Below are 57,671 nucleotides of genomic sequence, written 5' to 3'. Positions count from 1 at the left end.
ATTTCCGCTTTGACGAAAAAGGTTTCCTGGTCAATTCGAGCGGCGACCTGGTACAGGGACTCGACGCCGACGGCCGCCTGACCGACATCACGCTCGACAGCCTGGCACGCAGCGTGCCGAAAGCGACATCGACGGTGGTCTTCAATGGCAGCATCTCGAACGCCGCGCCGAGCACGCCGCCGGTCAGCACCGGTGTAAACAACGTGATGATTCTCGACGCAAACGGCATCGACCATCCGGTCAAGTTGAGCATTGCGAACGATGGCGATGGCAATTACACCGTGACGGTGATGAATGCCGCCAATGAAACGGTGGCGACCGGCGCCATCAAGTTTGCCGGCATCGTCCCGGTGCCTGGCTCTGACAGTATGACGTTCTCCTACGCGCCGGCTGGCGGCAGCGCGGTCGACGTCAAGCTCGACTTCTCGAAAACCTCGCTCGGCAGCGTGGCCAGCATCGGTGTGGCCTCGCAGGACGGTTACGTCGGCGGAACCAAGACCGACCAGACCATTGGCGCCGACGGCACGCTCACCGTCCAGTACTCGAACGGCCAGAGCGCCAAGGGGCCGCGTATCGCGCTGGCCGACTTCCAGGCCGACGGAGCGCTCGAGGACGCGGGCGGGGCGGCCTTCCGCAAGACCGCAAATGCGCAGGTGCTGTATGGCTACGCCGGTTCCGAGTCGTTCGGCAAGCTCGCCGCCGGCCACCGTGAGGGTTCCAACGTCGACCTGGCCGAGGAGTTCGGCAACCTGATCCTCATGCAGCGTGGCTACCAGGCGGCGTCGCACGTGGTAAGCACCGCGAACGACATGATTCAGCAATTGTTCGACATGAAAGGCCGCTGATGAAGGCGACTCCGTTCATGCTGATCGGCGCCTCGGCCCTGGCGTCGATCGAATCGGCCGTCATGCCGGCCCTCCACGCCTGGGCCGGCGAGTGGGGAATCGTGCACGATGCCGTCTCGGTGGGCGCGCGCCGCGCCTACGAGCACGGCGTCCAGGATGGCCTGGCCTGGTCGTGCTCGTACGCCCAGGATCACCACGCCTATTTCGGCTGGCATCCAGCCAGCACCGAAGGATTGTGCGCGCTGATGTTCCCGCCGGACATCGCCCCGGCGCAGCAGGACGCGGCCATGGCGCAGCTGGCCCCGGCCGCCGCGCGCCAGGCCATGGAGGCACTGGCCATGGCATTGACGGCCGTCGCGTTTCCGGGGGGCGGCCGGTCGCCTGCCTCGCGCACGGCGCCGGGCGCGGCGCTATATGCCCGCGGCGCCGGTGCGGTGGTGCTGTCGATCGCCGTCGGCAGCGTGCGCGCCAGCCTGTTGCTGGACGGTGCCTGCGTGCGCGCGTTGGCCGCGCCCGCCGGTGCGCTGCACTTGCCGCCGCTCGGCAAGATCGACCTGCAGGGTGCGTTGGCCGGTACCGGGCTGACGCTCGATCTGACGGTCGGCAGTGCCCAAGTCGGACTGAATCACCTGTTGGCGCTCGCTGTCGGCGACGTGATCCGCCTGGACACGTCGGTCGAGCAGCCCGTCGCCTTGCGCCTGCCATCGGGCGCCGCCGTATTGAACGGCTACATGGGCAAGTCCGGCGGCCAGCTGGCCGTCGAACTGACCCGCTTGAACTAATTCTATCTGGAGCAGCAACATGAGCAGTATTTCCCTCGAAGCCGTGGCGGCAGTCGCCGCGGTCGCCGCCGGCGCTACCCAACCGATCGCACTGCCGGAACTGGATGCGGGCGCCGGCACCGGCAGCGCATTACTGACGACGAGCAACGCGCTGCTCGACAGCATCGACGTCACCCTGTCGGTGGTTGTCGGCCAGTCGCGCACCACGCTCGGCGAGCTGCTGCGCCTGAAGGAAGCCGACCTCTTGACGATCGATCGCAAGGCCGATTATCCAGTCGACGTGGTCGTCAATGGCAATGTCGTGGCACGCGGTCAGCTGGTGGTGATCGACGACGCCTTTGGCGTGCGCGTCACCGAAGTCGCAGTCGCCGCTAAAGCGTGACGATGAGCTCACCGACTCCGGCTCCGACGCCAGCGGCCGGTGCGGCATTCGCGGCACCCGCCCAGACGACGGCGCCCGCGATCCCGTTCAAGCGCGACACTGGTGCCGATACGTCCGCATTCGGCGGTGGCGCGGCCGGTGTACTGGTCGTTTCCCTGCTTGCCATCGCGGCGGTGCTGGTAGTGCGCAAGCGCCTCGGGTTGGGGCAGCCACAACAGGGCGGCGGACGCCTGGTCAAGGTGCTGGAATCGCAGCGTCTGGGGCCGCGCACCTTGCTATCCGTGGTCGAATTCTCGGGGACGCGCTACCTGATCGCCCAGGGCGAACACGGCATTTCATGTGTAGCCAGCACGCCCGCGGCCGGCGAGCCATGATCCGCGTCGTTCCGATCAATGCACGCCGCGTTGCGCTGGCCGGCGCGGGCCTACTGGCGCTGTTTGCCGCCGGGTTCGCAGCCGCGGCCGAGCCGACCCTGAGCGCGGCCGGCATGCAGGTCACCTTCGGCACACAGGGCGGCGGCGAATACGGCTCGGCCGTCAAGATCCTGCTTGGCCTCACGGTTCTCAGTCTGGCACCCGCGATCCTGATGTCGATGACCTCGTTCGTCCGTATCGTGATCGTGCTCTCGATGCTGCGCCATGCACTGGGCATGCAGGAAACGCCGCCGAATACCGTGATCGTGAGCCTGGCGCTGTTCCTGACCTTCTTCACGATGGCGCCGGCGCTCAACCAAATAAACGAACAGGCGCTGCAGCCTTTCATGGACGGTAAGCTGGCGCCGCAGGCGGCGGTAACGAAAGGAACCGGCCCGCTTCGCGAATTCATGGTGCGCCAGACCCGCGAGCAGGATCTGGCGCTCATGGTCGAGCTGGCGAAAGCCGAGCAGCCGTCGAGCATCGACGACATCAGCATGGTGCAGCTGATCCCGGCCTTCATGCTCTCCGAGCTGCGGGCCGCATTCCAGATCGGCTTTGTCGTTTTCCTGCCGTTCTTGCTGGTCGACCTGATTGTTTCGAGCGCACTGATGGCGCTGGGCATGATGATGGTTCCGCCGGCCTCGATTTCGCTGCCGCTCAAGATTCTCATGTTCGTCCTGATCGACGGCTGGAGTCTGGTGGTGCGCGCCCTGTTAGGTACCTTCAGCTAGCAGCCGCCCGCCGATGAACTCGCCGACTTCGCTTGCCGTACGCCCTCCGTTGCGTCCCGATGCCGGGGAAGTTTCGGATCTGTGGGCATACTATGTGCACAGCCGCGACCCGGCGGCGCGCGAGCGGCTGCTGGCGGCGTACACGGAGTTTGCGCGAATGCTAGCGGCCAAGGTGTTCGCGCGGCGGATCTTTACCGAAATGGAGTTCGACGATTATTTTCAGTATGCGAGGGTGGGGCTGATCGAAGCGATCGACCGCTATGAACCAGCACGAGGCATCAAGTTCGAAACCTATGCCAGCAGCCGGATCAATGGCGCGATGCTCAACGGGATCGAAACCTGTAGCGAACTTCAGCAGCAGCTGCATGCGCGCAAGCGCCTGGTCAGTCAGCGTGTCGCTTCGCTCGCCGAGAAGGCGCCGGAGCAGGCGGGCGCGCAGGACGTGTTCGCGCGGCTGGCGGAGATCGCGATCGGCCTGGCGGTCGGGCTCGCGCTCGAGGAGTCGGGCATGCACATGTCCGAAGATGCCCACTATGCCGATAACAGCTATACCGCGGTGGAGATGAAGCGGTTACAGTCACGAATTAAGGTGGCGGTGCGTGCGCTTCCGCCAAACCAGCGGCAGGTGATCACCTCGCACTATCTGCACCACATGGCGTTCGAGGAGGTGGCGACGAACATGTCGCTCACCCGCGGACGCGTATCGCAATTACATAAGCAGGCGCTGGCGGGACTGCGCATTCAGCTGGAAAAGTCCAGCGACATGGATCTGCGTTTTTGACGCGCGTACGCGCCGCCGGCATCGAAGCAAACATTTTTCAGGAGACGACATCATGATTCCCAATTCCTTATCGCTGCTGGACCAGACCGAACTGCTGCAATTGGCGATCGATGCGAGCAACGGTGGTGCAGCCGGCGCCGCCATTGCCTACTTGAAGGAAGCCGTGTCGCGCACCGATGCAACCGCCAACGCGCACTTTCTGCTCGGCTCCGAGTACGCGCAGATCAAGCTGTACGACCGCGCCGTGAACGAGATGGAAGCCTCGCTCGCGCTTGATCCTGGGCTGTCGATCGCGCGTCTGCAGCTCGGCCTGTTGTGGCTGACGAGCGGCGCGGCCGAGCGCGCTGTGCAGGTGCTGGCGCCGCTCTCGGATCTGGGCCAGGCCGATCCGCTGCGCCTGTTCGGCGAAGGATTGTGCGCGCTGGTGCGCGACGAATTCGACGAGACCGTGCGCCTGCTGGAAAGCGGCATTGCACACAACCACGCCAACGACGCGTTGAACACCGATATGCGCAGGCTGCTGGACGAATTGGCTCCGCTGCGCGCAACGCGAGGGCAGAGCGCGCCGGAACCGGCTGCGGCCGAGGACATCCCGCACCTGCTGCTGTCCGCCTACACCGGCAATACCAGCCACTGAGTCGAATGGTCGCCAGCAGCCCGGTCTCCAGCGTCAGCCAGCTCGTCACGGTCATCCGTAGCGAGCTGTCGAAGGTCGCCACGCCGCTGCAACGCGCGGCAGGCGCGCTTGCCGAGAGCCAGCCGCGCGGCGCGCGGTATGCGCAGTCCAGGCTGCCGGGCCTGATCGCGGCGCGCATCCGCCAGATCGGGCGCGACGATCCGCAGCGCGGCCGGAAGGCCTTCCGGGTTTTTCTGGAGGCAGTGCTGCTGTCGTCCTTCGGCGAGCAAATGGTGGCCGATCCCCGGTTTCATCAACTGGTCGACGACGTGCAGCAAGCCATGGAAAGCCAGCCCGCCTGCGCGCAGCTGGTCGGCGAAGCCATCGACCAGCTGCTCGCCCGCCATAGCTGAGCGGCGATCCCATCATTTTCATGTCGACAGATTCAGGATTTAATATGCATCATCCACTCAACCGGCGCGCGTACCTCAACCGGAGGCACCATGCGGCCTGATCTCGCGTTGCAGCTGCTCTCCGAACTGCTGTGGAACGCGCTGATCATCTCGGCGCCGCTGCTGGCCGTCACGCTGGTGGTGGGACTGATCGTCAGCGTGCTGCAGGTGGTAACCCAGATTCAGGAAGCGTCCCTGACCTTCGTTCCCAAAATCGTCACGGCGGTGGTGGTGCTGGTCGTGTGCGGGCCGTGGATGCTCAAGCGGCTGGTCGGATTCTCGGCCAGCCTGATCGCCAATATTCCGAGCTACTTCTAGGCAGGCGCATGACGATCGACTTCGATCCGGCGTGGGCCATGTCGGTGTTCCTGGTGTCCCTGAGGGTCGGCGTGCTCCTGATGTTGTCGCCGGTTTTCACCGGCCTGAACGGCCTGGTGACCGTACGTGTGCTGCTGACCCTGGTGCTGAGCGCACTGCTGGTGTCGAACCTGCAGGTGCCGCCTGCGCCGGCCGCGCTCTCGCTCGGCGCGATCGTGTTCGCAGCGGTGCTGGAAGTGGCGGTCGGCGCCACGCTGGCATTCGGCGTGATGGCGGCATTCGGCGCCTTTTCCCTGGCCGGCAAGATCCTCGACATCCAGAGCGGCTTCGGCATCGGGGGTGTGTACGACCCGGTCACGCGGAGCGGTGCGCCGCTGTTCGCCACGATGCTCAACATGGCGGCGGTCGTCGTTTTCTTCGGCATGGATGCCCATCATGCCTTCATGCGCGGCCTGGCGTTCTCGCTGCGTAGCGTCCCACCGGGCAGCGGCTTCGCCGCGCTCGATGCCGACGCGGTCGTTGCCCAGTTCGGCCTGGTGTTTTCGCTGGGCTTGTCGCTGGTGATTCCGGTGGTGCTGTGCCTGCTGTTGGTCGAGCTGGGACTTGCGGTGGTATCGCGCGTGCTGCCGCAAATGAACGTGATCATTGTGCTCATTCCCATCAAGCTGGTGGCCGGCCTGTCGCTGTTCGCGCTGACCGTGGTCACGCTGGGGCCGGGCATGAGCAAGGTGTACGCGTCGATCTTTCAATTCTGGGAACAGGTGTTGACCCATGGCTGAGCAGGACGCGGATCTATCCGAAAGCGCCACTCCCTACAAGCTGGAAGAAGCGCGCAAGAAGGGCTCGGTCGCCAAAAGCAATGATTTCACCGCGATGGCGATGATGGCGGCGCTGACCGTCTCGCTGTATTCGATCGGCTGGACTGGGCTGCGCGAGTTGCTGCAGATGCAGCAGCGGATCCTCACGCGGCCCCTGCGCGGCGAGATGGGCGTCGATGCGGTAGCGGCCTGGATGGGCGAACTGGCGATCGGCATGCTGGCCGTCATGGGGCCGTTCCTGCTGACCCTGGTGGTGGTGGCGGTCGTCGTCAATCTGTTTCAGACCGGCCCCGTGTTCAGCTTTCATCCTTTGATTCCCGACCTGAGCCGCATCAGTCCAGGTACGGGCCTGAAGCGGATCTTCTCCATGCGTACCGTGTTCGAGACGGTCAAGAGTTTGATCAAGCTCGTCGTGCTGGGCGCGCTGATGTACGTCGTGGTGCGCGACGCCGTTCCCGGCATGGTCGCCCTGACGACCGTCGACGCCAAGGCCTATGCCCAGCCCTTGATCGGCCTGTCGGCGGCGCTAATGGTCAAGCTGGTGCTGGCCCTGCTCGTGATCGGCGTGCTCGATCTTGTGTTCACGCGAATGGAGTTCGCAAAGAAAATGCGGATGAGCAAACGCGACGTGCGCGACGAATCGAAGAACCGGGAAGGCGATCCGCGCATCCGCTCACGCATCCGCGAGCTGCGTCAGGAAGTGCTCAAGCGAAGCAAGTCGGCGGCGAACGTGCCGAAGGCCGACGTCCTGATCACCAATCCCACCCGCATCGCCGTGGCGCTGAGCTACCGCCACGGCGAATCCGGCGCGCCGAAAGTGATCGCGAAAGGGGCGGGGGCGCTGGCGCGCCAGATGCGCGAGACGGCCAGTCGCCACAACATCCCGGTCGTGCAGAACAAGCCGCTGGCACGGGCCTTGTTCCGCGAAGTCGATTACGAAGGCTACGTGCCGGAAAAGTGGTATCCGCAGGTCGCCAAGATCATGGTGTGGGTTTATTCAATGCGCAATTCGAAGCGCGTCTAGAAAGGCAGTGTAATGTTGCGTCGTTTTTTTGGCGGTAACTCCGACCTGGTGATGGTGCTGCTGGTCGTCGGCATCCTGACAGTCCTGTTCGTACCGATCCCATCGGTCGCGCTCGACTTCCTCATCCTCGTCAACGTCAGTTTCGCCTTGCTGATCCTGCTGCTGACCTTCTACATAACGCGGCCGGTGGAATTCTCGACCTTCCCCTCGCTGCTACTGATCGCCACGCTGTTCCGGCTGGCCCTGAACGTCGCCGCCACTCGCCTGATCCTGACCGACGCCGACGCCGGGCGCGTGATTTCCTCGATCGGCTCCTACGTCATCGGCGGCAACTACGTGATCGGCATGATCGTGTTCCTGATCCTGGTCGTCGTGCAGTACGTCGTCGTTACCAACGGCGCGCAGCGCGTATCGGAGGTGGCCGCGCGCTTCACGCTAGACAGCATGCCTGGCCAGCAGATGAGTATCGACGCCGACCTCAACATGGGTTTCATCGACCAGGAAGAGGCCAAGCGTCGCCGCAAGACGCTCGAGAAGGAGACCGGGTTCTACGGCGCGATGGATGGCGCCAGTAAATTCGTCAAGGGCGACGCGATCGCCGGCATCGTTATCCTGCTCATCAATATCATCGGCGGCCTGGTGATCGGTGTCATGCAGATGGGCATGCGCTGGGACGAAGCACTGCAGACCTTCACGCTGCTGACGGTGGGAGACGGCATCGTCACCCAAGTGCCCGCGCTCGTCATCGCGGTGGGCACCGGCATCATCGTGACCCGGTCGGCGTCGGACGGCAACCTCAGCAAGGAAGTGTTGCATCAGATGACCTCGTTCCCAAAGACCTTGTTCATCGTCGCAGGGGCCCTGTCGATCATGCTGCTCATGCCTGGCATTCCCGTCGTGCCTGTGCTGTTCCTTGTAAGCGGTTTGCTGCTCGCCGGGATCGTGATCGCGCGCCGCCAGACGGGCGGCAAGGATGCGGTCGAGGAGGAAGCGCCCGCCGCCACCGGTGACGAGCAGACGACTTACGATTCGCTAAAGGTCGAGGCGGTCGAGGTACTGGTCGGCTCCGGCATCGCGCCGATGGTGGCCGGCGAACAAACCGTCTTCATGGAGCGCATCGCGGCGATTCGCAAGCAGTATGCCCTCGAGTCCGGCATGGTGTTGCCACGCGTGCGCTTCCGTGACGCGCCGCACCTTGGCGCGAACGCCTACGAGCTCTACGTATTCGGCGTCATCGCCGGACGTGGCGACATCATGACCGATCGGACGCTGGCGATCCATGCCGGCGGCGAGGCGCGTCCTTTGAAAGGCATCGCGACGCGCGAGCCGACCTACGGGCTGGCTGCCGTCTGGGTCGAGGACAGCGAAAAGGAAGTCGCGCGCGCTTCGCGCTACACCCTGGTCGATCCGGGAACCGTATTTGTGACCCATCTGAGCGAGGTGCTGAAGCAGCAATCCGCCGCTTTGCTGACCCGCACGGAAACCGACCGGCTGCTGCAGCGCATCCGCGACCAGCAGCCCGGATTGGTCGAAGAACTGGTGCCGACCATCCTGTCGCTCAGCGACGTGCAGAAGGTTCTGCAAAACCTGTTGAAGGAAAAGGTGTCGATCCGCAACCTAGAGGTGGTGCTGGAGACCCTCGTCGACGTCGGCCGTAGTAGCAAGGATCTGGGATATCTCACCGAGGTGGTGCGCCAGCGCCTGGGCCCGGCAATCTGTGCAGCCCTTCTAGGAGAACAGACGGCGCTCCATGTCGTAACGCTCGACCCGGCCATCGAACAAACGCTAATCGAAAGCGTAAGGGCCGTCGAGACAGGTACTACGCTAGCGGTGGAGCCTAAGACAGCGGAACTGCTCTTGTCGCGGCTAGCGGCCCAATCCGAGCGAATGATGAAAAGCAATATGCTTCCTGTTTTACTTTGTTCGCCTGACTTACGACGTCACATGCGCATGCTTTCCGAGCGAGTACTGCCGCACCTTCGTGTCTTGTCGATGGCCGAGATACCTAATTCGATCAATCTAAAAGCCTACGCGACAGTGTCATTACAATAGAAGACCAAAAGCTCAATGAAAGACCCAATGGCAGAGGGAAATCTGGCCTTCCCCCATCGATACGGACACTTCCGTTAGGCGCATTTTAGATTTTCAAACTGTACCGGGCCGATGTAGCCGATAGTGGAATGACGCCGGCGTGGATTGTAGAACCTTTCTATGTAATCAAACACGTCTGCGCGTAACTCATCCCTGGTTCGGTAATGCTTTTTGCTTAGGCGCTCAGTCTTGAGCGTCGAGAAGAAGCTTTCCATTGCAGCGTTGTCCCAGCAGTTGTCGCGACGGCTCATGCTGCAAACAATGCCGTGTGATTCGAGCAGGCGCTGGAAATCCTAGCTCGTATATTGCGAGCCCTGGACGCCCTTCTAAGTGTCAAGCGGCGATTTGTGTGGTGTTGATCTCATGCTGCCTTCGTCGAATGATGTGAAAGACTTCGCGAGCAATGTAGCGCTTGAGGCAACGGATGGCTTCAAGTTTGGAATGTCCCTCACTGAGCCGTTTGGTTACATATGCCTGTGTCCGGGCATCGGTCCGCAAGCGACCAATCGCAATGATATTCAGCGCGCTGTTTGCCGCTCTGTCGCCTCCACGATTCAAGCGATGTCTTGAGACTTTTCCGGAGGAGGCGGGCACTGGGCTGACGCCGCATAGCGCAGCAAAACTGGTCTCGGACTGCAGGCGCTCACTGTTATCGCCAGCCGTCAGTAACAGCTGAGACGCCGACTCATATCCAATCGAGTTTTGCGCAATGAGTTCTGGAGCTAATTCCTCGACGAGCCCAGCAATCATGGTGTCGAGGTCAGCGATCTCATCGTGCAATTCCAGATAGCGCCGGCCCAGGGACTTGAGCGCGATACGATAAGCCGAGGTCAGATTTCGGTAATCGGACAGGTTCGGGCGCCAGGCTGCCAGGGTTCGTATGAGCTGCATGCGTGTCAACTTGCGCAGCGATTCCCGAAGCTCGTCTGGTGCGCTAACGATCGTGTTTTGAATGAGTTGCAGGGCAACCCGGCGAGCGGCGATCGCAGTCTTGCGGCACGCTTTCAGTACCCGCAAGGATTCGACCATGCCATCGCGTGTCTTGGGTGTGACGGTACGCACCTGGGCCAACGCTGCATGGGCAGCATTTTCTGCATCGATCGTATCGTCCTTACCTCGCTTGCGGCGATCATGTTTATCCGGCGCCGTCACTTCCAGCACGGTGACGCCAGCTTGCTGAAGGTAACGGAGTAAACTGGCGCCGTAGGTTCCGGTGCATTCCACACCGATCCGAGCAAGCTCACCATACGAACGAAACCAAGCCAACATCTGTTTGTACCCATGACGCGTATTTGCGAAGCACTCGTTGCCCAGAACGTGATCCTGACCATCCACTACCGCTGCGAAATGCAGATCCTTGTGGGTATCCACACCACCGATTACAACCCGTTGCTCATCCATGGCCCGCCGCTCCCCAAAGGTAATAGTTAGGCGATTTCGCCGCTCACCAATACCTGGACAAGACAGTAAAGCGACAGAGCGTCAGGCCCTTCTTGGGTCACATGTACCGACGAGGCGAAACCTCGCCGCAAAACGTTGCTGGGCGACCGACAGATCCAGGGGAAGACAGTATTTTGTCGATCAGAGTGCGGGTCAGGTCGCCCAGAACGCTCTACAGCACCAGATCATTTCTGGTTGATCTATCCTATGGAGAAACAGATCGCGCAGGAACACTGGCACCGACATTCTTACTATCCGAGTGATGCAGCACAGCGTGAGGTCGGCCACGACGAAAGACGGCCATCAGCAGAGCGTCCATCACTAGCTTTGCCGTTATTGTCGGCTGCATTGACCAGCCCACCACGCGCCGTGAGTACAGATCCAGCACGACAGCAACAAACAGCCAGCCTTCGCCAGTCCATACGTAAGTGAAGTCGGCCGCCCATTTCTGGTTCGGGCCTGTCGCTTCAAACTGCCGGTCCAGCAGGTTCGGTGCGATGGCATGCACTGGTGAGTCAAGCTGACCTGGCGCCCGGCGCCGCTTGTGACGGGCCTTGATGCCGGCCGCTTTCATCAGTCGCGCCACGCGATTCTCGCTGCAGGAAAAACCAGCGTCGATAAGGTCTCGCACTACGCGCGGCGAACCGTATGTGCCATCGCTGGCTTCGTGGCTGTGCTTGATTGCGTTGAGGAGCTGGGCGTTCTCGCGTTCATGGGCACTTGCTGGCCGGCCGAGCCAGTCGTAGAAGCCACTGCTCGATACGCCGAGCAGACGGCACATCGTTCGTGTTGGCCAGATGGGTCGATATTTGGCGATGAAGCCGTACTTCACTTGAGGTCGGCTGCGAAGTAGCCGAGCGCCTTTTTTAATATGTCGCGCTCCGTCTTGACCTGCGCCAGCTCGCGCCGCATGCGCTCGTATTCCTGGGCCGATACCTTCTCACGCCCGATTGCGACCTCTGCATCGACGTTGGAATCTCTGTACCACCGTCCCAGCAAATTAGCACCGATGCCAAGATCGCGGGCTATTGCTGCCTTGCTCGCGCCAGGCTGGCCTACCAGCTTGACTGCTTCGCGCTTAAACTCTTCTGAGAACAACCGTCTTTCACGTGCCATTCAATACCTCCGATAGGAACATCATACCTATCGAAAGTGTCCGTCGTGGTGGGGGAAGGCCAACTACCGCGAGGTTCAGAGCATCCTCGATAGCAGCGAGATTTTGATCTCAAAGCAACTAACTGTTTAGTTTCGTGTGATCATGTCCCTCGTCGTAGCTGGCCTTTGTTCCGTGCAAAGGCTATGCTTGGCGAGTTGATTGCTGGGTTCAGCAGTCCAGGCATTCACTCACAGCAGGAGCAGCTGGCAGCATGAGTGCACGCATTCACCCGCAAGCGCGTACTACCCCGAAAATCCGGCAAGAGATCAAGGACTCCGGCCTGTCGGATCGCCAGGCAGCGAAGGTCTTCAACATTACCCGGGCCACCGCCAAGAAATGGCTCAAGCGCGATGACATACAAGACCGCTCCCATCGTGCCCATACGCTGCACACGACCCTCAGTGCTGCCCAGGAGAATATCGTTCTTGCGCTGCGCCAGACACTCTATCTGCCACTGGACGACCTGCTGTTCATTACTCGGCAATACATCAATTCCGAGGTTTCCCGATCCGGCATCGCCCGGCTTCTCAAGCGCGAAGGCATGTCGCGCCTGGAGGACGTCATTCCGAAGGCCGAAGGCGAGACGCTGCCGCCGAAAAAGACCTTCAAGGACTACGAGCCGGGCTTCATCCACATCGACATCAAATACCTGCCGCAAATGCCCGATGAGACTTCGCGCCGCTACCTGTTCGTTGCCATCGACCGCGCGACGCGCTGGGTATTCATGCACATTTATGGCGACATGACGGACAAGAGCAGCGTCGATTTTCTGCGCCGGCTCACGCTCGCTTCGCCGATCAAGATTGCCAAGATCCTGACCGACAACGGTTCTCAATTTACCGACCACTTCGCCAACAAGGACAAGAAGCCCAGCGGCAAACATGCCTTCGATGTCGCTTGCGCCGCTCTACCTGTCGAGCACCGCCTGGCGCCGCCACGCCACCCGCAAACGAACGGCATGGTGGAACGCTTCAATGGCCGTATCAATGAGCTACTGCAGCAGACGCGCTTCGACAGCAGGGCTGACCTGGAGACGACTTTGCTGAACTATTTGAAGCTGTACAACCACCATATTCCGCAACGGGCCATCGACAGCAAGACACCGATCCTGGCGCTCAAGGAATGGCAGAAGAAGCGCCCGGAATTATTCGTTAAACGGGTTTATGACCAGGCGGGACTTGACAACTAACGAAGCAACGGTAATGCAGCTGAAGCAGAAGTTCACCTCCGGTGACGAAAAAGAGGTACTGCAGTCGTATGCCGCCCGCATACTACGTTCGCGAGGCTCCGGACGAGCACTAGGGGATCAGATTGGCCAAAGCAAGTCGCCCTCAATGTAACGAAGTGAGCCGCGTGATGGTACTTTCACCTTTGTGTCCTCTCATATGGACGATGGACGAGTCTACGCAAAAGTAAGGCATGTGAAAATACCGTTCGGTGGCTAGCAGGATTATGTCGATAACGTTGCGTGATCCTCGAGTCAATAAAAAATAAACAAATTTACGCTAAAAGATCAATTGCAATGCGTGCTAGGCGGGATAGGCCGCCGCAACTAAGCTCGATTTCCCCTTGACTGCGGATAGGATCTTTGGGGAAGATACTTCCCGGAGGAGTCCTTACATGCGTCACTTCATTCCGCAGCCGCGTATAGATCGATTCGTCCCTGCCAGTTTTCGGATGTGGGGAGAAAGGAGGGTTAGAAGGATCATGATCGGCTACAAATTTATCAAATCGTGCTTGCGATGGTTCGCCTAGAAGAGCAGATATGATCAAGTAATGCCCTAGGAACTGCACAGTGGGATTTGTGGCGGAGCGGGCATGATGATAAAGCTCTAAATAAATATCTTTTGGCGTGGCAGGTGCTTCGATGACGGATCGGAGCTCTTCCGTACTTCGCTCGATGATAATTGATGCGGGTGACACGCTGGGCATCGTGGCGCTGCCCCGAGCGGAGATTAGTCGGCGCCCAGCTTCGTCCTGCAAATTTTGAATTTGACAGGTTGAGGTTCCAGTCAGCATTCCAAATTTAGCTTCAAGCCTAAATAATATCAATCTAAGTAATGCAAGAGCAAGGTCTTCCATGGTGCGTGCTGAGGTGCACCGCGTTATGTGCATCGTCGTGACAATCGTTTTAGCGTCAGGACATGCGATCGTACACCCTGTAACAAATTCCGACTCCAGTCCGAAGTCGAACTGATCGAAACGCAATGCCGGTACAATTACCGGGGTTGTTAACACGCATGTCCCAGAATACATAAGGTAACTGTTCTACTTAAATTTTAATCGAGCAACTAAATTTAGTATGCGATTTTTTCATTGTGCAGGTTCCGAATGAGCCATTATCTCCTCGTTTGACATGTTCGCTAGATCGATCGCAGCTCCTTGGACATAGAATGATTTTGAACGGTCGCCACCTTCGTATATTGTCAGGCCAATTTGAGCATAGTCACTGCAGTCTGGGGCACCCATGCCGAAAGTTATCATTTGTGCCGCTGCCTTCATATAGTCGGCTGCATGAATGCTACTTTCTACTGTCGTGAGAAAGCGATTCTCAGCATTTTTTTTGGTTGCGTCATCAATTGAGAAGGGCCAGTTCGCCACCAACTGAGCCATTGCAATAACCGCAGCAGTGTCCTCAGGATAAATTTGTGCTGCCCAGGCGCGATTATTCCCTGTCTTATAAGGAGCTCCGAGAATCCGGACGTTATATCGTCCGTCGATTGGTAAGTTGGTCTGAGATACCACCGCTTGCACAACATTGCAAACCTCAGTGTTTATCGCTTTCAATGCGCCATTCCTATCCGATGCATTTTTTCGCTTTATGCAGCTGAGCAACTCGCGGCTGACAAGGTAGTCTCCAGCAGCCGTATACCAGCTGCCTTCGACGAATTGGATTTTCCGATATTTCTCCGAGAGCGTGAGCACGCCTAAGTCATGCTCGATGATGAATTCCCGATCATCTGCCGCAGTGAGTGGCGCTGACCCGAAGGTTACTCGTGTGTCGGCCGCAACGAGGCTTATTCCATTCTTCGCGTATGCGAAACAAAAGGTCATATCAATTCTTTCGACGTTAGCGGTTCTACTTTATACACGAGCCTGCCAAGGTTGGCGAATGCTAGCTGTTCCATACATTGCCGCTGAGACCAATCAAACATTGTGAGCCGCTAATAGGAACAGGGCTGAAGCTAGATAAATTTTGCAGTGCATCGTTCCAACTCTTCTAATGTCTGCACGAGGAGTCTGGGCTCGGGAGCGCGCTCGAGCTGGAGTACGATACGCATTTTTGGCGCTTCCTGATGCCGACCGTGCGCGGCTCCATCAAGGGCAGCAAGAAGCGCTATGCCGGCCTGGCCGGCACGCCTGATGGCTTTGATTTGATCGTGTTCAAGGGCCTGGAAGCGGTGCGCATCGACTGGACGCCGCTGGCGCAGCAGTTCCAGCAGGGTTTGTACGGCTGCATCTTCCGGCGCGAGTCCTACGAGGACTACGTGCGCGACTACGTGGCACGCATCCTGCGCGGGGACTTCGACGACCTGCTCGTCTATTACAAGCGCCTGCGCCAGCCACTCGAGCAGTACGAGCACAACGTGCCGTCACACGTGCGCGCCGCCCGCATCGCTGACGGCTTTTATATCGCCCAAGGCCGGGGAGCGCAATACCGCAACGGGCTGGATTCGCTACCTGATGACGACCGCCGGGCCTGAGCCGATGGAGGCCTGGATGGAAGATAAGCGGTCGCCGATCGATTACGAGCACTATCTGGTCAAGCAGCTGGAACCTGTCGCCGACGGCATTCTGCCCTTTGTCGGCGATAGCGTCGCGCGCCTTACCAGACCGCAGGGTGCGTTGTTCTGACGCCCATCCCAGATGGCTGGCGTCGGAGTAGCCAGCCATGTCGACGGCACCACGAACCATGCAATGGATTTTATTGAGCCTGCTCCTGTTGATACTGTTGCGCTGCATCTCAACTTCTTGCATGAATCCTTCAAACTCAGTAGCGGTCTCGATACGGCGTACGACCTGGTCATTGGCGTCCTCAACGGTAAAAGTACCGTTCCGCTCTAGAACGCCCATGATGGCAGCCCGGATATTCGCAAGGGACGGATCGGTGCCTGTGGTTACCAAAGCAGTCTAGGTTTCCTCAGCAATCGAGACGTCGTGTTCTAGAAAATTTAGCTGAAAATTCATTGTTGATCTCCTTCGAATGAATTGGTTGGACAGCATGTCGTGTTGCTCATTGTTGTTGAGCGACGTCTGGCGCTGGCCAGTCAAGCAAGGCCGCGACGCGACGAATTACCCACCGTAATAAAGGTAGCTCGCCCAACCCAAGTGCTTCAACCAGAAGATACACTTTCAGCAGTATGTCGATCGGCCTGACAGACCGATCCGACTCCAGCTGGAGCTGTGCGCATTCGCTTGCGAGATGCAGCGCAAGTTCCTCGCATATATTCTAGGTCACGAGGCGATTCCAGTGCGTGCCATCTGGTTCGTGTGGAAAATCGAATGCAACAGCGGTGTAATCAGTTCTGGCTGCGCGCTGCTTCGTCATGCTGCTTCTCTTAAATAACCAAACGAGAGTCATAGCACTGTATAAATGCACAGTAGTGGCGTGCGGTAGCAATGTTCTCTAAGGTACGGGTGTCGAGGCGTTGTCCCGTAGGCAAGGCCGTCGTCCGATGAAGGAAATGTGTGACTACTCACGAAGGAAATGTGTGACTACTGACGGGGATGAAGTAAATGTGTGACTGTACTTCGCGTAGGTGCTAAACAGGCACATTGGGCGAGTACGTCCTTTCAGGCGAGGTAGCGGCCGGGCGCTGGATCATCCATGGCGCTGCACATGCCTGGTCAGATGGGAGCGGACGCGGCAGCTATACCGATGTGAGTAGTCCTAACGCCAGCAGGGAAATGTTGCGCTTCTTCCTGCAGAGCCAGATTAAAGGTAGAACTTCCCGTGCAGATCACCAGGCCTGGCTCGCCCTGACCCGCCGCCACGAAAACCCGGGGCGGCTCAGGACGCCAATCCAACGGCAGCTGGAGCAGATGACGGTTGGGGTATGCCAGCGCACGGAACACGTGTAGAGTCGGCGGTATATTGCAGTGCACCATAAAATTGGCGGAACACTATGGCGAAACGCGCCCCGGGTGTACGGCTCATGCGCACGCTGGCTCGAGCCGCAAAAACGCAACAGTCGACGCTGTTCAAGGTGTTGGACACCTACGCGACGCCACCGAAAAAGCGCGCGCGCAAGGCGCCGCCGCGCAAAGCTCTGTCAACGCACGCCAATCTGCAAGTCCCGTTAGCGGACGTCTGGCGCCACCAGCAATCCAGTCGGTCCGCGCCGGGCCAATGGCTGGCAGAGCGCTATCCGCTTCCGATACGGCCGGGACAGGCAGTCGTACAATACATGCGTTACTGGCTGTACGTACCGAAGCGTATTCCGGACATCGTGGAGCGACACGGCTGGCCATTGATCGTGATGCTGCACGGCTGTCAACAGAGCGCGACCGAGTTCGCCCAGGGCACACGCATGAACCGGCTGGCGGAAGACAAAGGCTACGCGGTGCTCTATCCGGAGCAACTGATGAGTGTGCAGGCCCAGCGCTGCTGGCGCTGGTATGACCGATCCACCCAGCAGGGCGGTGGGGAAACCGTCGCGTTGGCGGCGTTGATCGGGAACCTATGTGAACAGCATTCGATCGACCGGCGCCGCATCTATGCGTGCGGCCTGTCCGCCGGTGCCGGCATGGCGGCCGTGCTCGCGCTGAATCATCCTGAATTGATCGCTGCTGTCGGCCTGCATTCCGGGCCCGTGTTCGGTGTCGGGCATACACCTGCAGGTGCGCTGCATGTGATGCGCCATGGCGCGGGGGCGCAGTCCGATGCGGCGATCCTTGGCGTAATGCAGCGCCGTGCCGCGAACGCGTCGCCACGCGCGCCGGAATTGATGCCGATGATACCTGCTGTCCTGATCCAGGGGGATGACGACCAGGTGGTGCGTCCGATAAACCAGCAGCACCTGACGCGTCAGTGGTTGCAATTGAATGGCGTACCGGACGGTCCGGCAACGCGCGTGACGGTGAAACCAGCTGGCCGGGGCGGCGGCCGGAATGCGCAGGAGATTCACGATTACCTAATCGGGCGCAAGGTCGTGTTACGCGTGGTTCGTATCGCGGGCTTGGGCCATGCATGGAGCGGTGGCGATTCGAATTTGCGATTCAATGCGGAAGCAGGGCCGGAGGCAAGTCGGATGGTGCTTGAATTCTTTGGTAGACACCGGCGATGAAGGACATGGCTCATCCAGCTGCATATTCGAAGTTATGTTGAGTTTGCCCTGCAGACTGCATTCACCCGTTGGAAGTAGCTCATCTTTAACACCCCGGTTGCCTTCGCAGTATCGACAGCCCCTACGGGCACTTCGGAATGGGCGAATTCAAAGCTACATCATGTTCGATCAGCCTACCGGGAGTCATATAGCACATCCGTCAACGACAGTAGGCAGGATGCTCGAATTAGAAAAGTCCTCCCACGGCAACTGAGCCTGCAACATGTGTCAGTTTCCAAGTGGCTCACTCGATACTCAGCGTGATCCATCGCTGGCCAGCTCCCTGTAGAAGCTCACCTTTTCCTCTATCTCTTCTAATACCTGCCCGGCTTTTGTCCCGATCGCGGCGTCGAAAGCGTCCCGTGGAACAGAAAAGGCACCGTAGAAACTATTTACCTTAATCCGTGCTAAGTGAACGACGACTATCCAGCACTAAAGCGGATTGATCCAAACGAACACAACAACTTTGCTAGTGTCGAGCTGGCAGATAAGCGATGCCAAACCGCTCGGCCAGCTGCAAGAGGCGCTTGTCCTGTGTCCACAACCGGGCACCTGGCGTGAGCAATGCCGATGCCAACAGCGCCAGGTCGACCAGGCCACATCCGAGCCCGAATAGCTGTTCGCGCTCGATCAGCTCCCTCACTTCGTTCAGGCTCGCTTGCCGCGTCTGCGGAAGCATTGCGATGTCACTGAGTGTGCGCGCCCGCGGCGACGGCGGCGTACCACATGCCAGCTCCGTCACGATCATTGGATGCGTCAACGCCAGATCCAGCGTCAGTAGACCGACGAGGGCCTCGTTGCGGCGCCTAAAATGATCGACCCATACCGAGGTGTCGACCAGGACACCGCCCGTCATGCCGATTCAGCGGCGCGGCGCGGCACCTCGGGCATCTCCGGTGACGCTCCCCCGAGTGCCGCGAGACGCTTTGCCGCCTGCACCCGGACAAACGTTTTGATGGCTTCCCGGAACAGGTCTGCCCGATCCATCTCCGGATCGGCCATGTCCAGGGCTTTCGCGTACAGCTCGTCGTCGATCGTGACCGTCGTCCTCATGGCGCCTCCAGCATCAAAGATGAATCGATTTTGCATCAGAATGAACATCATTACAAGGACGAACGCGTGCCGATAGGGCTGTGAGGCGTCATCGGGAATGCGGGCGTCCCACTCGTGAGATGACCAGGGAACAATGCCGGTCGGGGCCAGCACCGGTTAGAACCTTTCGGGTCGTAGCTGTGGGGTTGAAACCGCTCCTTGTCGAAACATAATCATGCTGCAAATAATTCGACTTAATGGTGGCTAAGTCGAAAGTTTTTAGGTGGTCAGCGATTAGTCCACTGCCGCCGCGATGTCGTTTCCATAAATGGTGTTTCTGATCCGGTCGTTTCCACGTCCGCGAACGCGCTGACACACATCTTGCGAGGCACGGCAGAGGGCGTATAACGGCGCTGCGATCTGCTCTACATGTGCTTCGTTCTAATCCAAGTAGGATCAGACTTCCGTAGTCGTCGGCACTTTTGAGTCTGCGTTAAGTCTGCCTCGATGTGAACATGACGGGTTGTCAAGGCACCGGTGGCTTGTCTACCCCACTATCAGCCTCCGAGGGACACTATCTAGGTAGACCAACGGTTGATGCAGATTGTGGACGCCCCTATTGGCTTCCTGTCCTCGTAGCCACGAGGCGGTCACCTTACTCAACAACCACATCGTCATCGCACCCATAGACGGCAGCCCCCTCGACAAGCAAAGGGCGGGTTGCCACAAATAAATTTCCTCTATGGCTAGAATAGGGTTACTCACCGACAGGGCATACATGCCATAATGTTGAGTTACATTGCAATTCAAGCCAGCAAAATGAAGGATGTTCACCTAGCAAGTTGTCAGATTGAAACACCCCACGAAGTTGTCGACTTAGCGTGGGGATTGGCGAGAGAAGCTCGCGAGCGTTCAAAGTTCAAAAATGTTATTGACTTCGGTGCTGGCGATTGCCGCTTTGCCTTAAGGCCAGAATATTTCGAAAGCTATTTAGGTATTGAACGCGACTGTTCTCGGTTTCAAACCGCCCAACTGCCTCCTAACGCTAGAGTTGTGTTAGGTGACGCCTTGGAGAAAAATTATGTCGATTTTGATCTGTGCATTGGTAATCCGCCTTATGTACGCCATCATCATCTTGACAAAGACTGGCGTTCTGCGGTACTTCACGACTTTGCGCAATCCGGTGTTAAGTTAAAAGCTACAGCTAATGCGTTCGTACTATTTTTAACAAAAGCTATCTTATCGACAAAAGATGATGGTTTAGTTGTTCAAGTTATTCCTTATGAGTGGGTGACAAGACCTAGCGCCTTAGAATTACGAAACTTCATAAAGAATGAAGGCTGGTCTGTAACCGTCCTCAGATTTGCTGCGGATATATTTCCGAAAGTTCTGACTACCGCTTCGATAACTATTATTGATAAGGCGAATAAAGCGGGGTTGTGGAGATTTGGAATAATTCACGCTGATGGTGCAGTGGAATATGTTTCAAGCCCCTCTGGGAGCACTAGCGAAGTGTTGAAGTACACTCCGCGATCAGCATCCACTTTTGCCCTTCGGGGACTAAGTCCAGGGGGCCAGGAGATTTTTGTGTTGACCGAAGAAGAACGACTATTTCATGGTTTGAGTAGACGCACCGATGTCGTGCCAGCGATAACAAGTCTCCGTAATTTCCCGTCGGGAAAAAGTACTTTGGACGAAAAGGCCTTTATCCAATATTATGTTGAGAAGGGCCGGCGCTGTTGGCTAATCCAATCACATGCGGAAAAATTATCTGCGCAGCTTTCGCAGTATCTTTTGACCGTGCAGGATAGCTGGCAGAAGTATAGTACATGTACCGCGCGAGCGGTATGGTATAGGTATAAGCCTCATTCAGTTCCCGAACTATTGATAGCGTCTGGTTTTATCGGAAATACCCCTAAGGTTGTTATCAATAAAGTTAAAGCAGTCGCCGTGGGATCCGTCTATGCTGTGTTCTCAGGTCGCCATGATCCTTCAGTTTTGCACAAACAACTAATGAGTTACGACTTCAGAAGCAAAGTTGTAAGTCATGCAAACAATTTAAATAAGATTGAAGTAAATCAACTTAATAGTGTCTTAGAACATATATAGGTCGAGACTATTGTGATAAGAAAAGTCAAGCCGGCAGCCATCCGTCGAATTGCAAATTTCGAAATTAATGTAGCTCTTTTGGAAGAGTTAGGGGAGCGACTGGTTAGTCGTCCTGAAATTGCATTGGCAGAGCTTGTCAAAAATTCTTATGACGCTGATGCGTCACGGTGCGAAGTTGGAATCAGCGAAACTGCCATCTCGGTCGCCGACGATGGCCACGGAATGACTGAGGATGTATTCCTAAATAACTGGATGGTGATTAGCGCGCAGAATAAGTCGCGTCAGCGATATTCTCGAAGCTACCGCCGTACAATGGCAGGGTCGAAAGGGGTAGGTCGCTTTTCTGCACGTTATCTTGGGCGCGAGGTGCTACTTGAAACGGTTGCTGAGTTACAAAATGGAGCTCGTCAAAAGCTGGTTGCTGAATTTGACTGGGACGCGATTACCTCCGCTAGCAACATCCAAGCCGTAACTATCCCTTACTATATTGAAGCAGTTCCTCCTGAAACGCGGACGGGAACCGTACTAACAATAAGAAAGATTCGGCCGGAAGCGGAAGCATTGGCATTAGGTACGCTTAAAACGGATCTATTAAAATTGACCGACCCTGGGGCGGGCCTTGAACCACCGCCATTTTTTGCTGAACAGTCAGTCATAGCAAAAAAGGATCCTGGGTTCACTGTATCTTTCGTTGGCAGCGATAATGCGTCAAACTCCGACAACTTACAATCTGAAGTGTTGCGGTCATTTGTTGGGCGAATCCGTCTAGAGCTGAACAAAGAGGGAACCGTCGCTTATGAGGTTTTCTGGAAGGGCTTCAACGGCCCGATCGAAAAGCGTAAATTCAAATTGGCAGACTACTGCGAGGGGTTTACGGCAGACGAAGCGCTAGCGAAAGAAGATGAGCTAGGTGACATTCGAGGGCTCAAGGCATCGTTGGCTTCAATTCAACAACTGCCAGTCTCAACTGAACTGCACTCACCAGTTTTCATAGACCTCCGCTTTTTCCCGAAAAGAAAAGGAGCGTTCTCGGGATTGCCTTTAGATGGGCGGTTAGCACTTGGTTGGGTGCGCGAAAATGCTAGCTATGGAATTGTCGATAATAATTTTTCCATGGCAGCGTATGCAGGCGAAGAGAGCGATTGGCTAGGGATCGACGCTAGTAAGTCGCGTAACGAACGCACATGGCAATCAATCTTTACGCCGGCCATATACCCAATGTCAGCCGAAGCTAGATCGGATCCAGCAAAAAACCCGATGCTCGCTTTGCCGCGTAACACTCAGTTAATCGGGCGGGTGCATATTTCGACATCTAAACCATTAACGTCGAGATCGAGATCGAGTGATGGATGGCTCCAGCCAAATATGGATCGTGAGTCACTCCGAGCTAATGGCGCATTTCGATCCCTTTGGCATCTGGCAAGGTTCGCTGCAGAGACAATTGCCCACTTTGATCGAAAGCTAAGATTAGAGGCCGAGCGCGAGCAATACCGTCAAATTCAGGAACAGGCGCGCACTGGCCTTAGCGCGACCATTAATGAGCTTAAAGACTCGTTGACGATTCTGCCTCAACATCGACAAGAGATTGTCAAGAAGCTGGAGCAGGTTGAAGCGAATCTTATAGCAACCGAGAGGTTCGAAAAGGACGCCCGACTATCTCTAGAGCTAATGTCGATGATGGGTGTTATGGCTGGCTTTATGACTCATGAGTTTGAGAAAGCTATGGATACACTGTCCCGAGCAGCTGACAACCTAAGATTGCTCTCAAAGCTGAAGCCCGAGTTCGCCGATGCTGCTGAGGAGGTAATAAAACATGAACATGCTCTAGCAAACTATCTTGACTACATGCGCGTATTTATCGATCGCGCGCGTGATCCTGTCCTACAATCTTTTAAAGCTCGTGCTCAGATAAGCCGTGCTATCAAAACTTTAAGTCCCGTGTTAGACGGGCATAATATCGACATTGAAATCGATATTGACACAAAATTACTTGGCCCAGCAGTTCCGCTGGCAGCCTATAACGGAGTTATTATTAATTTAATATCTAATGCGGTTAAAGCGTTGGTTGCTAAGGCCGGCGACGATCGACGTGTTAGGGTGTACGCTACAAATGATAATGATACACACGTTTTGGTGTGTGCCGACAATGGGATCGGTATTCCTCTATTCCTAAGAGACAGGATTTGGGATCCACTTTTTAGCACAACTCGTGACAACGATATTGAAAATCCTATGGCATCGGGCTTGGGACTGGGGCTAAGTGTTGTCCAGCAAGTCGTAAAAAAACTCAATGGAAAAATCCAGTTGCTCGACCGCGCGCCTGCCGGCTTCGTAACCGCTTTTCGGCTGAGCCTACCACTTAAGTGAGGAATTTATGAAAGTTCTCTTGATTGAGGATGAGCAAGACTTTGTCGAGCGGTTCCGGGTCGTGACAGCCGCAGAAGATATTATACTTTTGACCGTCCATGACGTTGGTTTAAATAAAAATTTCGCTGACACTTCTTCGATTGAGCAGCAACTTTTTAGTCTGTTCTCTGAGCTTCGTGCAGAGAAAAAGGTGGATATTGTTGTACTAGACACGGATTTATCAAAAATAAGAACCGGAATTAGCCAAGCTTCTTGTAGGGCCGCGTGTCTAGCTGCGGGAATCCCAGTTTGCCGATACACTAAGCGGCACAGCCAAACAGCGATTAGCCATGTGCGCCGGCTTAGTAGAATTGGATTGGAGGGGTCTAGCGCTGTATGGGTTCCTCCCGAAATGGTGAAGGGCGACCTTCCCGGCCTAGCCTTATGGTTATTAGCGGTACATGCGGGATTCTCCGAATTGGTCAGTTTCTTAACGCAGTATCCTGATTTGGAAACCGCTGGGGGGCCGGCTGTTTTATTGGCTGATGCATTAGGCTGTCCGGAGATTTCAGCAGACTTCTTAGGGTACACAGCCCAAAATGTGTTTTTTTTCGCGCCGTCGGAGACAGATGACGAAATGTCCAATCCAGTAGATCCGGTTCGTTTATCGACGCAGCTTGGATATTGGTTGTTAAATTATATCCTCGAATTTCCTGGGCCTATACTCCACTCGACAGCGGCAGCAGCATTTCTAAACATCGAACCATCTTTATTTGAATCTGAAGAAATTCAGGGACTAGTATCATCGTCAAAGTATCAAGGTCCCTTTGGAAATATTGCACCGTTGTTTTGGCGGCATCGCTTACTTCAGATATTAGATCAATATGAAGGAGACATAGCGAACGCACCTTTACCCGCTGGCTTTGAGCTTACGCGAGTTGATACCGAGCACCCCGACAGCGCGGCTTATTTTTGCGTTTTATCTCAGCAACCTATTGCCGCTTCAGATGCAGGACCTAACCCAGACTGGATCCCAGCCGGAGCTCAGCTTGCTTGCATAAAAGAAGAGTTATATGAAGAACTAGGCCCGTTACTGAGTATTTAGGAGAGAAATTTTGTGAGTAAAGGTGCTATTGTAAAACTCGAACGGTTTTGGCAGAAGTGGGAGTCGCCACTGCAGCAGTTAGTGCAAGCTCGAGGAGGAGCCAAATTAATCTTTCCCGCGAGGCTCGATCAGAACGAGCCTGCTGAAGGGAGCTCAACTTATACCGTCAGACCTACACAACCAATTGCAATCTTCAATGCTCCGACAAAAGCGTCGAGTACACGGAGTAGCAACGATGCGATCCGTTTAGCCATTTTTATACATGGTTCGTTCGATATGCATGTCGTGGACGGCGAAGCTATAATGACGAAGGCTGACTGTAACGTATCATTCTTTAAAAGCAAAATTGAGGGACATATTACTACATTAACCTTATTTGACGCACTGCACTTTGATTTTGAACTTTCTGAGAACCAAACTTCTTTTCACCCAATTTTTCACGCGCAGAGGGGTGTCAGTCGCAATGTGACTGAACCTGTTATTCGCAAAATCTGGGAAGCACAGTATAAACGCGGACGAGCTGAGCTGGCAGTTGAGATTGCGCACCCACCAGGTACACCGTACTTGCGTTTGCCGACGCCGCAATTAGACATGTTCAGTGTACTTACGTTAGTACTCGCCGATTTCTTCTGCAATCCTGGCGATAAAGCTAAAGGTAATCCGCATACGGAAAAGCGCTTTAAAGAGCTTCTCAAACTGCTTATGTCACCGGAAAATTTAGTACGGGACGGTAAAGGTGCTAGATCGCTAATGACTCGGTTTCATCAAGGTGATCCAGCTTATATGTCGACGGGACATTGGTATGCTGAGAGCTGTTCTTTATAAACACAACGTTAAACATTCTGCTGAAATTATAGTTGGGTTACGCCTTTATTCTTGATGTAATAAGGAACCGGGTAAAAAGTATTTTTTGGATTGATGCTTATAGCAGAGTTTGCGAGACACCGCTTCGCTCAGATCATGCGATAGTAAGTGACTTTATTAGGGATGTTTTTTCTCCTGACGAGGTAGGTAGAAGGAAGTCCAGAATTAATGGCAGTCAGAAAGATATACCGTTAACATGGTAACCAGCATGTTTATTGAAGAATCACAGCAGCTACGCAAGCGGCAATCTGCTTCGTGGGGCGCCGTCTTACAGCTCTTCCTATTTAGAAGATATCAACGCATTGCGATCCGTCACATAAGTAAATGCGGAACCGAAATTGCCGTTCTTCGAGGATGAGTCTCCTTATTCCTTAAGGTCGGACTTTGTAGGCATGCCTCCGCGTTTCCCGGCGTAATACTGCTTGGCCGCCTCCGCAATGCGCTTGTCCTTTGCTTTCACGTAAATCGCAGTCGTCGAGGCGCTCGCATGTCCAAGAATGTCCTGCGCGACAACGATGGGCATCTCGTCTTCCACCGCGAGCGTGCCGAACGTGTGCCGGAAGGCGTGCGGAGAAGTACTCTCGAGCTGGGTAAGATCCTTCGGCGTGAACAGGGGCGCTTCCACGCCCGACACAGTTGCGGCATATTCGCGCACCCGACGCAGTGCCGTCGTCCACCAGCAATAACCTCGTGGCAGACGCGGTAACAAAGCATTGACAATCCGGCTGACCGGGCTAAGCACCGGGACGCATCGCTTCGCGGCCTACCAGCCAAACACACAATTTCGCTGAGTTGCCTGAGTCCACAGCTGATGTATGCGCATTCTGCCTGGATGTACGACGTCAACCGGCTGAGGCCTTCCATTCCACTGTCCTTGAATCTATTGCATATCGTTAACGTTATGCGCAGTAAACGGCCCCTTGGGTACTGTTCCACGGCCTAAAACACTGTCCGTGGAACACCGAAACCCACCGACTAATTTACTCAACATAACGCGGGCTATGTTGAGTAGTATAAATTGATGATCATAAATATACCTGTTAAGATACCGGTTATTCGTTATCATTGCGCACCTGATGAGCCGCCCCTTCTTCCGTCTCCCTGATGACCAAGCCCGCAAGATCGTGCAGCGCGTGGCTGTGCTCGACCGGGACATTCCGCTTGACACCAACAACCATCGCCCTTTTGTCGGCGCCTTTATCCAGGCCGTACATGAGGCGACTGGTAGCTTTTATAGCCCGATGATTTATCAGCGGCTGCTGCGTGCCTACGCGCCCACCCGCAGACCGTCCACTGCAACGATTGCCAGTGAACGTGCGCACATCATGAATACTGCTGAGCAGCTCGACCGAGCCGCCGGTGTGGATGACGTCCAGCGGGAACGATTTGCAGAGGCCATCCGCAACGTGATCGCCGACGAACTCGACCTACGACTGACCAATTTGCCTGCTGCGGACATATCGGCCGGATCGGCCCAGGTTGAGTTTTTCAAAAACCGGCTGGTGGAGTGCGAAGGTGAATTAAGAGGCCTGCGTGCTACGGCGGCGCAATTAGTCACCGACTTGGCGCTAACAAGGCAACGTGCCGAGATTGCTGATCAGGAACTGCGAGAACAGCGCCAGGCCAACGAGAAGCTTATCGAGCAGCTTCTGGTGATCCAGGAAAGTGCAGATGGCAATCGAAAATTTGCCCTCATGGCGATCGACGAGGTGCGTGGCGAAGTGCGCCGTTGGAAGGACCGGTGTGCAGAGCTTGAGTTACAGCGCCAGCAGGACTTCCAGCAGCTCGACGCAATGCGTCGACTGGTTAGTGAACGGGACATAGCTAAAAACAAAGGATTTCGATGACAAACGTATTAGATCCGAGTAAGCCGGCTTCAGTCTTCGAAGTCAGCAACGCGCTTGGTGTGGTTGCCGACGATTGGCACGCCGCGGAAGTGTGGTTGCAAGCGATCGCTAACCGTCCACGTCGTAATTCACCTTTGACCGTGACAGCTTATCGGCAGCACTTGGCGAAACTGCGCTGGTACTGTGAAAACGTCAGCATGAACATGCCGTCGCAGTGGACAGTTCAGGACGTTGACGCCTTCTACCGTTTCCTCAAAGAGCTTCCTGAACACGCGCTGTGTGAAAGGGACTACGCAGGCCGTTTTGCCGAACTGGGCGAAACCGGATATACCCCGTTCCGGTGCGTACCCTCGGCAAGCAGTCGCTCCGATATTCAAAAGTGCGTCCACGCGCTGTTTCGCGCGTGGCGGGAGGTGGGCTATGTACAGGCTAACCCGATGGGTTTCCATGGGGCGGGTACGGAGAGAAAGATCAATGCGAACCGTGCTGTCTCGTTGGACCTATTCGACCTAGTGCTCGAGACGATGGAAGACCAGCCGAAAGATACGTTCGAAGCGCGGCAGCGGCATGTGCGTGACCGCTTCCTCCTAATTGCCTTGCGTGAGCTTGGCCTACGTTCGAGTGAATTAGTCAAGGCGAACATGGGAGCGTTTCAGCGGCTGTTTGATCCGAAGTCGGGTCGGTCATACTGGATCATGCACGTGACTGTAGAAACAGCAAAAGGTGGCCTCGAACGCAAGATTCCTGTTACCCGTCACGTGTTCGAGGCATTGGTAGCGTACCGCGAAGCGTTCAGCTTGCAATCCTTGCCGGGCCCTGCCGATTCCACTCCCCTGCTGCTCTCGCCAAGGACACAGCGTAACGCGACAACTGCACGAGGTGTGCAACTAAAAAGCGTGTCGACACGACGGGACTTTGGCAAATGGCGCGCGATCACCTCCCGCCACGGTTTGTATTACGTCGTCAAACAACGGCTACGCGCCGCGGCAGCGTTTCTGGAATCGATTGGCGATCACGACCGGAAAACTCAGCTTGAACAGGCCTCCCCACACTGGCTGCGCCATACGTTTGCCAAAGCTGCGCTGATGCAGGGCGAAGACATGCGCAGTGTCGCTGCTTGGCTGGGCCACCGTGACATTAGTACCACGATGATCTACACCGAACAGGAAGCGCTCGACCTGATCCGACAGACCGAACAGGTACGACCGGATGTCCTGGCATTTGAAGCACAGTGGATACCGACTAGGTAGCGCGACTTCATCCTATGGGCAGTGGGACACTGCAAATGTCTCCTGCCCCGCTTAAGACTGTTTGTTCAGCGAACTAATCGTGCTACTTGCGCCTGGTGTGACTGCCAATGCGATCGTGTGAAGGCGACCAGTGGTGCACGTAGGCGCTTAGCCGAAGGGCCTCGTACGTAGATGACCGCCGGCCTGTCAGTGCAATCGCGTCCGGAAACAGCCCACAGACTGGAATAGTTGACAGGACTCATCGGTTGGTCCCACCGTATGGTCGCCCTACTGTCGGCCTGATCTGACCAGCGCATGAGTACGTCGAAGCACTCCACGAGCGAGGCGGCAAAAACATGACAAGTGATCCAAGCCTTTGTTACGGGTGACCAGTGTGAAGGGATTGTCTCAGGCCTGGCGAGATGCCAGCCAATGATGCCGTACAGCTCCTTTGTTGGAGCTACATAGAGATACCGAGGCGCGCCACAACCTTCCCAGAACATGCGCCACCGCAGGAACGCCATCGCACTGGGACAGAATTGGACTGTTGATTTTCCATGCATGTTCCACCAGAGAGACTTTGCCGCGCTAAGAATACAACGTTGATGCTTGCGAAGCGTATGTCGCCACAAGTGGCGTCGAATGCCTTTATAGGTATCCAGCAACCGCACGAGGCGCTCGTCTACATCAGACACCTCGTCGGGCTCTGACCCTAGCAAAACCGTACCGTCGGTCTCTGCTTCGTCATCTTCTTCCCGAAAATCGGCAAGGTGGCTACACCCGCACTCATGCTTGATGACGTGCGGCGCTTTTCTAGCGAAACGTTTTACCTTCATTCCGGGCGCAGTATCCTGCAATACGTGCGCAAGGAATCCCGCATAGCTTAAAGTAACTTCCGCCTCTTCATGCCGCGCAGCGGTAATTCCAAACTTGGCGACATTTTTGACGAGGTGCCGTGCATCTAGGGTATTGATCAGCTCGGTGTCGGCAGGAACCCTATGAATGCGTAGCGAATCGACGAGCAATGCTTCCTCATGCGCGTGGGCTTCCTGCACCTGGACGTCCTGGCGCTAGCCGAGGCTGGCGACGCCGACGGCGAAGACGACGCGCTCGCGGGGCGCTTCTGGCTGCTTGTCGTCGACGCGCTGAACCACCTCGATACCGGCCGCGAGCACACCCTGGATCTGCGCTGCGCCGCATGTGCGCAGGCGCAGACGACGAATTTGCGTGCGCATGCGCTGGCGCGACTCGCCGGCTGCGCTGGCCAGTTGATGGTACCGGCCTGCCGCGGCATCGACGAAACCCACGCACGCACATCGCTGTCGGAACTGGCGGCAGCGCTACGCTGGGGCGCCGCACAACTCGAGCAGGCAATCGCGCTGCGGATCGGCCCCGGGCTCGATGAAGGGCATCAGGCCGAATGGATGCGCGGCCGCTGCGATAGTGACGAAGACGTGCCTCAGCATGCACCGTCAGCGTTCAAGACGCTGCTGCTGGGCTGCGGGCTGGCCGGCCAGGTACTGCCGGGCAGCGGCCACGAATTGCCCGCGCTTATAGAGCACATGCGCCAGCGAGCCTGCGCCGAAACCGGCCAGCCGCACCGTGCCGTTGCCTGACATCTAATGCTCGCGGACGAACGGAGGCCTCGCGCTGCAACCTGCAGCCCTCCACTATCACGCGGCGGCATGCCTGCCTCCGCTCGACGATAGCTCGCCAGGGCGCCATCGTCTGGTTTCGTGGCGCCCAAGCCGTTCGCGCTCGGGATTGGGCAGGTGCGCCTGGCTGGCGCCCTACGATGCGCTACCCGGCACCGCGCCTCGCTATACTGCCGGGCTGGCCTGCGGTTAGGCCGCCGCCGCCCGCGTACATGTTCAGAGGTGGACAAAGCCCCACTTGCCGGTCAGGTGGTCACCGACCCGCATCGGCAGTACCTTCTCACCAGGCTGCAGACTGTCGAATCGCGGATTGAGGACATAGCGGCCCTGCTTGTCGACCACGCCCCATTTGCCCGCGGCGATCTTCTTGCCTTCGACATATTGGCTCATCACTTCGTCCTGCCCCTGGCTGCCGCCACCCCCGCCGACGCGCACGACTGCATAACCGTTGCGGAATGAATAGACTTCGTCGAACTGCGGCGTAATCACCATGACGCCCCGCTTGTCGATAAATCCCCACTTGCCGCTTTCCTCGCTGTCGCCGATGGCCACTGCCGCCAGCCCGTCGCTAAAGGCTTGGACAGCCGGGTAATGAGGCTTGACGACGAAATTACCGCTACGGTCGATATAACCCCATCCGCCTTTGCCTTCATGCACCGCGCCCACGGCCGCAAATCCTTCGTTAAAGGATTTGCAACGGATGAAGCGTGGATTGATCACGATCTTGCCGTCACGGTCGGCATAGCCGCACATGGCCTTGTCTCCATTGCCGATGGTAACCGCGGCAAGGCCATCCTTGAGTGAGCCCAGGTTTTTGAACTGCGGCTCGGCGACTATCTTTCCACGGCCGTCGATGATTCCATACGGGGTATCAGGCCCGGCAGTGCGGAAGAGGAAGCGATCCTCGCCCATGTACATGAGCAAGTCGTACTGGGGATTGAGCAGGAACCGGCCCTGCTTGTCGATCACGCCCATCTTGCCTGTTCTAAAGTCGCCTATCTTGACGATGGAGACTCCATCGTCGAACTCCGTGACGGAGCTGAACTGTGGTTCGATAACGAGCTTGCCGCTGGTATCAATGAATCCCCATCGCGACTCTTGTCCGCTGGGAATGTTGACGGCGGCGAGCCCTTCAGAAAACGACTCGGCGTCTGTGTAAGTCGGATTGATTTTGAACGTGCCACGGGTGTCGACATACCCTTCCATCGCCGCGGGGCCACTCCCGACCTTGACGAGTGCTAGACCGTCCTCGAAAGCCGACGCATACGCGAACTGCGGTTCGATCGCGGTGGTGCCGGTTGCAGCCGCAGCTACTCCGGTGCCGGTGCTGGCGGTACGGCGATCCTTGCTTGCCTCCGATGGCTTACAGGAGGCCAAGCCAACGCTCATCAACAAGGCACAGATATGGATCAGCTTCACGTTTCCCCCGGAAGTATGTGGCGACAGTAGACCTGACAAACCGGTAACGTTATTACGGATAGTTCCTGCCGTCAACCTCAAAGCCCTGGCAAGACCGCACGGCCTGACTGAATCGCCACGAGTTTCCTAAACACTCGCGAGCCGCTGGTGGACTACCCTCACTCCGGTAGACATTTCTGACCTACGATTTGAGCATAGGAGAAATGAATGAGCACACAGCGTTATATGCCGGAATTTAAGGAAGAAGCAGTCAGGCAGGTAGTCGAAAGGGGCTACGCAGTGTCGGAGGTCGCGGCCCGGCTGGGCGTGTCGGCCCATAGCTTGTACAAGTGGTTCAAGGCAGTTATGCCGACCAAAGACGAGAAACAGAGTGCCGAGCTGGTCGAAGCAAAAAGCGAGATCTTGCGGCTGCGGTCCCAAATGCGCCGCCTTGAAGAGGAGCGAGACCTGCTAAAAAAAGCCGCACGGTGCTTTGCCAGGGAGCCCGAGTAAAGTACCGATTCATGAACGAGCACCGGCGGGAGTTTTCCCTTGTGCTGATGTGCCGCGTCCTGAAAGTGGCCAGGGCCGGGTTTTACCAGTGGCTGCATCAACCGATATCGGAACGAGCGAAGGAAGATGCCCGACTGGTCGAAGTGATCCGCCATTCGTATTCGGCCAGCGGCGGTGTCTATGGTGCCAACCGCATTTCTGGCGACCTGCGAGAGGCTGGTGAAACGTGTGGTCGCAATCGTATTGCGCCACTCATGCAGATCAATAAAATCAAGGCCGTACGCGGCTATAAAGCGCCTCAAAGGATTGCTGGGCGGCCTTCGATCATCGCGCCCAACTGTTTGAATCGCGAGTTCACCGTCGATGCGCCTGACCAAGTCTGGGTCACCGATATCACTTACATTCGAACTTGGCAGGGCTGGCTTTACCTGGCCGTTGTGGTCGACCTTTTTGCACGCAAGGTCGTGGGCTGGTCGATGAAGCCGACCTTGTCGCGAGAGCTGGGAATCGACGCTTTGCTGATGGCGCTTTGGCGCCGCAAGCCCAAGAAGCCAGTGCTCGTCCATTCAGATCAGGGCAGCCAATACGGTAGCGATGACTGGGGCCGCTTCTGCAAGGCGAACAACCTTGAACCGAGCATGAGTCGGCGCGGAAATTGTTGGGATAACGCTGTGGCTGAATCGTTCTTCAGCAGTCTGAAGAAGGAACGCATCCGCAAACGGATCTGTTAAACCCGCGATTTGGCCCGGGCCGACATCTTCGATTACATCGAAGTCTTTTACAATCGAACCAGGCGCCACAGCCATCTGGGCGGAGTCAGCCCCAAAGCTTTTGAACGCGCCTCAGCGTGAGGTCTCGATTTGTCTAGCGAACTGGGGGCAGTCCAAATGAGCTGGCACCCGCTTGGAGGAATTCCAAGTACCGCTTGATAGCAGCGCGCGGTTCGCCGTTGTACTTATTGCCCTCAGCGTGATCGACACCACCGCTGTTATATCTCGCTACAAGCGGCTCTAAATCAGAGGCGGATGAAAGTTCGTAGATATTCCTACCGCAGTGCCTAGACAGATCCTCAATGAACCGCGCGTACTCCTGCGCAGTTTTTTTCTGGTAGTTCTGCGTCTGCATGTACTGTTGAAACTGTTCCCGCATCCCCACTTAAATCTCCCAATGGCACCACGTCGTCAAATTCGTTGTCTGGTCACCGGCACAGTGAGCTGGCAAATTATATTAACCGTAAGTAATTGTCCAGCTTAAAGCTGCTAGTTGTCAGTTGCCGTTACGGTTAAGTGAGCAGGAAGCCAGTAATAGGTAACGAGGATTGCCACATGCGTTGGTTTAATACCAAGATAAGGTAAGGCGAAGTTAGCTCACCACCAAGCAGCAATCTCACCCAAAGTGAACGATACCTTTAACAAGCTAATCCGTCGCCGCTAGTGCCAGCGAAGCTCTAACTGTCTTCATTACTATCGTCCTCACAGGCCCAACTGCCACGTGGCTCTCATCCGCGAAATCCAGCGCAGGGCTTGCGACGAATGGGAATAGATCGAGAAGGCGCCGAAGGTGAGGTGTGCAAGGAGCCCAAACTGGAGGTACGCTGGATCACTGCGGAACAGGCCAGGCGCTCCTGGCGGAGTTGCACAACCACGGGCACGGCATCGTGCTGCTTGTGCCTGGCGACAGGGCTCGGGCAAGGCAACGTGACCGGCCTGCGCTCGTTCCAGTGGCTATCGCGCGCAGGACGGCTGGGTGCATACCGAGGACGAGAAAACGGCGACGATCTGCACCTGTCCTTCACCGATCTCGCGATCGGGGTTCTGTAGTGCCAGCATGGCAAGCATCCAAAATATGTGTTCACTTACCAGGAAAAGCCTGCCCGCTGGCCTAATACACGCGGTTGGCGCAGCGCCCGGAAACGAGCCAGGATCGAGAACTTCCCCTGGCGCGGCCTACGCCACACCTGGGCCAGCTGCTTGCTCCAACGCTATTCACCCTGCAAGAGATGAGAGGCCGGAAGTCGGCCGAGATGGTGCAGCGCTATGCGCAGCTGGCACCGGCCCGGATGGCGCGGAACGCGTCCGTGATTGATTTGCTGCTGCACCTCACAACTACTTCACTCCGCCGCCAGACGCTTTTGCATTCGGCGCCATGGATCATGCCGCACTTTGGGCGCCAGCGGATTGGCTTCCCGTCAGCGGCCGCACTCGTTTTCCTAATATTCATGTTGTCCTCCGCTTAGTGCCATGGCAGGACATAAGAAACAGTCTCAAAACGACTTGGAGAAGGCACGACAGCGTGCGGAAAGTTTTCCGTTTTTTTAGACTGGAGCCTTCCCGGCATTAGCGCATTGCAGCAAGAAAAGCACAGCGGTTTATGATGCAAATAAGTGTTGCTAGTTCACTATATTTTCGTATCTAATAGCTTCAAAGCAAGAAAATTCCTGTCGCACATCAAAAGATGCGGCCAATAAAACGAAACACCCGGCGGCTCCGCAAATCGCGGGTATACGCTATGCACAGATAGGGACTGGATTCAGGATGGCCTGGCAATCATGGACGCTCAGCGACTGGAACAGGGCGCTGGTCGAGGCTGTCTTTTTCGACTCCGGCCGCCTGAACCGCGAAATAACGCGCATCCAGACCTCTGAAAAATTCCTGGCCCAGTGCACAGGAGACCCCGCCTGCAATCCCCTAGATGCGCAACGGGCCTTTATCGCCTCGTTTGGTTCGACTTCGGATTGCATCCGGCGGCGTTTCAAGTGGCCACAACCGTCTCCCAGCAGAACTGCCAAAGACAATATTCCTGAAGTCTTCGCTGCACTTTATTTGACATTGCTAGCAGCAAGCGCCGATGAGGAAACCTATACAGAGGGAAACTTCCGAAACCGCTTTGTCGAGCTGCTAAAGCCCGTTAACGTGGCTGCCCCCAATTTTAGCGTCCTGCCAAAGCTATGGCTCCATGTCGAGGATTGGAGCCGGCTGCGTGCAAAGCAGCTCGGCGACTGCAGGATCCTTCGACTGCCGCATCCAGGCATCGAAGTCCTCATCGGCCATTCGAAGCGCCTCGCATTTCCCGCCTACCGCGACGAAATCAAACTTCAGTCTCTTCTGCACAGCCGGAAGCTCAGCAGCGGCTCGGATTTTCGCCATATTGCCAGCGCGATCGCGTCACTGCCAAAGGAATTCAGCGCAGCGTTTCTTGAAGAGTTCAAGATTTTCCAGCTCCTCGTTGCGCAGGCTAGATACGGCGAGGCCTACAACAGCCCTCTCTGGCGGGCAGTACAGGCGATAACGTGGGACGACGACCAGGCTACTTCGCAGCGGATCGGAAGCTTTTGCCTTGGCGTTGACGCCGCCGATCCTGGCTGGCCCGAGTTCTATCTGCTTACAGATGAGCGCGGCCGCAGCAGCCTCGGCAACGCGGCATTCTGCAAGAACCTTCCAGTCGCTACCGATTATCTGTACGCCGCACATCTGCCCGACTGCGCGTCCTGGACGCCCGCACAACTTTTAGGCTTAACAGCGTCTAGACCGCGCCTGGCGCAGGCCAGGCTCTGGAAGCATCTGGCCGCTGGCTGCGCCGCGCTTTTCCCCAGTGCCCAGAATAGCCTTACCTCCGGCGGCAGCTACTATGATGGCGGGCCCGCTTGCCTCCTGGTGCACGAGAAACTCGTGCCTGCAATCCGCAGCTCCTCATCCCACCTTGGGCTGAAGCCAGCCGAGGCCAAGGCCGGGGGGGCTTTTGGCGCCTGGACCGTTCTGTTCTTTGACTCCATTAGCACGGCCTCGATGGCGAGGCTCGCAGAAGCGCTCCCCGAAGCCGCACGCCAGGCCCTGCCCGGCAGCTGGCGCCCGCCGCGGATATCGTGCAGCGGCGGGGCCTGGTACGGCCAGTCATTGCTGCTTAGTCCGGCGAGCACCCCCCTGTTCGGACTGTCCGGAGCCGCCTCCGGCTCGTACGAGCTGATTGGCGCGGACACGAAGCCTGTAACTGGCCAGCTTGAAGAAGTGGACGGAAAGTTCCGGATACCGCCGTCCGCACTCGCTGCTGCGCCAGCATTCGATACGGCGTACGTCTCTCTGTCGCGGGACGGAAAGGCTATGGAAGGGATGCGCGTTCCGCTCGCAAAAAATATCCCTATGGCCCCGCCTATGCGGCTTGCCGATCCTAATGCATGGCTGGCGGACGGACCATGCGGCCGCCTTGCCGGGCTAGCCGCTGAACCTGGGTTTGCAGACAGCCCGGCCGGTCAGGCGCGCATGCCCGCACTTCATCCCCGCTTCAGCCGCAGCGAGCTGGCATTCGAAGCAGCGACAGAAAGCCGGGATCTAGACGCCGTGCCCGATCCGTACGGATGGCTGTGCGAAGCGCTTGCACTGCGTTTCCAGCGGCGCCAGACACTGTCATATGCCGACCTCTCCAGCCATTTGCGGCCCGCATGCGCCGCGGCGGACGCGCGTCACTGGGCTGTCAGGAATCTGCTGTTCAGCGCGGGCTGGATTGTCCAGCTGCAGAAAAGAAGCTCGCCCCATCCGGTAGTAGCCGCCGCACCCAGAACAATAGCGCTGTATGGCACGGCTGGGAGCATGCACACGGCCCGGATCGCCGGCATGTTTCCAGAGTCCGAATGCGCCCTCCTCCGCGCCTCGCTCGGCCCGGCAGAGTCGGCGGTCCGCCTCGCGCCGGCTGGAGACCTGTTCGGCATCGGCGCAATACAGGTCGAACTCACCAGCGAAGCGCGGATTGCCGAGCTGGCACGCCAGTTCGAACTTGAGATACTCAGCAGGGAACCCGGAACGCCGCCAGTTTTCCTTCCTCCGCGAGTTTTCGAGCCCGCCGGGGGGGCAGCGGATGCTATGCGAAGCGCCGCCGATGCCGAATCCTGGAGCCCCGCGCAGCGCAAATGGGGCCCTGCAGGCGGCCTGGGTACAGCGCCAGTGCCCGGAACGATCGTACGGATCAGCCGCCAGCAAAGGCGCGCGTTCTGGGTCGCAGCGCCCGGAGGCTGGCTCGAAACCGACAGCGAGGCCTGGGCGTTCATGATTGGCCTCGCCGTTGAGAACAAGCCGGTCGGCCAAGTAGACGCTGCGGGAAACTGCTGGCTTGACGTACGGCTCGGCAGGCTTCCGCTGCCGCTGGTGCGCTGGTGGATGCACTGGGGCGGAGGCTGCGCCGCCGTGGCGCCATCAGGCGAAATCGTGCTGGCCAGCGGTAGCGGCGCGGCTGCCTGGAGCGATTTACGAAGCTGGTTTGCGGCCATCGCCGCAGCAGCGCCATCCCAACAATGCCATGATGCTGCGCTCGAACGGCGCAGGCTAGCCCTGCGCCTCCGCAAAGCGCAGCAGCCGGCTGGCTACTAACAGGAGCAGAACACCTTGTCCGCATTCCCACCGTTTTCCGGCAAAGGCCGGTCTGCACCTATCAAGGCGCCGGCGAGGCACCTAGCGAAGCCGAACGCCAAGGACAGGAAGCTGCTGATGTTTTTAACCGGCGCAGACGAGCATGAGCTGGCCCAGTGCCTGAAGAAGAAGAAACTGCATCTGCTCAAAGCGGGCGCGCGCGCCGACAACCTTCCGGAGCGGCCAGAAGAGCAAGCTAGGTTCATCAGCACGCTGCGCGAGGAACCGATGGCCTGTATCCGCGACTGGTTCTATGCAAACGCAAATTTCGAGGATCTTCCGGATGTGCAGGATGCCTGCAGGATCCTGGCGGACGAAGCTGAAGCTGCGGCCCTGGACAGGGGTGGACGGCGCCTGCACTGGCGGTCCGTTCTTGCTGCGTTTGTCCAGCAGCGCAACAGCCATGCGGTTGACGCTTTCCTCCAACATTCGTCTGTCGCCCGGTCGCCGGTTCTGCCTCAAGCGATGAAAGACGAGGGTATTATCGTGGTCAAGCCTTCACACGCCCGCGAGCCCGCCAAGAGCAGTGCTCCGGACAGCGCGGCAGCCGGGAAAATTGCCGGGGCAATTCCCAGCATGCGGCCCGGCAGTCTTGCCAGCGCGCTGCCCCTCCGGCTGAGCGAAGTCCTCCTGAACGACAAATCCGTCCTTACGGTTCTCGGCAGGCGCACAACAGTGCTGCCGACAGGGCAGTTTTTCATAAAGATCAGCGGCATCCTGCTCGACGGCACCCCTGTCTATCTGACGCCCGATGAATCCGAACTGGTCTTTCCAGACTCGGGCGACGCAACCGGTTTTCCGAATACCGTCCATGTCGGCAGCAGCTCGGCTGAGAGCCTCTCGGTCTGGCAGGTAGAGCACAAGAGCCCGGACAAGAAGGTGCAGTATGTGGTGACAGATTTTATGTCGCATACCTACGAGGTCTTCGATATCCCGCATCCTTCTTCTGAGCCCGATCTAGTGCGGGACTGGATCAAGGAAGTTTACAAGCCTGCCCATGACGTCTTCCCCGTCTTCCGGCTCCAAGATGGCCCAATCGTGAAGCTTCCTGCCGAAGTGACCGATCCCCGGACCGCGAATTTCGATGCCGCCCTGCCCCTTTACCGCGAACACCCGACGGTGAAGTGGAGCGGCCGGACAATCGTCATCGAGCCCTTCCCCGCCAGCCGCCTGCAGTATGACTGCGCGCCAATCCGTACCGCCGTCCGGAAACTGTTCCGCGAATCCGCCGAGCTGTCAGGACTGCCAGTCCTGACGAAGCGGCAGATTAGCGAGCTTGCGGATGCGGCAGCACGGCATTCCACGGACGCCACGATCAAACAGTCGGTCCAGCGCGCAAAAGCCCGGCTCGAGCAGCTGTTCGACAACAAGGAGGAGCTGCGTTCGCTGATGGAAGAGATCGTGCTGCTGCCCTCCGTTGCAGAGGCGATCGGAGCCGAGAAAACGCGTGCCGCAGCGGCCGTACGCGAAGAGGCCGAGAGTTCGAGAGCCGAGCTTGGAAAGCTGGCGGCCGAGAAGAAGCAGCTTCAGTCCGAGATCGAAAACCTCAAGCAGGCAAGGAAAAAAGAATCAGCAGCAGCCGCGCGCGAAATCAAGCAGGCCTTCGAGCGGGCCGGAGCCGACGGCCTGAAGACACTTGCCGAACTTTCCGTTTTCAAAAACATACTCGGCCTCTCCGCTGCGCACCCGGCTGGCACTGCCCCTGCTGCGCAGCCTGCGGAGCGCGAGGCCGCGCAGGGTGCGGCTCTCGAGCAGCCGGCTCTGCCCAAGCACATCCATATCGCCAGCGCGGAGCAGCTCCGTCCGGTACTCGCCAGCTGGCAGCTCCACAACGGGCTGAGCACGCGGATGCTCCAGGCACTGATCGCAGCAGCGGCGACACAAGGGGTGGCCATACTCGCAGGAACGCGGCGGCACGAGGCTGCCGCCGCGCTCGCATCTACCCTCGCCGCGGGCACCAGCTGCGCCGTCTCCGTTAGCGCGGACATGTTCAACACTTCCGATCTCATGAACGCCCCTGCTACGGTTACTGATGCGCATGGCAGCCGCGCCGGGCAGCTGGGCGCCTTTATCGCCCGCCAGCAAGCTGCCGGGATGGTATCTATCGTCCGGATCCGCGGCGCTAACCGGGCGCCTCCCGAGTCGCTGATCCCCGAGCTGCTGGAGATTGCGGGAACGCCCGTCGGCGGCAGCGCAATTACATGGGCACGCAAGGACGGCTCGCTCCAGCTCATTACAGCTGAGTGCCCTGTTGTATTCCTACTGGAACTCGCTCACGGCCGCTCCGTGTTTCCGCTGATGCCACCGCTTGCATGGGAAATCCCCATCATCGATACCGACGCGCCATGGGCGGACTACCACGAACCCGAGTTCGAGATTCCTTCTCCGTGCGCGGCCATCGCACCGGAACTGTTCGCGGCGTTCTCGCCGCCCGGCCCTGTCCCTCTTCCATCCGCACGCGGAATTCCACGCAATGCCATCGAAGCCGCCAGGAAGATGAAGGGCGCATGCATGGCGGCAGGCCTTGGCGCATCTGAAAGCGCACTAGTTCCGCTGGTGGCGCTAGCCCACTGCAGGGCAGATAGCGGCACGCTGGCTGCCATGATCGACGCCGCTGGCGGCGAGCTCGCTCCGGCTTTCAAAGCATATGCGGCTGAAGCCGCCTTTACACAAACTTTTGACATGGGAGCAGTTTGATGGAAGACCCGATTAGCTCGTTCGGCGCAATCCGCGACTTCTACATCACGTACCTGGAAACTGCGTTCCGCATCGGCGACCCTGGTATCCAGGCAAAGCGCCGCGAACTGCTTGAACAGACCGGCACGCTATGTACCGAAGCCTATCTTGAGCCGCTTCCCGCTTACAAGGATCTCGGCCTGCGCGCCGACGACCTCGTCTCCGATAAATATGGAAAGGAATGGCTGCCTGGCTTTTTACCGCAAGAACGCAAGGCCTTTGCGGAGCTGTGCCTTGCGGGCCTACTGCCGGCAGACGGCGGCGACCCGGCAAAGGGCCGGTTCAAGCTGTACAGCCACCAGCTGGAGATGCTCCGGAAAGGCGTGGGGAGCGGAACGCCGGGCATCGTTACATCGGGCACAGGCTCGGGCAAGACCGAGTCCTTCCTCCTGCCGATCTTTGCAGCGCTCGCAAAAGAAGCGATGAAATGGCCGGCCAGTCCTAACCTGCAGAAGTGGGCGCCGTGGTGGCGCAACGAATCAGGCGCGCCAACCTTCCAGCGCGAAACGCACGAATCGCCAAAACGCCCGAAGGCCGTCCGCGCCCTGGTGCTTTATCCGATGAACGCACTGGTCGAAGACCAGATGGTAAGGCTTAGGAAAGCCCTGGACTCGGATGCCGCCCATGCCGCAATGAACCGCAACTTCAACGGCAACCGCATCTTCTACGGCCGCTACACCGGCGCGACCAAAGTCACCGGGTGGCTGAAGCATCCGCGGATCACTACCGCCGCCGAGCAGAAGAAAGCGGAGGAGCGAACCGGGGAGCTTCGCAACTATTTTCGCAAGCTGGAAGAAACACAGGCTGCAGTCCAGCAGGTATTGGAAGAGGACGGCACGGACGAATCGCTGCCATTCAATTTCCCGCGTGTTCCAGGCAACGAGGCCGTTAGCCGCTGGGACATCCATAGAACGCCGCCAGACATCCTCATCACGAATACAAGCATGCTCGCTACGATGCTTGTGCGCGAGATCGACGAGCCTGTGTTTGCCTTGACCCGGCAGTGGCTCGAGTCGGATCCGGATGCCTATTTCTACCTCGTCATCGACGAGCTGCACCTGCAGCGCGGTTCCCCCGGGACCGAAGTCGGCTATCTGCTGCGCATGCTGCTGTCCGAACTAGGACTCACGCGGCCTGAGCACCAGCACAAGCTCCGCATCCTCTGTTCGAGCGCATCCCTTCCGCTGGAGGGCCAGGCAGGGCAGCAAAGCCTGGACTACCTGTGGGGCCTGTTTGGAAAGGCCGGCATTGGGGACGGCGCTACCCGCCAGGACTGGGCGGGGGCGATCGTCAAAGGCGAGTCTCCCGCAGTAAAGCAAGAAACGTTTAACGGCAATGTGGACGTGCTCTGCAGGGCTCTCCGGGAGGCCAAAGGCCAGGCAGGGAGCGGATCCGGCTTCCCAAGCTGTGGCGGTTGGAAAGCAATCGCAACAGCGCTTGAAATTGCGCAGCAGGGCCGCAGCGAAGAAGAGATCGCTGCAGACTGCGTTGCCAAGGCTGGGCGCCTGCTAAGGAGCGGGTGCGCCGTGGGAGCGGACGGCAATCCCCGCGCGACCTCGGCTGCTGGTATCGGCCATGCCCTTTTCGGGCCTGGGGCGCAGTCGCACGAAGCAGCAGAACTCCTTGTCTGGGCCAGGGCACTTTCCGACACATGGCGCAAGCGCTTCGGACATAGTCTAGAACCGGTAGACCCGATTCCCCGCTTCCGGGTCCACACCTTCCTGCGCGCGCTGGAAGGGCTGTTCGCCGCGCCGCTTCCTGCGCCTGCTGGCCTCGCTGCGCCTGAACGCGCGGAGTACCTGTTCGGCGACCTATCGGTGGACTCGGGCGTGCGCTATGGCACGCGCAAAACCGGAGAAAAGCGTGCACGGAACGTCGACATGCTTTACTGCGAATGCTGCGGCGTGCTTTTCTACGGCGGAAAGTATGCCCGCCCACAAGGGCAGCTAGACCGGATCGAGCTTCTGCCAAACGATCCGGACACCGAGGCGCTGCCAGAGCGGGCGAAAGCGAGCATGGTAGAGCAGCGCTCGGCAGAGGATTACAGCATCTTCATGCCTACCGTGAGCCGCTTCTGGCCGCTTGGCAGCGAGGAGCTCTCCGAGGAGGACGCCCAAGGCACATGGGCGCGGGCGGAATACGACCCTTTTACCGCGACCATCAAGGTGCTGCCGCCGCACAAGGAGCCTGGCAACGGAATTCTTGGCTGGCATTACCTAGCCGAAGCGCCGCACTTCTCCGGTGATAGCAGGCGCGGCCAGAATCTGCCTTCGGACCCAGGTACAGCCCTTCCGTTCCAATGTCCGGCCTGCGCTGTGTCGTACCGTTTTGGCCGGGGAAAGACGTCGCCTATCCGGGGCTTCCGGGTCGGTTTTGCCAAGACAACCCAGATCCTGGCCAGCACGCTGATGAACGAATTGCGGCGCACAAATCCAGGCGAGCGGCTGATATCTTTCTCCGACAGCCGCCAGGATGCCGCGAAGGCTGCCTACGATCTCGAAAGCGGCCACCATGAAGACGTGCGCCGGGAACTCGTTATACGCAGTCTCGAAGGTCTCAGGCAGAATCTGGCGTCGCCCGGGAGCATAAAAGACGAACTGGCAAAGCTCAAGGCCGCGATCCAGCAGCGCGCAATCAACGGCCAGATCGACGAAGAGTTTTCGCGGCTATCGGAAGAACACAAGAATCTGTCAGCACTGGAGAAGGCTGCCGGTACGGATTGCGTCGCGGTCGCCGATATTCTAGAGCCCGCAGCACCGCAGCCGGGAACGCGCACCAAGGCCGTGCTCAATGCGCTTGTCAGCCGCGGGATCCACCCGATCGATCCGACCGGCATCTCTCCTGTCCCCGAGCCGAGCTTTGGCAAGCAAGTCACATTCGCCTGGCAGCAGCTGTTTACCCGGTCCGGAAAGGACTGGGCGTGGACCTACCATCCTGGCTATGTCGGAGAGCTGGCAGAAGGCGCCGAAAAGATCGCACAGGATCTGGTCCGGCTCGTCGGCGAAGTCCTGTTTAGCAAGACGTATTTTGCAGTCGAAGAATCTGGATGGGGCTATCCATGCTTCCCGCTCGCCGAAGGCGAAACCAGGGAATCCCAGGCTCCCTTCGATGCGATGATGCGGGTACTTACTGACTCGAACCGCCTCGACACCTCCCCTTACGCGTACAAGCAGAACCCGTGGAATTCCCCGCAGGACGCGACGCGCCGCCTGCGTACATTCGTGCAGGCCTATTGCGAGGCAACCGGGGGGACAGTAGACATGGTGCTGCAGCGCTTCCTCGACCTGCTGGCCCAGAAAGGCCACCCTGGCGGGATCGTCATGGCTGGCAAGGTGTACTACAGGCCGCTGCCTGCGGAGGCTGCGTACTGGCGGTGCAGCATCTGCGGCAGGGTTCACCTGCACCGCGGCGCACAGATATGCACCAGGTGCCGCTCACCGCTGCCCCAGCAGGCCAGCGGAAAGGTATCGGAACTGCGCGAGAACAACTTCGTGGGCAAGCGCGTCTCGGAATCCCACGGCGTCTACCGCCTGCGTGCCGAAGAGCTGACGGGCATGACAAACAATCCCGCGGCGCGCCTGCGCCGGTTCAAAGGGATCCTGGTTCAGGACGACGACGACATCCTTCCAGCAGGGTTCCCACAGCTGCCGCCAGACTCCAAGCTTGACCGCGATGCCCGGATTGTCGACGTCCTTTCCGTTACCACGACAATGGAAGTTGGCGTCGACATCGGAGACCTGCGCGCAGTATTCCAGGCAAACATGCCGCCCCAGAGGTTCAACTACCAGCAGCGCGTCGGCCGCGCCGGCCGCCGCGGACAGGCGTTTTCTTTCGTGCTGACTGTTTGCCGTAGCAAGAGCCACGATCTGCACTACTTCCGGAATCCGGAACAGATCACGGGCGACCCGCCTCCGCCTCCGTTCCTTACGACCAGCCTCAACCAGATTGCACAGCGGCTTATTCTCAAGCAGTGGCTGGTTGCGGCGTTCCGCAACCTGCGGCTGGCACACTCGAAAAAGTGGCCTGGCGACGAGCTGAAGTCGGCGCCAGACAACCATGGCGAATTCTTCAAGACCGCAACGTTAAAGGCAAAGAAAGCGGAATGGTTCCCAAAGATCCGCGCCGAGCTCGAGGCGCTCGCATCGCAAAGAGACAGGTTCGCCCTCCTCTGCACCCAGGGCGACAAAGCACGTGCCGATGCAATTACCGCTGGGCTTACGGCCGCAGCAGTTATGAACGAAGTGGAAAGGGCGGTTAATGACCCAGCGATGGAAGGAAAGGGTTTGGCCGAAGCTCTTGCCGAACGCGGCTTGTTCCCGATGTATGGCATGCCGACGCGCACGCGGCTATTGCACACCCGGCCCACCAGCACCAAGTACGACGCGGTTTCGTTCGCCACGATAGATCGGGATCTGGATGTAGCGATCCAGGAATTCGCTCCCGGCAGGCTGCTGACCCAGGACAAGCGGCGGTATCTCACGGCCGGCTACGCCGGAAGCATGATTTACCAGGACAGCTTCCGCAAGCAAAGCTTCCACTCCATGCCCGGCGATCTCGGGGAGCTTCAGAACTTCGCCGAATGTCCCGTGTGCCAATCGTGGGCGCCTGCGGAAGCGGTTGCCGAAGGCGCTGTATGTAAGTCGTGCAAGTCTGAACTGTCAGGAGCGCTAGAGTACAAAACCTACGTGCCACGCGGTTTCATCACTTCGCTGGAAGCGCGCAAGCCAGACGAAATCCTCGACGAAGCGTCGATACGGCCCAACCGGACTGTCACTGCAGAAGCAGAAGACATCCCCGTCCAGCTGTGGACCGGCTCGAATCTGGCAACTGGCCTGAGCGGACAGTCGCGCGTTCTGCGGATGAACAAGGGACAATCGGTCGAGAACATGTTCCCGGGTTTCACGGCAGTCAAGGGCGACCTCGAAGCAAGCTATGTCGCCGGGGGAGTGCGGCGGAAGGCCTGGGTCAACGGCGTCTACATCGATAATATTGCGGCCAAGGCCGATGCCGCTTCGCCCCATGGGCTGAAGAACCGGTTCAAGCCGGGCGAAACTGCCGTGGAGGGCTTCTATTTGCTCGCACCCAAAATGACGGATTCGCTCGTGCTTCTTCCGAGCTCGGTGCCAGCCCACCTGCACTGTATCTCGTCCCGGGAAGACGGAACCCGTCTTTTGACCGGGGCATTCCGCGCGGCTGCGCTCTCCGCATGCTTCATGGTGATTGACTATGCGTCCAGAGTCCTTCTGGACGTCGATCCTGACGAATTCCAGATTCTGGAACCTCGGGTGAAGCGCCGCGACGATGGCTCGTTCATTCCGTTCATGCAGATTTCGGATGACCTGGTCAATGGCTCGGGGCTGTGCAACAGGTTGAACCAGCCGGGAGCCACAGGGCAGCCAATCGTACTGGAGGTAATCCGCGAAATCCTTTCAGGACAGGGAAAATCCCCCCTGCCCGGCATGCTCGAGGAAGGCCACCGCTCGAAATGCCTGACTGGATGCTACCGTTGCCTACACAGATACGGCAACCAGACCTACCACGGCCTGCTTGACTGGCGCCTCGGATCGACTGTCCTCAAGCTCCTGCTCGACGGGCACCATACTGCCGGCCTGGATGGCGATTTTACAGCGCCCGGTGTCGCCGACTGGCCAGCCGTTGCACGGCAGCTCGCGGAAGAAGCTGCAGGTTTCCTGTCGACCCCGGTGACGATGACGGGGAACATTCCTCTGATTGCGAGAGGACACGGCAAATGGGCAGCCGTTATTCACCCGCTTTGGAACTGGGATGCCGTCCTTGCGGCAAATCCGGAATTAGAGGACATGTACATGCAATCCGAGGGGATGTCTGCCGTAACGACCTTTGACCTGTCCCGCCGCATGGGCGACGTGCTTCACCGGCTGAAGTCATCTTGAGCATCGGCAAGACGCCGCTTGACTGTGCTTTCCTGGTGAGGCGCACTAAGCCGGTATCGCCATCAAAGCTGGGGGTATTTTCGCTATGCCCGCTGCGGTATGCCTTGGAGACCGAGAATACTGGCTCTGGGAGAATGCCTCATGGATTGATGGCGCTGCGGGGCACCGGGCTATTGAGCAGCTTGCGGAGAGGGCGCATCCGCCGCCCCAGCAGCTGCGCGAGATATTTCTCGGAGCATTCGCGCACGCAGTGGCTGCCCCTAGCGCAAACCCGCTAATCCGTTTCGCCTTCCAGCGGCAGGGAGTGAATGCGCTTTGTCCGGCCGATCAACAAGCCAGCACGTGCCAGTTCATCCGGAAGGTTCTTGCAAGGCAGGTGCCTGGATCAGCGGCTCGCCGTGGGCCGGAAACTTCCCCCGCCAGGGCTGGCCGTGCCTTCGTCTTCGGGCGGGAGCGCAAGCTTGCGTCTACTGCACTCGATATGGAGGGCTGGGTTGACCTTGTGTACAAGGACAGCTCAGGAACTGTTCATGTCTGTGATTTCAAAACCGGGAATGTTCTTGACGCGGACGGCCACCCGAAGCATGCCTACCTGCTGCAGATTTCCGCATATGGCCTGCTTACGAAAGACATGCTGGGCCTGCAGGAAGTCGCGCTTGAACTTGCTGGTCCTGCCAGCAGCTGGCATGGAGTGCTGGACGGCCGGCTCGAAGCGATGGCCAGGGACGCTGCTGCTACGCTGAAGACACGCCTCCCGAAGCTAGAGCCGGTTCATGGCGAAAGCCTTGCGGCGCCAGGGTCTGGGTGCAAATCATGCTTTGTCCGCCCTTCCTGCCCTGTGTACATGCGTGCCCTGGAGGGCGGACTGGCTGCAGAAGAAATGCTTTCCCCGTTCGACCTGGCTGGAACGGTGGCGGAGACTTTCGCCGCGGGGGAATTCATTCGCCTACGTATTCTTACGCATAACGGAAAGCGCGTGTCACTAAGCGGGGTTCCGGCATCCATTTATCCGGGATTAGCTCCGGGACTGCAGATACGTGGATTTTCTCTCGGGTCGTTCGACGTCCTGGCCCGGGCTGCATTTCCTGCCAACTTTTATATTTTCCGGCCCGACGATCCGAAGGCTAGCGCATTTGGCTCGCGGCTCGTAATCGGCCCGCCTGGCCCGGAAGTGCCGGAAAAGCTTTAAGAGCAGCTCCTGCAGCGCCGGTATTTTTACAAGTCAGCACAACAGTTAAGGAATTGAATTGGCAGCTACCTACAAAGCAGCGGCAATTGAAAAAATGCTCGGCTCAGATCCGTCTGGCCGCCTAAAGCGGCTGTATGACAGTCTCACTGCACTTGGCCTGAAGACCAGGTTGCCGCCGAATAGCGAAACCTTGCTATTCGAGATCATCACAGCCAAAAAACAGCATATTGGGCTGGCGGCCATCCGGGCCGGCCACACGGAAGTCCTCTCTTTCCCGAAGCCTTACTGGGCCCGGCACGCGCCTGAACTTCGCGCAGCGGTGGCGGCGATCGAAGATTTCCATCATATAGATACCGAAGGATTCGTTTCTAGCAGCCAGTACTCGCTGAAGCAGATCCGTATTTCACGGGACACTATCGAAAGGCTGGACGAAATCGTGAAGAATCTTATCGCCTCCCATGCACATAAACTGGCAGGCACAGGTCCGCGCTCCGGCGGCTAAAGGCAACGCGTAAATGGAGCCGGAACTATAACCGGCAGCATGCATTCCAGGCCAAGCCTGTCTATCCCTGGGCTGATCAACAGCCTGCATTAGCCTGGCGCAAGCCAGGCTAGGCGCTCCTGACCGGCGGCTTGGTCTTCAGCCCGCTGCGCAGCGCAGCTCAGGCGTTTCTTGCAAAGCAGCCTGCTGCGCCGCTGCAGCAAGGCCAGCCTTGTGGCGCTCATGTTCGCGAATAGCATGGGCGATCCGCAAACCGACAGCTTCAGCCACTGGTGGCGGAAATGCATTTCCTACCTGGCGGTATGCATGGGTTTTGGAGCCCGCAAAATCCCAGTAATCCGGGAACCCCTGAATGCGGGCGGCCATGCGGACGTTCAGGAGAGGCATATTTTCAAAACCTTCCCTTACGCGGCCATCGCGCAGCAGTGCTCCCTGAAACTCTGCATGCGGGTACTCGTCGTCTGCCGCGAGCCGGTGGCCATTGATTCCAAGCTTGTACCACGCCGCCTTGGCCCTGGCCGGCCCGAGGTCTGGCCCGCCATGTTTCTTGGAACCGCCAACGAGCGTCGGGGCGATAAAGCAGGCCTTCTCCCGCCACGCATCGGCGCCGGACCAGCCGCGGCCAGCCATCAAGTCGAACAGCGTCTCGCCAACCGTCGGGGTCGGCACCTGGCTCGGCTCCGGCCAGTTAAAGTATTCAAACAGAGGCTCTTTCAACGCAACAAGGATGAAACGGGGACGGAGCTGGGGCACTCCATAGTCGCTTGCGTTCAGCAGCTTCCAGTCTGACGCGTATCCCATCTCCAGCAGCTGGCCCTGGATCAGCTTGCGGTAGTCCGCGAACTGCGGTTCCATCAGTCCTGCAACGTTCTCAAGCAGTACTGCTTGGGGCTGTACCTTCCGGACAATCTCAAGAGCAGTCGGAAAAAGGTCGCGTTCGTCCTTAGCGCCAAGCTGTTTGCCCGCCTTGCTGAACGGGGGACAGGGCACGCCGCCAGCGACGAGCGCAATCTTGCCGTGGAATTCAGCTGCCCGCTGCTCCGCAAACACCTTCAGGTCGCCTTCAACGATTTCCTTCCAGCCAAACCCGAGCTTGTTGTTGTTGTGATGCAGCGTCTTGCAAGCAAATTCATCTATCTCGATGAGGACTTCGTGCACGAAGCCCGCATTGTGCAGGCCCAAGGCCTGTCCGCCGGCGCCAGCGCACATTTCAATCGTGTTCAAATTCATTGGAAGCTGTTTCATATAATTCTAGCGAACACAGATTATACGGATTAAGTGTCCACTACAGAGTGCTCATCGTAGATGTTCCGGCACCCTGAATGCATACTCCAGGCGTGTGTGGCGAGAATGTCACTTGGGCGTAGAATGCGGAGCCAGCATTGTCCGAACCCGGTCCCAGCGGCGTACAAAGCCAACCGGCCGCTACCAGCGCTCCACATGGATACTATCAGCCAAGCACAGCGCTCAGAACTCATGAGCCGCATCCGCAGCAAGGACACGAAACCAGAAATTGCTGTGCGGCGCATACTGCATCGCCTGGGCTACCGCTTCCGTCTGCACCGCAAGGATCTTCCTGGCCGTCCTGACATCGTCCTTCCCCGGCACCGCAAGGCCATACTTGTGCACGGGTGCTTCTGGCATGGGCACACGTGCCGCCTTGCTTCTAAACCTAAATCGAACACTGGATACTGGAGCGAGAAAATATTGAAGAACAAGGAACGCGACGCGCGCAACCTGAGTGCGCTGCAGGCTGCGGGCTGGATCGTTCTTGAACTTTGGGAGTGCGACGTGCGGAGAATGGATGGACTTGAAGAGCAGCTAGCAGCATTCATGCAAAGCTAGAGCCATTCTTTGTGAAATTGACTATTTGAAAACATACAGTTAGTCTAGTGATCTAGTGCAACGATCACGAAACTAGCATGCCCTTCTCATCCGCCCCGCAGCACGAACTAGCGCTCATCGTCGAATCCGAAATTCCCCTGCAGATTTCGGAGGCCCAGCCCCCGGAGGCCAGAATTGCTGAACGGATGCAGAAGGTAAAGGAAGACCTGTTCCAGCATATGAACGGCGAAGAGCACTTTGCCAAACGGACAGGCGACATTATCCGCGCTGCCGTCGACTATGTTATCGATGCGCCAACGCTCTACCGGTATTCTGTAACTGACCTGGAGCCTGACGAAAAGACCGCGGTTGGGAAACGTATTGAACGCATGATCCGTTTTCACTTCGATATTCCGCGAGGCAAGAAACTCGATTTGACTCTAGCCGGAGAGGATGTCGACATCAAGACCACGATGGGTAGGAACTGGATGTTCTCCAAGTCAAGCCACGACCGTATTAATCTGCTGATCGCCTATGACGAAGAGAAGGCCGAATTCCGGGTTGGACTCGCGTATGTTGAGGAACATCAGCTCAATGCCGAGAATCGAGACTCAAAACGCAGCCTGAGCAGCGAGCACCGAGCAAATATCTCCTGGATTGTCGAGAACGAGCCGTACGCCCCGAACTTTCTTGCCCACCTGCCAGAACTCGTTAAAGAGATCAAGACAATTGCAGGCGGTACGAACCGTGTGCTTCACCTGCTCCGGAAGGTCAAAGGAAGAGCCATTCCGCGCCATGTGATCTGCAGCGTGGCAAACCAAAAGGATCCTTTGCGGCGCGTTCGAAGCAATGGGGGCGCGCGAGACGTCCTGTGGAAGGAAAAATTAATGGTTCTTTCCGGCGCGTACACATGTGACCGGGATATCGTCAGCCGAGCCCTTGGCATCGAGCTTGAGAGAGACGAAATGCTTACCCTTGACATTGACGACTCTCGCCTCGCTACGGAGATGATCAGCTCATACTGCGATGCGCATGCGCTCGCGTAAAAGCACAAACGATTCGTGACTGAATCCCTTTCATTTTCAACTCCTGATCGTTGTCAAGATATCGCGGAGCAGATGCGCCCCGCGTCTTGGCGGTGATCGTGCCCTCGACAACACGATTTCGCACGATGTCGCCGTAAGAAGGTGGGACGGCCGCGCTGAAGCGAGAAAGTAGTGCAGTACGTGATCGGGCACTACGGCCTTCAATCGGGAGCTAAGTTTGCCACGAGCCGGAAGACCACCGGCGTCGCCGCCTCCCAACAACTTGGCGCTCTGGCGCCCACGAATGACCCATACCATCCGCGTGCCCGTCTCTTCTTCCGCGAGCCTTTCCGGGGCCCGTAAAATACCAGTAGCCGAATGGCCCGTATCGACGACAGGCACAGGTCGGCCTGCGTATCGATCCCGATTCGCGCCGAACAACGTCGCGCATGGCATACGCAATCCTATAGCGGTGGGCGACTTCGGCCCGCGGTATTTGGCCTGCCCAGCTGGGTTAAGCCGCTTAGTTGCAACTTTCGTCCGGTGCTACCTAGTCGTATTGATCAGTTCAGGTGATCACTGGGCTAAATTTTTTTTAAAAAAACATCACGTTTTCGCCCAATCCCTCGGAATTATGAGATTGTCATACTTCGCCAAGTGCTTAACGGCAGTTGGCTCGTTTGTTTGCAAGCGTCTCTCGGGATAGAGCGAATTGTCCGAAGTGTACTTTTTTACAGCAGTAAGCAGCAATGCTTGCACTGCTTTCTCAGCGATTCCGATGAATCGAGCAACCGCGCGGTGCGCACTATCTGGAATTGGCGAGATGGCAATGTGCGCGCTATCGAGCTGGCTTCGCAAATACTTTAGGCTTGCGAAAACTTCAGTTTCAAGATGGCTAAGGCCCCACCCCTTCAAGAATTCGCGGATCGAGTCAATATCGCCCACAATACTATCCGGCACCAGAGCCTCAAGCGCCTTGCACAGGTTCAGCACGCGCTCACCTGTGTAGTCGTACGAAAACTGTGACCCAGCCTCAAGCAGAAAGCTTTGCGCAAGGTATCGGTGAGCGGCAACGATCTTCCTTGGCAGACTGGTCAGAAGTGGCATTACTGCATCAAAATACTCTGCGACTGCCGGATTGATCTCGTTCACCGAAAAAGATTCGCCACCAGGTGCATTGCCCTCGAACCGCACGTCGAGAGGCACTCCGTTGACCATACCTTCTATTGACAAGATTGTAACGGCGCAAGTTGACGCAGCAGCAAACGATGCCGGAAGAAACTCGACAACTCGCTGAACGATGCCCCCAGCATGATCCAATTTACTTACTGCGAAGTCGATAGTCGCAAGACTTCCGTCGACTGATAAGATGGCCCAGCCGACATTGCGAACGTATTTGAATTTCTCCAGGCGCGTACCTTCAACCGCTTTCGTTCGGCCAATGCCGCCAAAGAAGGTTCCCGCGACCTGAAAAGCAGAGTGCGGAGGAAAAATTCTCAGTCGTCCGGTCAACGGTGCATCGCCAAAAAACTCTTCAGGCCCGAGTTTGACTATCAATCGGAAATCGAAACGAGAGGCTCCGCTCAAGTTTGGCGAGTCGAGACCATGAATGAAGATCGTTCGATATGGAAGTTGAAACAAAACCATCGTTCCCTCGGTCAAAAGTTCCTCTGAGCATAACATACTTTACCGACAATCACTCCGAGTCAGCGACCATGATTAGTGAGCGGTAAAAGCTGTGGAACAAACGAAGAACGGCTACTCGTCTTACTGCAGGGATGCAAAACGTTAATTTCGATTACTTATCGCTTACTTGAAGAAAATAGTAAATTATGCCGACTGTTTTGGAATAGCCAAGACATTGATTTTAAACGGGCTTTTTGGCCTGCCCAGCTGGGTCGAACCAGCGACCCTCAGCTTAGAAGACTGATGATCGAGACTAAGCAAAAACGCTTGAGTGATAATAGCAATTATCATTTAATGGTAATGCACCGAGGTAATGATCCAAGCCGCTTTTCAGCTTTCAGAATTAGATTTAATCACTTTTCGGAAAAACTGTTTGATGCCTCCTTGAGCAGCAAACTAGCGAAGGAATTCCGGGGACATCGCGGCAGCTGGCACTGTTTTCTTTTCGACACTCCGATGAAGCAAATCGTGCGCTCATCAGATGATAAAATCCAGCAACATTCTTTGATGAGCGAACGCAGCATGGAAGATTATCGCGAGAGCACCATCGTGATCACGAGGCTCTGGGAAGACTTGTTCAAAGTCGCTCCGTCGTCCGCGCAGCCCACCGAGACGTATGAGCACGGGCTGCTTCTGCTTTTTCTGGTGTCGGCACAAGGCGCCCATCACGCTCGCACTGCGGATCGGCTCAGTGTCGCAATCACCGGGCAACCATCTGATCAATTGTCCGCACAAATAATGGGGCAGCCCTACATAATGCATTGGCTCGAGGGGGCGACCGATCGGCCCTACCCGGAGAGGATTGCTCTCGTTTTCGACGCTGTCATGGACGCGTTGCGATCGTTCGGCTACGTAGGGCCTCAGCAGCATATATTTAATGTGCAAGCCGACTGGCCACGACGACAATTCGACTTGGTTGTGAATTGGGCCCGCGAGCACGGCATGCAGCGCGTCCTAGACGCCTTCGACCATGGCCAGCGCGAGCGCATCGGCAACCAGCGCGATGTCGGCCGCGAGGACTTCGCCGCATACTTGGCCCTCAGTTGCACCATCGAGCCGGATGCCACCGTCGCGGATCTCGGCAGTCCGACCGCTTGCTTGCCGCGGCTGGCTATTGCCGCAGGCATGGCACGGCCGGAGTGCATCATTTCCCAGGCCGTGACCGATCGTTTCACGGCCATGCGCCTTTGCATGCAAGGAATCTATTTCCATTACGTCGACCTGAAGGGAGTAGGATCGGATGACCCCGCGCTGCCGATTTTCGCGGACTTCCTGCTTCTGGATCCCACTCCAGCGAGCGGCAGCACGACCCCTGCGCAACCACCGGGCAACAATGCCGAACTCGCCATGTCGGCCATTCGCCTCGCACAGCAACTGCCCAGGCTGCGGGATCGCTTTGGCCTGGCGCTGGTCGTCGTCCCGCACCTGGCCTGCACGACAACGCATTGGCAAAGGCATGTGCGTGAGGAACTCCTGGCCGCCGAGATGGTAGCCGCCGTTGTCGACCTGCCCGCTAGCGCCTTGACGGGACGGCGAAGATTTTCGGCATGGCTGATCACGGGGCGGCGTGCCGTCGTGCCTGCTCACAGGCGTAAGGTGCTGTTCATCGACGCTGAACCACTCGGCCGCCTCACGCCCGCCCGCGATGTCCAGCTGAGCGCCGATTTCATGGGCGCCCTAATCGCGCCCCTTTTCCAGGCCGATGGACACCGTAATCGGTTGTTGGAACGCCTCGAACACGCCGAACCGCTGCTGGCCAACATTTTTAAGCGCGAATTCGATCACACCGCCTACGAAGCGCCCGGCCTGTCGCGCTCGGTGTCCTATGAGGCGATACACGAGCGGGACGCCATCCTGGCGGCGAAACCGTATCTGACGCCCGTGGCCGGTGACCTCTGGGAACGCGGGATTGACCGACGCCAGCTGGACGCCTTGCTGGAGACGGCACACGGAGTCGGACAGCGGATCTACATCATTGGCAACAACGGCGAAGGCAAAAGCCTACTGCTGCGCGATATCGCTGTCGAAAGCGCTTCCCGGCGGCGGCCCACGGTGGTCATCGCCTTCAATGCCAGCGACCGTTTTCTCCGGAAGCTGGCGCCCGAGGCGCAAGCGTTCTATCGCTACATGGGCGCACGCACCAATACCACCGGTATCAATACCCTGCAAGCTGCAGTCGACATTGGCGCGCTGATGCTCCGGATCCACGCGGATCCGCAGATGCTGGAGGTCTTGCACCGCGTACTTGACCTGGTCGGCTTCGCCTCCGAATTGTTCATGATTCCGCGGGAATTGAAGGCAAATGGTGGGCAGCAGCGTGGCTTGATCAGCGGCATCGTGCGGCTTGCATCCCAGGATGCCAGCGACCGCCAATTAATAGACACGCTGCAAGCGTCCCCCCTGCTGGCAAAGAAATACAAGCTCGGCCTGCGGCGCGCACACCACCGCGACACTATCCTGCCTTTCGATGAATTGAGTTCGGGCGAACACCAGATCATCATGCTAGCGGCAAAGATGATCTCAGAAGCCAAGCGTAATGTGCTATTCCTGGTCGACGAGCCGGAAATCAGCTTGCACGTCGGGTGGCAGCGCATCGTGCCCAAACTGTTCGAGACGGTAGCCCGGGAGTTCGGGGCCGATGTCCTGGTGGCGACGCATTCACCCGTTCTCGTTGCCGGTGCGGACGGCGATGGCGACCACTGTTTCACAGTCCGCGACCGGGCACTCAACGCGCTCCCACGCCAGGACAGGAATTCCGTCGAAACGGCGCTGTTCGAAGGATTCCGAACCTACACCAGCAATAACCGCGAGGTTCACGAGCGCTGCGCCGCCCTGGTAGCGCAATTTATCGAGGAGGCGAATGGCGACGATGACCCACGCCAAAGTGCCCAGCCCATCCTGGACAAGCTCGACGACATGAAACAAGTCATCGATCATCAACGCCGCTTCTTGGCGCGCGAAGAAATGAGCTTTGACGTAAACCTGATCGAGCAAGCCAAGTCAGCTGTCAGGGAAATGGCCGCGCTCGCCGTGGAAGATTCCGGGGAGGAGGATGAATGAAGCTGATGCACCGGCCCGGGGCCGAGATCGACGGGGATCAGCAGCGTTTCCTGTCGCAGCCGCACAAGACGAAGCGGCTGTGGGCCGAAGCGAAGACATTGTGGCTAGCCGAGCAGGCTTGCGCCGAGACCAGCCGCCTGGATCGTTGGTTCGCCTTGACCGATTACAAGAAGAGCTTCAAAGGTGAAAAACCACGCGAATTCGGCAAGGAAGTCATTGCCGCTCTACGCTTGCACCTGGTGGGGCTGCAGAAGGGCCGCTGTTGCTATTGCCGCCGCTGGCTGCAAAACGTCGCGCACGCGCGTCCGGTGGAACATGTCTTGTCGCGCAAGGACTATCCGCAATTTTCGATGCAGTATCGAAACCTGGTCGTGTGTTGCAGGGACTGTAACCAGAAGAAGTCGGACGCTAACTGGTGCGATTTGCCCCACACCGCAAGACATTACCCCAAGGTGATCGACGATTACTTCCATCCCCGCCTGCACGTCTACGACACCCACATCCGCTATGTCAGGATCGAAACCAACGATACGGTCGTCGCCCTCTACCACGGCTTGACGGATCAGGGACGCCATCTGTGCCGTGAGCACTTGAAGACGATCGCCCAGGTCGACGGCCTGGTGAGCAACAACAAGCGCGTCTCTAAGGCATTCGCGCGTCTCCAGGCCGCCAGCGACGTACGCGATCCGAGCAAGGTTCGGGAGCTTGATGCCTTCATTAATGAACTGCATGTGGCGATGCACCGCGTCGCCGGTACCAGGCGGCCGTAGCCCAAAACATGGGCCGGCGCCTCTACCTCAAGCACCACCTTGCTTGCAGCCTCGTACTGTTCGAAAGTCGCCTCGCCGAAATGCAGCGTGAAATATACCCATTCGCTCCCGGTCGAGGTCTCAGTACTGGCGCAGCTCTGGCGATGGCGCCGAAGACCTGACGGCATACGCCGCGTATGGGCTTCACCTCGTCCCGAGTATAAAATCTCCGGCGGTAGCTGTCATTCTTCATCCTGTAATCTGACCAATGGGCATTTGATTGTGGTCATATTTGCCCTCGCATTGAGGCGTCCAAATCATTTCATGGCAGCGGCATTTTTCTTAGCTCTGATGCTTTTAGCCCAGGACCCGAAGCTACGAACGGATGTTATCGTCCAATAGCCTGATCTGAGCGGCTCTGATACGCGCAAATGGATCGTCAATTCCAAAACGCCAACCCACGGAAATCTTATTTTCAAATTCAACTCGTAGTCAAGATAGTAGGCTTCTTGTCGCGTAATCTCTACGATACCTAGATGCACGATGATAGCGTCTCGTAGGTCATTAATTGAAGCCCCTGCATTAAGCATAGCAAGACAACCATTACGGATAATGATTCGCGGGACAATGTGCTCGCGATGACCTCCCGTTGAACGAACGACCACGCCATATTGAATTGCCACGAGTTTTTTCCACACTCGCAAGCCGCTGGAAATATTGCTTTTCATATTCGACTGGCGACAGGTAATTGTTGAAGCTGTGTCGGCCCTTTGAATGTAAAATATCTCGATGTAATCAAAGACGTCCTGCCTTGCTTCGTTCCGGGTGCCGTAAATCTTGAGTCGGATACGTTCCCTTTTTTAAGAGCTGGAAGAAGCTCTCGGCCACGGCATTATCGTGGCAGTTTCCGTGTCGGCTCATGCTTTGCTGCAGATCGTGCTGGTTCAGGAAGTCGCACCAGTCGTAGCTGCTGAACTGACTGCCCCAATCGGAATGCCCCATCACACTTTGCACAGCCGGCGCACCGGGAATCGATCCTGTAACTGAGCAATTAAGGTGTACCCTTACCCGGACGTCTGGGCAAAGTACACCGCGGCCTTCGTCAATATGTCACGCTCCTCCGTGACGCGCTTGAGTTCGGCCTTCAGGCGCCGCATCTCGTCGGACTGGGCATCGATGGCCTTGCGCTCGGCCTCGGGCACGCCATAGCGCTTCGTCCAGGCGTACAGGCTATGGATGCTTATCCCGAGCCGAGCCGCAACTTCGCTCGCTGGGTGACCGCCCTGAGCCACTTGCTTTACCGCTGCAATCTTGAA

The 57,671-nt window shown here is 57.7% G+C and carries 44 protein-coding genes and 4 pseudogenes (2 of these 48 cut by a window edge); 32 read left to right on the top strand and 16 right to left on the bottom strand.

Going from position 1 to position 57,671, the window contains the following annotated elements; all coding sequences use genetic code 11:
* From ASF77_RS07440 to ASF77_RS07385, 12 genes are all read left to right on the top strand, one after another.
* Positions 1–845, top strand: partial view of a flagellar hook protein FlgE gene (locus tag ASF77_RS07440; protein WP_056337047.1) — the 3' portion only. Its footprint begins 334 nt before the window's first position; the window shows 845 of its 1,179 coding nt (coding positions 335–1,179); its start codon lies off the left edge, out of view; it ends in the stop codon at positions 843–845.
* Positions 845–1,627 (top strand): FliM/FliN family flagellar motor C-terminal domain-containing protein, encoded by a 783-nt coding sequence (locus tag ASF77_RS07435; protein WP_056337044.1) that lies wholly within the window; start codon positions 845–847, stop codon positions 1,625–1,627. The genes ASF77_RS07440 and ASF77_RS07435 overlap by 1 nt, the downstream gene beginning before the upstream one ends.
* Positions 1,628–1,646: 19 nt before the next feature.
* Positions 1,647–2,009: a FliM/FliN family flagellar motor switch protein gene (locus ASF77_RS07430; protein WP_056337041.1), complete on the top strand. Its 363-nt coding sequence runs from the start codon at positions 1,647–1,649 to the stop codon at positions 2,007–2,009.
* 2 nt (positions 2,010–2,011) lie between these two features.
* Complete coding sequence (locus ASF77_RS07425) at positions 2,012–2,383, top strand: flagellar biosynthetic protein FliO (RefSeq protein WP_056337037.1); 372 nt, start codon at positions 2,012–2,014, stop codon at positions 2,381–2,383.
* Entirely contained in the window at positions 2,380–3,156 is a 777-nt protein-coding gene (gene fliP / locus ASF77_RS07420; protein WP_082493639.1) for a flagellar type III secretion system pore protein FliP, read from the top strand. Before ASF77_RS07425 ends, fliP begins: the two co-directional genes overlap by 4 nt.
* A 13-nt stretch (positions 3,157–3,169) precedes the next feature.
* A complete protein-coding gene (locus ASF77_RS07415; protein ID WP_082493638.1) occupies positions 3,170–3,937 on the top strand; it encodes a sigma-70 family RNA polymerase sigma factor in 768 nt (255 codons plus the stop codon).
* A gap of 52 nt (positions 3,938–3,989) precedes the next feature.
* A complete protein-coding gene (locus ASF77_RS07410) occupies positions 3,990–4,574 on the top strand; it encodes a lipopolysaccharide assembly protein LapB (RefSeq protein ID WP_056337030.1) in 585 nt (194 codons plus the stop codon).
* Between the two features lie 5 nt (positions 4,575–4,579).
* Positions 4,580–4,966: a hypothetical protein gene (locus tag ASF77_RS07405; protein WP_056337027.1), complete on the top strand. Its 387-nt coding sequence runs from the start codon at positions 4,580–4,582 to the stop codon at positions 4,964–4,966.
* Positions 4,967–5,056: 90 nt separating this feature from the next.
* Positions 5,057–5,323, top strand: coding sequence for a flagellar biosynthesis protein FliQ (gene fliQ, locus ASF77_RS07400; RefSeq protein ID WP_056337023.1), 267 nt, complete (start codon positions 5,057–5,059; stop codon positions 5,321–5,323).
* Between the two features lie 8 nt (positions 5,324–5,331).
* Positions 5,332–6,102 carry a flagellar biosynthetic protein FliR gene (locus ASF77_RS07395; RefSeq protein WP_056337020.1) on the top strand — a complete coding sequence of 257 codons (771 nt, stop codon included), beginning with the start codon at positions 5,332–5,334 and terminating at the stop codon, positions 6,100–6,102.
* Positions 6,095–7,165: a flagellar biosynthesis protein FlhB gene (locus tag ASF77_RS07390; protein ID WP_056337017.1), complete on the top strand. Its 1,071-nt coding sequence runs from the start codon at positions 6,095–6,097 to the stop codon at positions 7,163–7,165. The genes ASF77_RS07395 and ASF77_RS07390 overlap by 8 nt, the downstream gene beginning before the upstream one ends.
* Before the next feature lie 12 nt (positions 7,166–7,177).
* Positions 7,178–9,217: a flagellar biosynthesis protein FlhA gene (locus ASF77_RS07385; RefSeq protein WP_056337014.1), complete on the top strand. Its 2,040-nt coding sequence runs from the start codon at positions 7,178–7,180 to the stop codon at positions 9,215–9,217.
* Positions 9,218–9,291: 74 nt separating this feature from the next.
* Here ASF77_RS07385 and ASF77_RS23555 read toward each other — a convergent pair.
* The 4 genes and pseudogenes from ASF77_RS23555 to ASF77_RS07375 all read right to left on the bottom strand — a co-directional run.
* Positions 9,292–9,573: pseudogene (locus tag ASF77_RS23555) on the bottom strand (IS3 family transposase); the annotation flags it as partial.
* A 16-nt stretch (positions 9,574–9,589) separates the two neighbouring features.
* Positions 9,590–10,657 carry an IS110 family transposase gene (locus ASF77_RS07380; protein WP_056337011.1) on the bottom strand — a complete coding sequence of 356 codons (1,068 nt, stop codon included), beginning with the start codon at positions 10,655–10,657 and terminating at the stop codon, positions 9,590–9,592.
* A gap of 244 nt (positions 10,658–10,901) precedes the next feature.
* Positions 10,902–11,528, bottom strand: coding sequence for an IS3 family transposase (locus tag ASF77_RS23550; protein WP_162244837.1), 627 nt, complete (start codon positions 11,526–11,528; stop codon positions 10,902–10,904).
* On the bottom strand, positions 11,525–11,812 hold the full coding sequence (locus tag ASF77_RS07375; RefSeq protein WP_056337007.1) for an IS3 family transposase: 288 nt from the start codon (positions 11,810–11,812) through the stop codon (positions 11,525–11,527). The genes ASF77_RS23550 and ASF77_RS07375 overlap by 4 nt, the downstream gene beginning before the upstream one ends.
* Positions 11,813–12,063: 251 nt before the next feature.
* On the opposite strand from ASF77_RS07375, the gene ASF77_RS07370 reads away from it, so the two are divergent.
* Entirely contained in the window at positions 12,064–13,041 is a 978-nt protein-coding gene (locus tag ASF77_RS07370; protein ID WP_056337004.1) for an IS481 family transposase, read from the top strand.
* A gap of 311 nt (positions 13,042–13,352) precedes the next feature.
* Here the strand turns inward: ASF77_RS07370 and ASF77_RS24120 are convergent, their stop codons facing one another.
* Together ASF77_RS24120 and ASF77_RS24115 are read right to left on the bottom strand one after the other, a co-directional pair.
* Entirely contained in the window at positions 13,353–13,934 is a 582-nt protein-coding gene (locus ASF77_RS24120) for a hypothetical protein (RefSeq protein WP_156648784.1), read from the bottom strand.
* Positions 13,935–14,165: 231 nt separating this feature from the next.
* A complete protein-coding gene (locus tag ASF77_RS24115; RefSeq protein ID WP_156648783.1) occupies positions 14,166–14,906 on the bottom strand; it encodes a hypothetical protein in 741 nt (246 codons plus the stop codon).
* A gap of 173 nt (positions 14,907–15,079) precedes the next feature.
* Here ASF77_RS24115 and ASF77_RS07365 point away from each other — a divergent pair.
* Both ASF77_RS07365 and ASF77_RS07360 read left to right on the top strand, forming a co-directional pair.
* A pseudogene (locus ASF77_RS07365) lies at positions 15,080–15,707 on the top strand (DNA polymerase domain-containing protein); the annotation flags it as partial.
* 1,271 nt (positions 15,708–16,978) lie between these two features.
* Positions 16,979–18,139 carry a PHB depolymerase family esterase gene (locus ASF77_RS07360; protein ID WP_056336999.1) on the top strand — a complete coding sequence of 387 codons (1,161 nt, stop codon included), beginning with the start codon at positions 16,979–16,981 and terminating at the stop codon, positions 18,137–18,139.
* 508 nt (positions 18,140–18,647) lie between these two features.
* Here ASF77_RS07360 and ASF77_RS07355 read toward each other — a convergent pair.
* Positions 18,648–19,034: a type II toxin-antitoxin system VapC family toxin gene (locus ASF77_RS07355; RefSeq protein ID WP_056336996.1), complete on the bottom strand. Its 387-nt coding sequence runs from the start codon at positions 19,032–19,034 to the stop codon at positions 18,648–18,650.
* Positions 19,031–19,231, bottom strand: a complete 201-nt coding sequence (locus ASF77_RS07350; RefSeq protein WP_056337103.1) for a type II toxin-antitoxin system VapB family antitoxin — start codon at positions 19,229–19,231, stop codon at positions 19,031–19,033. The genes ASF77_RS07355 and ASF77_RS07350 overlap by 4 nt, the downstream gene beginning before the upstream one ends.
* Before the next feature lie 765 nt (positions 19,232–19,996).
* On the opposite strand from ASF77_RS07350, the gene ASF77_RS07345 reads away from it, so the two are divergent.
* Genes ASF77_RS07345 through ASF77_RS24105 form a run of 4 tightly spaced genes read left to right on the top strand, consistent with a single transcriptional unit; the run spans position 19,997 to position 25,595 of the window.
* Entirely contained in the window at positions 19,997–21,319 is a 1,323-nt protein-coding gene (locus tag ASF77_RS07345) for an Eco57I restriction-modification methylase domain-containing protein (RefSeq protein ID WP_056336993.1), read from the top strand.
* Positions 21,320–21,331: 12 nt separating this feature from the next.
* Positions 21,332–23,686: a sensor histidine kinase gene (locus ASF77_RS23540; RefSeq protein ID WP_082493634.1), complete on the top strand. Its 2,355-nt coding sequence runs from the start codon at positions 21,332–21,334 to the stop codon at positions 23,684–23,686.
* A 7-nt stretch (positions 23,687–23,693) separates the two neighbouring features.
* Positions 23,694–24,770 (top strand): hypothetical protein, encoded by a 1,077-nt coding sequence (locus ASF77_RS24110; protein ID WP_156648782.1) that lies wholly within the window; start codon positions 23,694–23,696, stop codon positions 24,768–24,770.
* Between the two features lie 12 nt (positions 24,771–24,782).
* Entirely contained in the window at positions 24,783–25,595 is an 813-nt protein-coding gene (locus ASF77_RS24105) for a hypothetical protein (RefSeq protein WP_156648781.1), read from the top strand.
* Between the two features lie 403 nt (positions 25,596–25,998).
* Here the strand turns inward: ASF77_RS24105 and ASF77_RS07340 are convergent, their stop codons facing one another.
* A complete protein-coding gene (locus ASF77_RS07340) occupies positions 25,999–26,376 on the bottom strand; it encodes a site-specific integrase (protein ID WP_082493633.1) in 378 nt (125 codons plus the stop codon).
* A 334-nt stretch (positions 26,377–26,710) separates the two neighbouring features.
* Between ASF77_RS07340 and ASF77_RS07335 the strand changes: the two genes are divergently transcribed.
* Both ASF77_RS07335 and ASF77_RS07330 read left to right on the top strand, forming a co-directional pair.
* Complete coding sequence (locus tag ASF77_RS07335) at positions 26,711–27,481, top strand: hypothetical protein (protein WP_056336988.1); 771 nt, start codon at positions 26,711–26,713, stop codon at positions 27,479–27,481.
* Positions 27,478–28,731, top strand: coding sequence for a tyrosine-type recombinase/integrase (locus tag ASF77_RS07330; RefSeq protein ID WP_082493632.1), 1,254 nt, complete (start codon positions 27,478–27,480; stop codon positions 28,729–28,731). The genes ASF77_RS07335 and ASF77_RS07330 overlap by 4 nt, the downstream gene beginning before the upstream one ends.
* A 65-nt stretch (positions 28,732–28,796) precedes the next feature.
* Here ASF77_RS07330 and ASF77_RS24100 read toward each other — a convergent pair whose 3' ends face one another.
* The gene (locus ASF77_RS24100) at positions 28,797–29,765 is read right to left on the bottom strand and encodes a hypothetical protein (protein ID WP_156648780.1); all 969 of its coding nucleotides are present in this window, start codon (positions 29,763–29,765) and stop codon (positions 28,797–28,799) included.
* Here ASF77_RS24100 and ASF77_RS07325 point away from each other — a divergent pair.
* A complete protein-coding gene (locus tag ASF77_RS07325) occupies positions 29,745–30,326 on the top strand; it encodes a hypothetical protein (RefSeq protein WP_056336981.1) in 582 nt (193 codons plus the stop codon). The two genes, ASF77_RS24100 and ASF77_RS07325, sit on opposite strands and share 21 nt — an antisense overlap.
* 255 nt (positions 30,327–30,581) lie before the next feature.
* Here ASF77_RS07325 and ASF77_RS07320 read toward each other — a convergent pair whose 3' ends face one another.
* Positions 30,582–31,784, bottom strand: coding sequence for a WG repeat-containing protein (locus tag ASF77_RS07320; RefSeq protein WP_056336978.1), 1,203 nt, complete (start codon positions 31,782–31,784; stop codon positions 30,582–30,584).
* 207 nt (positions 31,785–31,991) lie between these two features.
* Here ASF77_RS07320 and ASF77_RS07310 point away from each other — a divergent pair.
* Positions 31,992–33,127 (top strand): annotated as a pseudogene (locus ASF77_RS07310) (IS3 family transposase).
* A 13-nt stretch (positions 33,128–33,140) separates the two neighbouring features.
* Here ASF77_RS07310 and ASF77_RS25200 read toward each other — a convergent pair.
* Entirely contained in the window at positions 33,141–33,425 is a 285-nt protein-coding gene (locus tag ASF77_RS25200) for a phage integrase N-terminal SAM-like domain-containing protein (protein WP_056336973.1), read from the bottom strand.
* A 1,385-nt stretch (positions 33,426–34,810) separates the two neighbouring features.
* On the opposite strand from ASF77_RS25200, the gene ASF77_RS07295 reads away from it, so the two are divergent.
* The 5 genes from ASF77_RS07295 (at position 34,811) to ASF77_RS07275 (ending at position 48,011) form a co-directional block, all read left to right on the top strand.
* Positions 34,811–37,633, top strand: coding sequence for a hypothetical protein (locus ASF77_RS07295; RefSeq protein WP_056336968.1), 2,823 nt, complete (start codon positions 34,811–34,813; stop codon positions 37,631–37,633).
* Between the two features lie 15 nt (positions 37,634–37,648).
* Positions 37,649–40,369 carry a hypothetical protein gene (locus tag ASF77_RS07290; protein ID WP_156648779.1) on the top strand — a complete coding sequence of 907 codons (2,721 nt, stop codon included), beginning with the start codon at positions 37,649–37,651 and terminating at the stop codon, positions 40,367–40,369.
* Positions 40,369–46,320, top strand: coding sequence for a DEAD/DEAH box helicase (locus ASF77_RS07285; protein ID WP_056336962.1), 5,952 nt, complete (start codon positions 40,369–40,371; stop codon positions 46,318–46,320). The genes ASF77_RS07290 and ASF77_RS07285 overlap by 1 nt, the downstream gene beginning before the upstream one ends.
* Positions 46,321–46,405: 85 nt before the next feature.
* A complete protein-coding gene (locus ASF77_RS23535) occupies positions 46,406–47,509 on the top strand; it encodes a PD-(D/E)XK nuclease family protein (protein ID WP_082493631.1) in 1,104 nt (367 codons plus the stop codon).
* 58 nt (positions 47,510–47,567) lie between these two features.
* The gene (locus tag ASF77_RS07275) at positions 47,568–48,011 is read left to right on the top strand and encodes a hypothetical protein (RefSeq protein ID WP_156648778.1); all 444 of its coding nucleotides are present in this window, start codon (positions 47,568–47,570) and stop codon (positions 48,009–48,011) included.
* A gap of 138 nt (positions 48,012–48,149) precedes the next feature.
* On the opposite strand, the gene ASF77_RS07270 is transcribed toward ASF77_RS07275, so the two are convergent.
* Complete coding sequence (locus ASF77_RS07270; protein ID WP_229445302.1) at positions 48,150–49,256, bottom strand: DNA cytosine methyltransferase; 1,107 nt, start codon at positions 49,254–49,256, stop codon at positions 48,150–48,152.
* A 195-nt stretch (positions 49,257–49,451) separates the two neighbouring features.
* Here ASF77_RS07270 and ASF77_RS07265 point away from each other — a divergent pair, with 195 nt between their 5' ends.
* Positions 49,452–49,856, top strand: a complete 405-nt coding sequence (locus ASF77_RS07265; RefSeq protein WP_056336951.1) for a very short patch repair endonuclease — start codon at positions 49,452–49,454, stop codon at positions 49,854–49,856.
* A gap of 77 nt (positions 49,857–49,933) precedes the next feature.
* Positions 49,934–50,881 (top strand): NaeI family type II restriction endonuclease, encoded by a 948-nt coding sequence (locus ASF77_RS07260; protein WP_056336948.1) that lies wholly within the window; start codon positions 49,934–49,936, stop codon positions 50,879–50,881.
* A gap of 585 nt (positions 50,882–51,466) precedes the next feature.
* Here ASF77_RS07260 and ASF77_RS24095 read toward each other — a convergent pair.
* Complete coding sequence (locus ASF77_RS24095; protein WP_156648777.1) at positions 51,467–52,522, bottom strand: hypothetical protein; 1,056 nt, start codon at positions 52,520–52,522, stop codon at positions 51,467–51,469.
* A gap of 267 nt (positions 52,523–52,789) precedes the next feature.
* Between ASF77_RS24095 and ASF77_RS07250 the strand changes: the two genes are divergently transcribed.
* Together ASF77_RS07250 and ASF77_RS07245 are read left to right on the top strand one after the other, a co-directional pair.
* Positions 52,790–55,606 carry an AAA family ATPase gene (locus tag ASF77_RS07250; RefSeq protein ID WP_082493630.1) on the top strand — a complete coding sequence of 939 codons (2,817 nt, stop codon included), beginning with the start codon at positions 52,790–52,792 and terminating at the stop codon, positions 55,604–55,606.
* Complete coding sequence (locus ASF77_RS07245) at positions 55,603–56,376, top strand: HNH endonuclease (protein WP_056336939.1); 774 nt, start codon at positions 55,603–55,605, stop codon at positions 56,374–56,376. Before ASF77_RS07250 ends, ASF77_RS07245 begins: the two co-directional genes overlap by 4 nt.
* Positions 56,377–56,672: 296 nt before the next feature.
* On the opposite strand, the gene ASF77_RS24505 is transcribed toward ASF77_RS07245, so the two are convergent.
* Positions 56,673–57,083: a hypothetical protein gene (locus tag ASF77_RS24505; protein WP_162244831.1), complete on the bottom strand. Its 411-nt coding sequence runs from the start codon at positions 57,081–57,083 to the stop codon at positions 56,673–56,675.
* A pseudogene (locus ASF77_RS23530) lies at positions 57,049–57,671 on the bottom strand (transposase) (its annotated part continues 26 nt past the right edge of the window); the annotation flags it as partial. The pseudogene ASF77_RS23530 and the gene ASF77_RS24505, both read right to left, overlap by 35 nt.

The organism is Massilia sp. Leaf139, assembly GCF_001424165.1.
In the GTDB taxonomy this organism is placed as follows: Bacteria; Pseudomonadota; Gammaproteobacteria; order Burkholderiales; family Burkholderiaceae_D; genus Telluria.
The sequence above is the reverse complement of the archived record's forward strand: the minus strand, read 5'-3'. Positions and strand labels throughout refer to the sequence as shown.

Coding starts and splice junctions, on each gene's coding strand:
- ASF77_RS07435 (WP_056337044.1), top strand. CDS start 845: ATGAAGGCGACTCCGTTCATGCTGATCGGCGCCTCGGCCCTGGCGTCG.
- ASF77_RS07430 (WP_056337041.1), top strand. CDS start 1,647: ATGAGCAGTATTTCCCTCGAAGCCGTGGCGGCAGTCGCCGCGGTCGCC.
- ASF77_RS07425 (WP_056337037.1), top strand. CDS start 2,012: ATGAGCTCACCGACTCCGGCTCCGACGCCAGCGGCCGGTGCGGCATTC.
- fliP (WP_082493639.1), top strand. CDS start 2,380: ATGATCCGCGTCGTTCCGATCAATGCACGCCGCGTTGCGCTGGCCGGC.
- ASF77_RS07415 (WP_082493638.1), top strand. CDS start 3,170: ATGAACTCGCCGACTTCGCTTGCCGTACGCCCTCCGTTGCGTCCCGAT.
- ASF77_RS07410 (WP_056337030.1), top strand. CDS start 3,990: ATGATTCCCAATTCCTTATCGCTGCTGGACCAGACCGAACTGCTGCAA.
- ASF77_RS07405 (WP_056337027.1), top strand. CDS start 4,580: ATGGTCGCCAGCAGCCCGGTCTCCAGCGTCAGCCAGCTCGTCACGGTC.
- fliQ (WP_056337023.1), top strand. CDS start 5,057: ATGCGGCCTGATCTCGCGTTGCAGCTGCTCTCCGAACTGCTGTGGAAC.
- ASF77_RS07395 (WP_056337020.1), top strand. CDS start 5,332: ATGACGATCGACTTCGATCCGGCGTGGGCCATGTCGGTGTTCCTGGTG.
- ASF77_RS07390 (WP_056337017.1), top strand. CDS start 6,095: ATGGCTGAGCAGGACGCGGATCTATCCGAAAGCGCCACTCCCTACAAG.
- ASF77_RS07385 (WP_056337014.1), top strand. CDS start 7,178: ATGTTGCGTCGTTTTTTTGGCGGTAACTCCGACCTGGTGATGGTGCTG.
- ASF77_RS07380 (WP_056337011.1), bottom strand. CDS start 10,657: ATGGATGAGCAACGGGTTGTAATCGGTGGTGTGGATACCCACAAGGAT.
- ASF77_RS07375 (WP_056337007.1), bottom strand. CDS start 11,812: ATGGCACGTGAAAGACGGTTGTTCTCAGAAGAGTTTAAGCGCGAAGCA.
- ASF77_RS07370 (WP_056337004.1), top strand. CDS start 12,064: ATGAGTGCACGCATTCACCCGCAAGCGCGTACTACCCCGAAAATCCGG.
- ASF77_RS24120 (WP_156648784.1), bottom strand. CDS start 13,934: ATGGAAGACCTTGCTCTTGCATTACTTAGATTGATATTATTTAGGCTT.
- ASF77_RS24115 (WP_156648783.1), bottom strand. CDS start 14,906: ATGACCTTTTGTTTCGCATACGCGAAGAATGGAATAAGCCTCGTTGCG.
- ASF77_RS07360 (WP_056336999.1), top strand. CDS start 16,979: ATGGCGAAACGCGCCCCGGGTGTACGGCTCATGCGCACGCTGGCTCGA.
- ASF77_RS07355 (WP_056336996.1), bottom strand. CDS start 19,034: ATGACGGGCGGTGTCCTGGTCGACACCTCGGTATGGGTCGATCATTTT.
- ASF77_RS07350 (WP_056337103.1), bottom strand. CDS start 19,231: ATGAGGACGACGGTCACGATCGACGACGAGCTGTACGCGAAAGCCCTG.
- ASF77_RS07345 (WP_056336993.1), top strand. CDS start 19,997: ATGTTGAGTTACATTGCAATTCAAGCCAGCAAAATGAAGGATGTTCAC.
- ASF77_RS24110 (WP_156648782.1), top strand. CDS start 23,694: ATGAAAGTTCTCTTGATTGAGGATGAGCAAGACTTTGTCGAGCGGTTC.
- ASF77_RS07335 (WP_056336988.1), top strand. CDS start 26,711: ATGAGCCGCCCCTTCTTCCGTCTCCCTGATGACCAAGCCCGCAAGATC.
- ASF77_RS07330 (WP_082493632.1), top strand. CDS start 27,478: ATGACAAACGTATTAGATCCGAGTAAGCCGGCTTCAGTCTTCGAAGTC.
- ASF77_RS07325 (WP_056336981.1), top strand. CDS start 29,745: ATGCGCGTGGGCTTCCTGCACCTGGACGTCCTGGCGCTAGCCGAGGCT.
- ASF77_RS25200 (WP_056336973.1), bottom strand. CDS start 33,425: ATGCGGGAACAGTTTCAACAGTACATGCAGACGCAGAACTACCAGAAA.
- ASF77_RS07295 (WP_056336968.1), top strand. CDS start 34,811: ATGGCCTGGCAATCATGGACGCTCAGCGACTGGAACAGGGCGCTGGTC.
- ASF77_RS07285 (WP_056336962.1), top strand. CDS start 40,369: ATGGAAGACCCGATTAGCTCGTTCGGCGCAATCCGCGACTTCTACATC.
- ASF77_RS23535 (WP_082493631.1), top strand. CDS start 46,406: ATGCCCGCTGCGGTATGCCTTGGAGACCGAGAATACTGGCTCTGGGAG.
- ASF77_RS07270 (WP_229445302.1), bottom strand. CDS start 49,256: ATGAAACAGCTTCCAATGAATTTGAACACGATTGAAATGTGCGCTGGC.
- ASF77_RS07265 (WP_056336951.1), top strand. CDS start 49,452: ATGGATACTATCAGCCAAGCACAGCGCTCAGAACTCATGAGCCGCATC.
- ASF77_RS07260 (WP_056336948.1), top strand. CDS start 49,934: ATGCCCTTCTCATCCGCCCCGCAGCACGAACTAGCGCTCATCGTCGAA.
- ASF77_RS07250 (WP_082493630.1), top strand. CDS start 52,790: ATGATCGAGACTAAGCAAAAACGCTTGAGTGATAATAGCAATTATCAT.
- ASF77_RS07245 (WP_056336939.1), top strand. CDS start 55,603: ATGAAGCTGATGCACCGGCCCGGGGCCGAGATCGACGGGGATCAGCAG.
- ASF77_RS24505 (WP_162244831.1), bottom strand. CDS start 57,083: ATGAAAAGCAATATTTCCAGCGGCTTGCGAGTGTGGAAAAAACTCGTG.